The sequence below is a fragment of the Natrinema sp. H-ect1 genome (genome assembly GCF_041821105.1).
GTDB classification, from domain to species: Archaea; Halobacteriota; Halobacteria; order Halobacteriales; family Natrialbaceae; genus Natrinema; species Natrinema thermotolerans.
The window spans coordinates 1-54942 of sequence record NZ_JBGUBA010000014.1; the positions used below are offsets into that span (position 1 = coordinate 1).

Consider the following 54942-nt stretch of genomic DNA (forward strand, 5'->3'; position numbering starts at 1 on the left):
CCCGCGGGGAAAACCACCAATCCTCACTATTGTACCTCCAGCGTGCTTTGAATAGAAAAGACGGTCTTCGGTGGTTAGGCCGAAGTGGCTGATCTGCTGTTCAGTTGTTGATCGCTTAGTCGTCACCCATTAGCTCTTCAACGACTTCTGCAGCAAGTTCCGGATCGTTCTCGATAAGCTCTTTCGCGCTATCGACGCCTTGCTCTACCTCATTGTCACCCTCGCGAGCGGCTTCGGCTTTACCATCGTAGATCGACTGATCCACCTTATCACGAGTCTGTGCCGCGTCAGGAGTGAATGCAGCACCACAATTGAAACAGGCTTTCGAGCCAGGATCAACCTTGGTGCCACAGTTAGTGCATTTCTTTGGAGTAAACGTATCCCGGTCTTCAGGTTCAGCTAATCCGGCCTTTTCGCGTGCTTCTTGCACGTAATCGTCTCCGGAGAGGTGGCTATACGTCGTCTCCATCACACGAGAGTCCTTGGTATGGCCGATCAGATACTTTATCGTATCATTATGCAGGTCGTAGTCACGCTTACAGATCGTGACGAAATTGTGCCGGAGGGCATGAGGGTGTAGTGGTTTATCGACCTCTGCCCGTTCCTTGAGCCTGTTCATGGTGTACCGCAGACAGTTGTGTCCTACCGTATCGTGAGGATGTGCTTTCCCGTAACGGGGCTTCCCAGTAATGAGGTAGGCATCAGGATCGTCGCTCTCAGGATGATAGTCTAACCACTTACGGATTGATCCTTCGGCCAACAGAAGAGGTCGGTCACCGTTCCGATCGTCGGCTCCCTTCAACCCCTCCTCTACATCGGGCAGTTGGTAGGTTCTATTGTCTAGGTCTATGTCCTTGATTTTGAGATTTCGGGCAGCGTTGGACCGTAGCCCGGTGTAGAGCAACAGATGGAATAACATCTGATCCCTCGGGTGATCGCACGCTTGCGTCAACCGATCAATTTCGTCTCGAGTAAGCATATCGTCTGGGTCGATCGCGTCCCCGTCATCCTCATAGACTGCGATATGCTGCGGATCGACGCCTAAATCACTATGATATCTATAGAAGATTCGGACGGCAAATTGGTACGTGCGAACTGTGGACTTTTTCATGCCGTTGCAGCCATCGACATTACCCTCGTGGAATCCGTGTTCCATGAGATCGTTAATGTCGTCGGCTGTCATTTCTGTGAGTTCTTGTTGGCGGGCAACACGGCTAAGACGGTACATCCATCCCCATAGGGTAGATTTCGCCTTATTCTTCTGCTTCGACCGCTCGAAATCCTCTTTCTTTTTCTTGTGCTGGGTGCGCTCGAGTTTGTTGCCGTCGAAAGCGTCACACAACTCCTGTATGAGTTCGGCGTCTCGCTCGGTCATTTCGCCCTTCTCGACCAAGCCGCCTCGTTCAAAGTCATCTGGGTCTCCCCAAATGCTATGCTTCATCGATTCGTACTTCTCTTCGGGTGTGTCGGTCATCGGTTGGCTACCTTACCACGCACCCAATTTTCAGGGTACGCTACAAAACCGACTACCGGGACCCCACATCAACTTTGGGAAAATAATCGTCGAGTCAAGACGTGATACTGGGACGACTTCGCCGACCGCGTCGGGTATCACGCGCCCGGCATTCCCGAGGACTGGCAGGCCCGGGAGTACCACCCGGAACTCGACACCTGGGGGACCGTCTCCTCGATCAACGCCGAACTCACCGAGTTCGGCCAGATCGTCTCGGTCACGCTCAAAGAGGAGTACGTCGACTGGGAGGCCGAGTACGAACCGCCCGAGGACCTGCCGGACTTCGACTGAGTCCGGACGGCGCCGACCGACGCTGCGACCGCGACTCGAGCAGGTCCGGACGGGAGATGACTGCCCGCAACGGCGTTACTCGCGAGCCACGGCGATGTTCCGTGTACGGCCGTTGCACTTCGGACAGCGACCGAGCGAGTCCGCGACCTCGCGGTGGCCGCAGTTCCGGCATTCGTAGTACGATCTGTCGTCCACGTGTGGCGCTGGGTGCATGCTGGCCCGTGATTGACTACCACGGAAGAACGTTACGAGAAGACAGTATGAGTCGATAGGGACAATACTAGTGCGCGGAATGCGGTTTAGGACTGCACATTCGTCCATCTATTGGGCCGTCCGTCGTTACCTCGAGCGCGAATCGTTCGACGCTTGAGTACCCGGAGACACCGTCGTCGTCAGCCGAGCGGTCGACGGTGAGAGTCGCCGATCGTTTCGTGTTGCGCGACCGTTGGTCTGGTCCCTACGGTCGTCGTCGGTGACAGCAGACGGTGGCGAAACGGGTTCCGCGACGCTCAGTCGGGTCGGGAGTCGGTGGATCGGAAAACGCAGTTACTCGCGGCCGTCGACGGGGTCGATACTCGAGTCGGTCGTCGCCGGGTCGCTATCCGGCCCATTCGCCGGCGAGGTCGCCGGCGATGTTCTGTCGCCACTGTTCGAACCCCTCCTCGCAGTCGGTCTTCTCGTCGATATGGTCGACGAAGCCGGCACCGGGCGACGCGAGTTCGTCTCCGCAGAACGGGCACGTGACAGGGTCGGACCAGTCCGTCGTCGTGTTCACAGCCATGTACCGATATCTATCAGGAACTATCATATAAGTCTCGCCCGTTAGGATCTATTACAATTCGTATGCCATATAATGCCATTGGTTGGGAAGTTGGTAGTTCGAAGCGATACCGGTCCCGTACCCCGATTCGTCGTTCAACTGGTTGGTTCCCGACGTGTTTACAACGCCAAGAGTTAACCCGACTCGTGAAGTATGGCAACACATGGCATTCGAGGAGCAACGCGAGTACGAGTGCGTCGACTGCGGGCGGCGGGAAACGGTCGGCGACGCGCTCGTCAGCACCTGTCCGTACTGCGGGGGCGAGATGCGCAACGTCGAGTTGATTCAGTAGGACGCTCGAACGCCCCGTCTCCCGGCAGTTCCGTCAGCCTGTGGAATCGGTAGCGGACGGTAGTCAACGGTCGAGTGCCACTGCGACGCCGACCAGCAGGAGGCCGAGGACGATGGCGCCGGCCCCGACGGCAGTCCCACCGGTGAGGGCGGCGACGCCGCCCGCGACGACGCCCGCGCCGCCACCACCCGCAGCCACCGCGGGCGAAAGGGCCGTACCGTCGGTCGTCTCCTCGCGAACGGCCTCGAGGTCCGTCCGGAGCGCCTCGAGATCGTCGGTGCGGTCCGCCCGCTCGTCGACATCGTCGAGTCGCGCGTCGATGGCTTCGACCCGATCCTCGAGATCCGAGAGCCCCGTCGAAACCGTCTCGAACCGTTCGTTCATCGCGTCGGTCTCGTTTTCGACCGACTGTACGTCGGTTCCGAGCGTCGCCGTCTCGTCTTCGAGCGCCCGAACGTCGCTCTCGAGCGGTTCCAGTTCGCCCTCGAGCGTTCGGACGTCGGTTCCGAGCGTTGCCACCTCGTCCTCGAGCGACGCGACCGTCGACGCCGTCGGCATCGACTCGACTGATTCGGCGAGGTCGTCGTACGCCGCTTGCAGCGACTCGAGACGATCGGCGGTCGCGGAAACGTCGTCCTCGAGAGCCGACAGCTCACGCTCGCTGGCAGCATCGTCGACCCGATCCGAGAGCCCGTCGAGGTCGCCACCGATCGCCTCGAGTTCGGATTCGACCGCCTCGAGTGTCGCCGAAACGTCCGCGAGTCGGTCGTCGTGGTCGGCCAGCCGCTGGTCGGCGTCGTCGGACTCGGCCTCGAGCGCCGCCACCGTCTCGGTCAACGATGCGGTTTCGGACTCGAGGTCGGCACGGAGGGCGGCGACGTCGTCCGCGAGCGAGGTCTCGACATCGTCGACACGGTCGTCGAACGACGCCCGTACGTCGTCGATCTCGTCCGCGAGCGTTGTCCGAACGTCGGCTACGTCCGCCAGTTCGTCCTCGAGGCCGTCTAACCGACCCTCGACGGCTGCGAGATCGGCGTCGATCGACTCCACGTCGTCGGCCACCGTCTCGATCCCATCGGCGGTTTCGGTCACTGACTCCCGTACCGCCGCGAGCGTCTCCGCCGTGACTGCCTCGTCGTCGAGCCGGTCGACCGTTGTCTCGAGTGCCGAGAGATCCGTAGCGATCTCGTCGGTCGTAGTTTCGAGTCGACCCTCGAGGGTCGACTCCACCCGATCGATCCGCCCCTCTAGCTCCGACGCCGCCGCCTCCACCCGCTCCGTGAGGGCATCGTCGAGCGACTCGAGGTCGGCTGTCAGCGCTGCGAGATCCTCGTCGAGGGCCGTGAGATCCGACTCGAAGGCCGACAGATCGTCGGCGATTCCCTCGACCGTCTCGGTGTCAGCGGCCCGGTCCTCGAGATCGGCCAGCGAGTCCGAGACGGCCGATACCGTTCCGTCGATCTCCTCGAACGCCGACTCGAGGGCCGTCAGATCGTACGCGATCTCGGCGACTCGCTCGTCGGTCGCGGCCGCTTCCTCGAGGGTCGCGAGCGTGTCCGAGAGCGCCTCGAGACCGTCGTCGAGCATCTCGGTCCGCTCGTCAAGCCGCTCGCGAACGGTGTCGAGATCGGCCTCGACGGCTGCGATCTCCTCGTCGATCGTGGCCTCGACCTCGTCGACCCGCGCGTCGGTCCGCTCGGACTGTTCCTCGAGCCGTCCCGACACGCCGTCGATCCGGGTACGCAACTCCTCGAGTCGTCCCGCGACCCCCTCGAGTCTGGTTTCGGCGCGGTCGGTCGCCGTTTCGAGGGCGTCGAGATCCGCCGCCAACTCCGAGGTCGTCTCCTCGAGGGTCGCGAGATCCGTCTCGGTCGCCGCGGTTTCCTCGAGGGATTCGAGGTCGTCCCGAAGGTCGTCGAGGCCGTTCTCGGCCGTTTCGGTCCGTTCGGTTACCGCGTCGAGATCGCTTCCGAGGTCGTCCAGCCGCTCCTCGAGGGCAGCCCGCTCGTCGGCCGCGGTCGCGTCCAGTTCCGCCAGTTCGTCGTCGACGCCCTCGATCTCCCCCTCGACGGCCGCGAGCGCGTCCGACAGCGCCGCGAGATCGTCGTCGAGCCGGGAGACGTCGTCCGAGACGGCCGCGACGGTCGACTCGTCGGCGTGGGTCTCGCTCTCGTCCGCGAGGTCGGTCAGTTCGTCGGCGAACGACTCGAGGCGCTCGTCGAGTTCGTCGACCGCCTCGGCCGGCGCAGTCCGTTCCTCGACGTACTCGAGGTCCTCGATCAGCCCCTCGACGTCCGCCCGGACCGACTCGATCTCCGCGTCGCGATCGGCGAGTCGGTCGAACAACTGATCGATGGCGTCGTCGCTGGGATCGGTGTGTGACGGCTCGTCGAACGCGAGTTCGGTCGGATCGCCGGTCGTCGACGCCTCGCCGCCCCCCGATTCGTCGGCAGCGGCGCTCGGGTCGGTGACGGTGTCTCCCTCGTCGCCGCCGGGCGTCGGGGCCTCCCACGTGATCGTCTCGTCGGCGTCGACGTCGTCTTTCGCCGCCGCGAGGGCCCCTCTAGCGGCACTTTCCGCGGGTGCGGGGGCGAGCCGGACGCCGCGAACCGAAAACGGGAGCGCGGCGGCGTCGAACCGCCCGCCGAACAGGTACTCGACGCCCTCGACCGCACCCGCCCCCGCGATGGCGATCGGGACGGACAGCCCCTCCTGGACGTCGCTCTCGTCGGCCTCCTCGCGGATCGCCTCGGTCAATGCGGCGATCAGCCCGTCGAACGCCTCTGCGAGCGCGCTCTCGATCTCGCCGGCCGCCGCGTCCGGATCGAGCGTGAACTCCGCGAGGACGCCGGCGACCTGTACCGGTTCGTGGCCCGTTTCGGCGGCCGCCCGCTCGACGAGCCACTCCCGGCCCTTCGAGAGCGAACAGGTCATCGCCGGGACGCCGTAGTACGCGAGCGTCGCGTTCGTGGTCTGGGTACCGATGTTGATCCCGAGCCCGGTGTAGTTGTCGCCGGCCAGTTGATCGTAGATCACCGCAAACCCCGTGCTGATCGGCGTCACCTCGAGACCACGATCGGCCAGCGCGGTCTCGACCGCCTCGCGATGCGCATCGGCCGAGGCCGTCGCGTCGATCAGCGGCCCGGGTGTCGTATAACAGAGTTGCCCGTCGGACTCCCCCTCGAGGAGGTCGCTGACGACGGTATCCAGCGCGGGTGTCGCGTACGCCGTCGTCTCCGCCGCAAGGACGCCCCTATCGAACACTGACCGGGGTGTGTCGTCGACTTCGTCGGCGACTGCCCGCGCGTCGTCGCCGACCGCGTACGTCGTTCCCTCCGCCTGGATCGTCCGGTCCTCGGAGATCCCTGCCGCCTCGAGGGCGGCGTCGTCGACCGGAACGACGACCGGCGGGACCGCGTCGATCCCCTCCCCTCCGTCCGCGTCTGTAGCGGCCCGTACCGTCCCCGGGCCGATGTCGAGACCGTATGCCATGCCCCCGGCAACTTCGACCGCCCTATTGGAAGTTTGCCCCCCAGTACCAGATGTGAAAATCGGCGCTGCCGGCGCCCGCTGACCGCCACCACTGGGCACTCCCGCTGTCGACGGAATGCGACTCGATTAGAATTATTTCTGACTCGAGTACTCATTAGTTCCTACCAGAAATAGTACTCTTTCGGCCCTAGTAATGAGATCGTTACACACGGCCGTCTCCGGGCTAGGAACCGCCATACGTTACTCGGTCACTGGGTAGGTCCTGACACACGACGACGAAAATCCTTCACGCTTATGCATCAGGAAGATGGTGACTTAGGTGTATGTCTGAAACCGGGACGGAGTCCCGTCCGCTGGTCCGACAGCTTCCGGATCCAACCACAGCGTCGAACGTCCGGTATAACCCGTCGCTCGAGGAACTACGGGAACTCGCCGACCACGAGGAGACGACCACCGAGTTCGGGTCGCCATCCTACGTCAGTGAGTTCCGCTCGCGGAGCGCCGATCGGACGAAAAACGCCGTCGACGACGAGTTCGACGAGCGCGATCACGAACTGATCGACGACGCCGTCGATCGTACCGACGAGACCGAGTTCGTCTGCGTCGACCGACTGATGGGCCGCCATCCCGAGGCGTCGTTTTGCTGTCGGCTCTTCGTCCCCGTCGAACACGCTCGCATCGCCTACGCGTGGGCGAACCTGTTCGAGCCCGCCGACGGCCGGGACCCGGACCTCTATACGGTCCAGCTCCCCGACTACGACGAGACCGCCATCCGCGTGCTTCCCGACACCGGCTTCACCGCGGTGTTGGGCAGCGACTACACCGGCGAAGCCAAGAAGTCGTTCCTCCGGCTGTTCATGTACCGGATCAAACAGCAGGGCGGTCTGGGGCTCCACGCGGGGAGCAAACGGGTCCGCGTCCGCGACGCGGACGGCGACCTCCGGACCGTCGGGCAGGTCTTCATGGGGCTGTCCGCGACCGGTAAGTCGACGCTTACCTCCCACGGCTGTTGGCTCGAGGACCCCGAGGACGCCTCGATGCTGCAGGACGACGTCTGTGGACTGCTCTCGGACGGCTCCGTCGCCGGCAGCGAAGGCCAGGGACTGTTCATCAAGACGATCGGCCTCGGCGAGGACGAACAGCCCGAACTCTACGCGGCCGCGACCGACGAGTCGGCGATCTTGGAGAACGTCGCGGTCGACGACGACGGTACCGTCGACTTCGACGAGGACCGCCATACCTCGAACTCCCGCGCGATCATCCAGCGCGACCAACTCGAGAGCGCCGACGAGGAGATCGACCTCGGGAGCATGGATCAGGCCTTCTTCATCACCCGGAACCCCCTGATGCCGCCGGTCGCCAAACTCGACGAGGAACAGGCCGCGGTCGCGTTCATGCTCGGCGAGTCGATCGAGACCAGCGCGGGCGACCCCTCCCGCGCCGGCGAGTCGATCCGCGTCGTCGGCACCAACCCCTTCATCGTCGGGCCGGCGGGCGAGGAGGGGAACATCTTCCACGAACTGATCGACATCCTCGACGTCGACTGCTACGTCATCAACACGGGGTATCTCGGCGACAAATCCAAGGACATCGGCGTCACCGAGTCAGTGACGATCCTCACCGAGGCCGCTCGCGGCACCATCGAGTGGACGGACGACGAGCGGATGGGCCTGACCGTCCCCGAGTCGATTCCGGAACTCGACATCGAGGACTACTACGTCCCCGACCACGTCGACGATTACGAGGACGCACTCGCCGAGTTGCGCGCCGAGCGCCGCGAGTACCTAGAGCAGTTCGACGAACTCCGCGACGAGATCAAAGACGCCGTCTACTGATCGCCAGTTCCGGTCTCGGACCGGTCACAACCAACTGTCCCCGGACTTCAGACTGATACGGTCTCCCGTCCGTCATTGCCGGCGGGACCGCGACCGTCCTGCGGTTCCACCGGGAAATCGGCACGGAAAACCGTCTGACGCCCGATTTTCGAGCGGCGAGGCAGCACTTGCCGCGCACGGATACCGTTATATGTGTCGAGTTCCCACGGACCAATAATGAGTACACAGGTACGGAAACCGACCGCGAGAGTCTGCGAAGAATGCAGTCGAGTCGAACGATGGGACGAGAACCTCGAGGCCTGGCAACTCGCGCTCGAGGACGACGAGAAGCAAGTCGGTAACCCACACTGCATCCACGAGTGGGACATCAACGGTACGTTCAATCCGGTCAACGACGACGGGTAGCCCGGGCAACGTGTCCCGTGACGGGACGTTTTTGCCCACCTCGAGCGTAGCGTCGGATATGCCGACCGTCTACGTCACAGCGCCGCCCGAGGCGGCTGCGGAAATCACCGAGACGCTCGTCGAGGAACGGCTCGCGGCCTGCATCAATCGCCTCGAGACGACCTCGACGTACCGCTGGAAGGGAGAAATCCACCGCGACGAGGAGGTCGTCCTGCTGGCGAAGACCACCGACGACGCCTACGACGACCTCGTCGACCGCGTCCTGCAACTGCATCCCGACGACGTCCCCTGTATCGAACGCTTCGACGAGAGCGACGTCCTCGAGTCATTTGCGACGTGGCGCGCCGATAGCGTCGAGTAGTGACGGGCGATCGGACCCGCACGTGAGACGGTCACAGACGATGACTGCACGAATTAGCAACCCTTAAAACTCGCGCACGGGTTGTGACGGATATGGCTGGAACCATCGAAGTGCTCGTTCCGGGTGGCCAGGCCAATCCTGGCCCGCCGCTCGGTCCCGAGCTTGGACCGACCCCCGTCGACGTGCAGGCCGTCGTACAGGAGATCAACGACCAGACCGAAGCGTTCGACGGGACCGAAGTCCCCGTCACCGTCGACTACGACGACGACGGCTCCTTCGAGATCGACGTCGGCGTCCCGCCGACGGCCGAACTCGTCAAGGACGAGGCCGGCTTCGAGACCGGCAGCGGCGAGCCCCAGAAGGACTTCGTCGCCGACCTCTCGGTCGATCAGGTCAAACAGATTGCCGAGCAGAAACACCCCGACCTGCTGGCCTACGACCTCCGCAACGCGGCGAAGGAAGTCGTCGGTACCTGTGCCTCGATGGGCGTCACCATCGAGGGCAACGACGCTCGAGAGTTCAAAGAGCGCGTCGACGACGGCGAGTACGACGACGTACTCGTCGACGAAGCGGCAGCGTAATCACGGGCCGACCGAGTTTTGTCGTTTCTCGATGTCGCGTGCGTAGCCGCGCGCGTCGTTGCGAACCCTACAGTGCTATCTTCTGTAGCAGGCGTTCATGCGAGGCTACGAGTCGTCGGAACGGTATAGAGGACGCGAAGCGCCGGCGGGGGTGGCGGGCCGATTCAGATCTTGTTCGCGGGCGGGACGGTCCGGTCGTCGGGGCGGGCCGCGCCGACGCCGCCGACCAGCACGCGGACGCCAGCACCGATGCCGAGCGCGCCGGCGAGGGCGGCGACGGCCACCGTCGCCGGGAATACCAGACCGGCGGCCCCGTGGATGAGCCCGCCGACCAGAATACCGGTCCAGAGACGATCGCGGCCGACGATCGCGGCCGCGTTGCGCCCGAGCGCGGTGAATCCGATCGCGATCGCGGCCGGCAGGACCGTCACCCCGAGGATGACAAGCGGGATGCCAAAGAACGTCCCGACGCTCGTGTCGACGATGAGATACCCCGTCCCCGCGAGCCCGGCGACGACGAGCAGGCTCGGCAGTCCGAGACAGATCGAGATGACCGGACTGCGGCGGGATTTCGCGATCGCTCGCGTCCCGAAGTTCTGGAGCAGCCCCAGCACGACCATCGCGACGAGGACCGTCCCTGCGAACTGAATCCCCGCCCGCAAGAGCGGGTCGAGCGATCGATACGCCTCGAGTTCACCGCCGGCCGCCGGCATGGCGATCGAGCCGAGTACTGCCGGCCCGATACTGGTATATAAGTCTAATGGCCACATAGACGAATGGTATACGACAACGCATAATAGAACTTTCGGTGAAATGGACTGTAATGATTCCTTACGAAACTGATAGCTGCGCTGACGGAACGGACTCGCGGCCCGTTCATCGACTACGATCCGAGTACGCGTCGGAGATCGCCGCGTTCGGCCCTGACGCGAGCGCGCGGGTAGTTCGACGGGTTTAAGTCCAGCATCGCACTTGGTTCAAAAGAGACAGGCATCGCCTGTTTCACTGACCCGTAGGAGCAGTCCTGCGTACTACGGAGGTGAACGATGGCAGATTCGGATATTGAAACAGCAGTAGCCCGCGCACTCGAGGACTCGCCGGACCGGAACTTTACCGAGACGGTAGACCTCGCGATTAATCTGCGCGACTTAGACCTGAACGAACCGTCGAACCGCGTTGACGAGTCGATCGTCCTGCCGGCCGGAACCGGCCAGGAGACCCGCATCGTCGTCATCGCCGAGGGAGAGACCGCAGTCCGCGCCGAGGAGGCGGCGGACGAGGTTCTCTCGGCCGATGACGTCGCGGATCTGGACGACGACGAGGCCAAAGACATGGCCGACGAGACGGACTTCTTCATCGCCGAAGAGGCGATGATGCAAGACATCGCCCGGCACCTGGGTACCATTCTCGGTCCCCGAGGGAAGATGCCGGACCCGCTCTCGCCCGACGACGACGTCGTCGAAACCGTCAACCGGCTCAAAAACACCGTGCAGCTTCGCTCCGGCGACCGACGAACGTTCCACACCCTCGTCGGTGCCGAGGACATGGACGCCGAGGACATCGGCGACAACATCGACGTCATCCTGCGACGCCTGCACGCCGACCTCGAGAAGGGCCCCCAGAACATCGACGCCGTCTACGTGAAGACGACGATGGGGCCGTCCGTGGAGGTGGCCTAAATGAGCGCACAGGCCGAACGCAAGACCGAGAACCTTCCCCAGTGGAAGAAAGAAGAAGTCGCGGAGCTCGAGGAGATCATCGAGCGCTACGACAGCGTCGGCATCGTCGGCATCGCCGGCATCCCCTCGAAACAGCTCCAGGACATGCGCCGGGACCTGTACGGCACGGCCCAGCTGCGGGTCAGCCGCAACACGCTGCAGTCCCGCGCGCTGGAAGACGCCGGCTTCGGTGACCTCGTCGAACACGTCGAGGGCCAGGTCGGTATCGTCGGCACGAACGAGAACCCGTTCTCGCTGTACAAGGAACTCGAGGCGTCGAAGACGCCGGCACCGATCAACGAGGGCGAGGTCGCGCCGAACGACATCGTGATCCCCGAAGGTGATACCGGTGTCGATCCGGGGCCGTTCGTCGGCGAACTTCAGAGCATCGGCGCGAACGCGCGCATCGAGGACGGCTCGATTCAGGTCATGGAGGACTCGACGGTCCTCGAGGCCGGCGAGGAAGTCTCCGCGGATCTGGCGAACGTCCTCAACGAACTCGGGATCGAGCCCAAGGAAGTCGGGCTCGACCTGCGCGCCGTCGTCGCCGACGGCGTTCGCTTCGACCCCGAGGACCTCGACATCGACGTCGAGGCCTACGAGAGCGACGTGTCGACGGCCGCCGCCCGCGCACGGAACCTCGCGATCAACGCGAGCTTCCCGACCGCGAGTACGGCCCCGACGCTCATCGCCAAGGCCACGGGCGAGGCCAAGAGCCTCGGCCTGCAGGCCGCCATCGAGGACGAAGAACTCATGCCCGACCTCGTCAGCAAGGCCGACGCACAGCTGCGTGCGCTCGCGGCCCAGATCGACGACGAGGACGCCCTGCCCGAGGAACTGCAGGACGTCGACGCGGCCGCCCAGCCGGCGGCCGCCGATGAGGGCGACGCTGACGACGAATCGGCAGACGACCAGACAGAGGAGGCCGAGACCGAAGACGCCGACACCGACGACGATGACGACGAAGACGACGGTGACGGCGCGGCCGGTCTCGGCGAGATGTTCGGATAACTAACGGAGGACCCAACAATGGAATACGTATACGCTGCACTCATCCTGAACGAATCGGGCGAAGAGATCAACGAAGACAACCTGACGAACGTACTCGACGCCGCGGGCGTCGACGTCGAGGAGTCCCGCGTCAAGGCCCTCGTCGCCGCGCTCGAGGACGTCGACATCGACGACGCGGTCTCCGAGGCCGCAGCCGTCCCCGCCGGCGGGGCCGCCGCGGGCGGCGCTGCAGGTGCCGAGGAAGCTGCCGACGACGGCGACGACGAGGAAGAGGCCGAGGAGACCAGCGACGTGCCGGACACGACGGACGACGACGACGATGACGACGAGGCCGACGGCGAGGGCCTCGGCGAACTCTTCGGATAACGTCCCGTCGATCCGGTTTCGACGACATCCGATCCCGACTTTTTATTGACGCTCGAGGGCGAGTGGCGACGCCGTCGCGGTGACCGTATCGACGAGACGCTCGAGCGACGCGACCCCCGACCCGAGACCATTTACGGGAAGCCGCGGCCAGAGCCGGGGATGCCCGCGCCAGTCGAGGTGGTGAGCGAGCCGGTGGTGACCCTCCAGTTGCTAGGTTGGGTGCTGGCGGGCTCCCTACTGGGGTGTTGTAGCGGGCTCGTGCCGGGACTGCACGCCAACAACTTCGCGTTCCTGCTGGCCGGCGTCGTGCCGTCGGTGCCAGGCCCACCGCTGTTCGTCGGCTGTGCGATGCTCGCAGCCGGCGTCGTCCACACGTTCCTGAACGCCGTCCCCGCGATGGCGCTGGGCGTCCCCGACGCCGAGATGGCCGTCACCGCCCTCCCCGGCCATCGACTGGTCCTCGCGGGGCGGGGCTACGAGGCGATCCGTCTGTCGGCGCTGGGGAGCCTGCTTGCCGTCCTCGTGGCGGTCCCGCTCGCGCTTCCCGTGACCGCGGTCGTAACGGCCGCGTATCCGACGGTTCGGGCTCACCTCTCGCTCGTCCTCGCGATGGTAGCAGTAGCGCTGATCGCTTCGGAACCCACCCGACGCGGCCGGATCGGCGGTCTCGTTTCCTTCGCGCTGGCGACCGGACTCGGCGCGGTCGCGCTGGATCTCTCGCCGGACGCCCCGCTCGAGGCCGGCGGCACCCTCGCACCGCTTTTCGCCGGGCTGTTCGGCGCGCCGGTGTTGATCGACGCCGTCCGCGGGGGTGGCGTCCCGCGCCAGGAGGGCACGGCGGTCACGACCTCGCGACGGTTCGTCGGGACGACGGCGGTCGCCGGCTCGCTCGCGGGTGCCGTCGTCGGCTACCTCCCGGGAATCTCGGCCGCTATCGCTGCCGTCGCCGTGCTTGCGGTCGTGCCGAACGGGGCCAGCGACCGCGGCTACGTCGTCGCGACCAGTGGCGTCGACACGTCGAACACCATCTTCGCGCTTTTCGCACTGGTCGCCATCGGCCAGCCCCGGACCGGCGTGTTGGTCGCCTTCGAGGGAACTGCTGCGCCCCTCGAGCTGCCGATCCTGCTTGCGGCCGTCGTCGTCGCGGGACTGGTCGGGTTCGTCGCTGTGATCGCGCTGGGCGACGCGTATCTCGACGCCGTCGGGCACGTGTCCTACTGGAAGATTTCGGTGGCCGTCCTCGCCGTGTTGCTCGCGCTCTCGTACCTGTTTACCGGCGTTATCGGGATCGTGATCTTCGCCGTCGCGACGGGGATCGGAATGGTTCCGGTACGCCTGCGGTGTCGCCGCGTTCACCTGATGGGGGTCCTCATCGGGCCGTTGATGCTTGGACTCTGACTACTGACCGTTCACTCGTCGCTCGAGAGCGCCGCTCGAGCGGCTGCCACGAGTCGCTCGACCCGCGCCTCGGCGACCGGATTCGTCGTCTCGCCGCCGCGTTTGAGCGCGGTGCCGACGATGACGCCGTCGGCACCCGACTCGAGACAGTCGCCAACCGTGTCGCTCGTGACGCCGCTGCCGACGAACACCGGGGACTCGCCCGCGGCATCGCCGAGTGCGTCGGCGACGCGCTCGAGGTCAGCGAGCGACGTTTCGGCCCCGGTTCCGGGTCCGGAGACGATCACACCGTCGGCCCGCCCGCGCTCGACGGTCTCGATCGCGGCACGTTCGATGTCCCGGTCGCCGATCGGGCTCGCGTGCTTGACGTGGACGTCCGCGAGGATCGACACGTCGGTCGCGAGCCGGTCGCGCAGCCGGAGCGTCTCGTGGGCCCGGCCCTCGAGGACGCCCTGGTCGGTCGCTGCGCTACCGATATGAACGTTGACGCGAACGAACGCGGCGTCGGCGGCCGCGGCGACCGACAGCGCGGCCGCGGCGTCGTTGCGGAGGACGTTGATCCCGACCGGAACGTCGACGGCGTCGGTGACGGCCGTCGCGATCGCGGTCAGCTCCGCGACGACGTGTTTCGGTACGTCGTCGGGATAGAACGGAGCGTCCCCGAAGTTCTCGACGATGATTCCGTCGACCCCGCCAGCCTCGAGCCGGCGGGCGTCCGCGAGCGCGCGGCGACGGATAGCCTCACGGTCGTTCTCGTCTCCGTCGCCGAACCCCGGCGCGCCGGGCAGCGGCGGGAGATGGACCATGCCGATCACCGGGTGGGACGCGTCGAATCGGTCCATGATGGCGGATACCGTTTCCATATCGGCGTTGGAACCGCGACGACCATACCGGTACCGCGTTCGGCCGGGCCGACGCGAGCCGGCAAGCCCCGCTCCCTCCGCGGCCGTTTTCCTCCTGCCGCGGATACGACCGGTCGATGACTGACTTGCTTGCCGGACTGTCGTTGCGGGACCTCGAGACGCGGAACCGAATCGCCGTCTCGCCGATGTGTCAGTACTCCTGTGACCCGGACGGGCTCGCGACCGAGTGGCATCGCGTCCACCTCGGGAGCCGAGCCGTCGGCGGGGCCGGCATCGTCATGACCGAGGCGACCGCGGTCTCCCCCGAGGGCCGGATCACGCCCCACGATCTGGGCATCTGGAGCGACGACCACGCCGAGGCCCTCGAGCCGATCACGGAGTTCATCCGGGATCAGGGCGGCGTGCCGGCGATCCAGCTCGCCCACGCGGGCCACAAAGCGAGCAAGGAACGTCCGTGGGAGGGCCACGTCCCGATCCAGCCCGACGAAACGGGGCCCTCGGGGGCGGCCGGCTGGGAGGTACTCTCGCCGTCGCCCGACGCCTATCCGCCCTTCGACGGCGATCGGCCGGCGATGCGGAAGGCCGACGCCGAGGACATCGAGGGCGTAATCGACGCCTACCGCGCGGCGGCCGAACGATCGCTCGCGGCCGGCTTCGAGATCGCCGAGGTCCACGCGGCCCACGGCTACCTGCTCCACGAGTTCCTCTCGCCGGTCACGAACCGTCGCGAGGACGACTACGGCGGGAGCTTCGAGAACCGAACCCGACTGGTCCGCGAAGTAGTCGGCGCCGTCCGCGAGGTCTGGCCCGACGACAAGCCGGTTTTCGTCAGGATTTCGGGGACCGACTGGCTCGACGATCGGGAGTCGTGGGACATCGAGCAGTCGGTGCGGCTGGCCGACGACCTCGCCGATCTCGGTGTCGATCTGGTCGACGTGAGTTCCGGCGGGCTCCACCCCGACCAGTCGATTTCGGGCGGTCCGAACTTTCAGGTGCCGCTGGCCGAGCAGGTCCGGGAGGGCGCGGACGTCGCCGTCGGCACCGTCGGCGGCGTCACCGAGCCCGAACAGGCCGACGCCCTGATCCGCAACGAGCGAGCCGACCTCGTCCTCGTCGGCCGGGAGTTCCTGCGGGACCCGTACTTCGGGCTCCGCGCGACCGGCGACCTCGAGCGCGACCCCGACGCGGTCGCCGAGGCGTGGCCGGTCCAGTACCGACGCGCAACCCAGCGATAACGGGTCCGCAAGCAGGTACCCCGACGGTCACTCTCCGTCGTAGCCGTCGAGCCAGCCCGTGACCGCCGACTGCAACGCGCCGGTCGTCGTCCCGACGTTCAGCAGTTGATAGCCGTTCTCCGCCTTTTCGTTGACGTCGTCCATCCCGAAGCCGAGACCACCGACCGGGACGTCCGCCTCGATGGCGGCCGATCGGATCCGTTCGACGGCCTCCTCGACCTCCGGATGGTCGAATTCGCCCGGATGACCCAGCGAGACCGAGAGATCGAGCGGGCCGATGAAGACGAAGCCGAGTTCGGGGACGGCGAGGATGTCGTCGAGTTCGTCGAGCGCGGACTGCGTCTCGATCGTGACCCCGACGACGACCGACTCGTCCTCGCTGGTCACGTAGTCGTCGGTCAGCCCCCAGCGGCTCGCTCGAGGGTTGGCCATGCCCCGGCGACCGGGTTCGCCGTCGTACTCGAACCGACCGGCCCGGACCGCCGCCTCGAGTTCCTCGCTGCTTCCGACTCTGGGGAGGAAGACGTTCCGCACGCCGGCGTCGAGGGCCTTCCGCACGAGCGCGGGATCGGTATCGGGGAGCCGAACGAGTAGTTCGGTATCCGTGACGTCGGCCGCCCGGAGCAGTTCCTCCAGCCGGCCGCCGTCGACGGGACTGGGGCCCCCGTGTTCGAGGTCGATCCAGACGAAGTCGACGCCGAGGGCGGCGTAGAGTTCGACGACCGTCGGGCTGTACGTGTTCTCGAGGACGCCCAGCGCCACGTCGTCGGACTCGAGCGTCTCCCGAAGCGCGTTGGTTCGCGGATGCTGACTCACACGTCCGACTACACCGGCCACGGACTAAAGACCGGGGACGAACGGGCGGCGGCGGGCGGCGTTCGGGGGTCGAACCGACTCAGTCCTCTTTCCACTTGATCGAACAGCCCCGGGAGGGCTGCCACTCGAGGTCGACGTCCGCGCCGGCCAGCACGGCGTCGATTGCCTCGCGGATCTGATACCGGCTCGGTTCGTCGTCGGGGTTGGGCGCGTCGTCGAGTCGGCCATGGTAGACCAGTTCGAACTCGTCGCCGTCACGCGCAAAGAGGAACGGATCCGGCGTACAGACCGCACCGTACGCACGGGCGACGTCCTGACTCTCGTCGCGGAGATAGGCATCGTAGTCGATCCGTCCCTCCTCGACGAACGCTTGCATCGTCTCGAACGAATCGTCGGGATACTCCGCGGCGTCGTTGGGGTTGATCCCGACGACCGAGACGTCGTCGTACTCGGCGGCCAGTTCGTTCAGCAGGTCGAACTTCGCTTGCGCGTACGGGCAGTGGTTGCACGTGAACACGACCAGCAGCGCCTCGTCGTCGGCGAAGGAGTCGAGCGAATACGTCTCGCCGTCGACGCCCTCGAGGTCGAACTCAGGGGCGGGGTCGCCGGCCTCGAGTTCCGACTCGGACTCTGTGAGAACCATGGTCGTCGATTCGGCTCGTTCGGCCTTAGGTCTCACGTTCGGGGCGGTCGGTTCGCGTCCCGTCGACTCGCGACTGCCACAGCGGCCTAGCCGAACAGCTCCGCGAACTCGAGGAGCAAGCCGGGGACGACCAGCAGGGCGATTCCGCCGGCGATCAGGGCGAGCGGAACGATCAGGCCGATGTCGGTCAGCAGCCAGAGCCCGAGCCCGCCCAGGATCGCCAGCAGGCCGACCAGTCGGAGCAGCCAGACGACAGCACCCTCGAGTTCCGAATCGGCGACGACGTCGGCGAGTTCGAGTACCTCGTCCATAGCCGTTCGGGGCTGGCTCCCGGAGCCACTTAATTCCGGCGCCGTTCCGGCCGATCCGATCCCTCGAGTTCCACGCAACGACTTACATATTTGTACCCCGGGCCGCATCGACTGGGTATGAAGACGCTCGAGGTCACCGACGAACAGTACGCGTTCATCCAGCACCTCCGGGAGGAGATCTCCGAATCGGTCGTCGGCAAGTACGGCTTCGTCCGCGAGCAGGACGCGGTGCAGTTCCTGATCGACAACTTGGACGAGGAGATCGAACTCGAGGCCGACGGCGAGTTCGACTCCTCGGCGACTGACGACGTCGCGGCCTCGGTCGGGGCCGCCATCGACGGCGAGGCCGATCCCCACGACCTCGAGGAAGTCTCTTATATCGAGGGCGAGGCGCCGGGAACCGACGGGGTCGTGGACGACGCGGACGGGGACGAGGACCTCGAGTCCGAGTCGGACGATCCCGCGGAACCGGTCGACGACGATGCGAGCGACGCGGACGAAGGAGCCGATGACGACGGCGAGGACGGGGGAGGTGACGAGAGCGACGCGGACGACGAGAGCGACACCGACGGCGACGACGGATCCGACGATGACGGCTCCGCTGACGACGACGACATGTTAGACGAGATGATGAGCCTGCTCGAGACCCACGACGACAAGTGGGAGGAGGCGGCTTCGGCGGACTACCGGTATAGCGTCGATCTGCCGGACGGCTCGACCGAGCAGGTCCAGACGAAAGACGACGTGCGGGCGCTGTTGTTCAAGAACTACCGGTAGTCGGATCCCGAACGATCGTTCACGAACGAACAACGTTAGACCTTTACTCGCGCTCGCGCTTGCAGGCAGTATGAGTGAACGCGAGGTGCTCGAGTTGCTTCGTGAGAACGCGCGATACTCCGCGGCCGATATCGCGCGAATGACCGACCTCGACGAGAACGAGGTCGCAGCCACCATCGAGGAACTCGAGGCAGCAGGCGTCGTCCGCGGGTACCAAGCGGTCGTCGACTGGGACAAGCTCGCCGACGAGCGCGTCCGAGCCGAGGTCGAGTTGAACGTCACGCTCGACCGCGAGACCGGCTACGACGACATCGCCCAGCGCCTCGCACAGTTCCCGGAGGTCAAAGCCCTCCGACTGATCAGCGGCGACTACGACTTCGATATGGAGGTCGAAGGCGATTCCATCCGCGAGGTCTCGCAGTTCATCAGCGAGAAGGTCGCGCCCGTCCCCGAGATCACCCAGACGGTCACCCACTACGTGATGACCTCCTACAAGGAGAACGGGATCGAACTCGGCGACGGCGAGGACGACGACCGGCTTTCCTTCTCGCCCTGACCATGAGCTTCGAACTGTCAGACCGGGTGCAGACGGTGCCGCCGTCGGGCATCCGCCGGTTCTTCGAGATCGCCGACGAGCGCGACGATGTCATCTCGCTGGGCGTGGGCGAACCCGACTTCGCGACGCCGTGGGCGGCCCGCGACGCCGCCATCGCCTCGCTCGAGCAGGGCAAGACCTCCTACACCGCCAACCGCGGCAAGAGCGACCTCCGCGAGGCGATCGCCGACTACGTCGCCGATCGGTTCGATCTGGGCTACGACCCCGACGAGGAGATCATCGTCACCGCCGGGGCCAGTGAGGCCGTCGATCTCGCCTTCCGGGCGTTCGTCGATCCCGGCGACACGGTCGCGATCGCCCAGCCCTCCTACATCTCCTACGAGCCCGGCGTGATCTTCGCCGGCGGCGAAGTGCTGCCGGTCCCCACGAAAGAGGAAGACGACTTCCGGCTCACCGTCGAGGGCCTCGAGAAAGCGGGTGCCGACGAGGCCGACGTCCTCGTCCTCTGTTATCCGAACAACCCGACCGGCGCGATCATGCCCGCCGAGGACCTCGAGCCGATCGCCGAGTTCGCCCGCGAACACGACCTGATGGTCCTCTCGGACGAGATCTACGCAGAGCTGACCTACGACGGGGATCACACCTCGATCGCGAGCTTCGAGGGGATGCGCGAGCGGACGATCGTGTTCAACGGCTTCTCGAAGGCCCACGCGATGACCGGCCTCCGACTGGGCTATGCGCTTGGCCCGGCCGACGCCATCGGTGCGATGAACAAGATCCACCAGTACACGATGCTGTCGGCCCCGACGACCGCCCAGTACGCCGCCCTCGAGGCGCTCGATTCCTGCGAGGACGACGTCCGGGAGATGGTCGATCAGTACGACCGCCGCCGACAGTTCGTCCTCTCGCGATTCAGAGAGATCGGGATGGACGTCTTCGAGGCCAAGGGGGCGTTCTACTGCTTCCCCGAGGTCCCAGAGGGCTTTACCGCCGAGGAGTTCGCCGAGGAAGTGCTGCGCGAACAGGGCGTGGCCGTCGTTCCCGGCGACGTCTTCGGCACCGGCGGCGAGGGCCACCTGCGGATCTCCTACGCGACCGGCCTCGAGGACCTTCGGGAGGCGCTGAACCGGATCGAGGCGTTCGTCGCCGACAACGCCTGAGCCGGCATCGCCGACCCGTATCGTTTTGTCGGCCGAGTCGCCGAGACGAGCGGTCCCGCCGCGAGACCCCGGCTCGAGGGTCCTCAGGGGTCGTCGACATCGCCATTCGACGCGTCCCAGACCGCGAGCGTGGCGGCGGAGACGAGCAGACCGAGGCTCGGCAGCAGGCCGGATCGCAGCCGGCGGTCCAGCCCGAGTTCGAGGAGGCCGCTCGCGAGCAGGACGAGACAGACCGCGAGGACGGTCGCGCTGCCGAGGAGGATCGAGAGTCGTTCGAAGAAGTCGACCATGGCGTCGTTCCTATCCGATCGATCGGGATAACTCGCCTGCCTGGACCGGACGACCCGACTCCGCTCGGCGCCGACCCATGTCACTCAGACACACACCGGCGCTCGGCCACGACACTGAAATAGGGGGTTTACTAACTATCCAGTAACTATCCGTCGATGATTCCAACGGTTGCGAGCGGTTATCTATTCGGGTGTGGGGGCGGGACTACGCCGCCGAGACGGGTGTGGGGTGGCGAGTCGTGACGATGCGTTCCGTACCGATCGTCGATCGCGTCACCGACGCCTTCTTCGCTCTCGATACGAGCTTTCGGTTCACCTATCTCAACGAGCGGGCGGAGACGTTGCTGAAACGCTCCCGAGAGGAGCTGATCGGGCGGGTCATGTGGGACGAGTTCCCCCAGACCGTCGAGACGCAGTTCCCCGAGGGCTTTCACCGCGCGATGGACGAACAGGTGCCGGTTTCCTTCGAAATCTATCACGCCCCCCTCGAGACGTGGTTCGAGGCACGGGCCTACCCCTCCGAAACGGGCCTCTCCGTGTTCATGCGCGACGTCAGCGAGCGGAAGGCTCAGGAGACGACGCTCGCCCAACACGCCGCGGTCGTCGAGGCGATCCGCGACGCCGTCGTCACGCTCGATCGCAACCGCGAGATCATCACCGTCAACGGCGCGACCGAGTCGGTGCTGGGCGCGGGCCGTTCGACGCTCGTCGGCGAACACGTCGAGACCCTGACCGAAGTTGCGGGGATCGACGACGATGACGCCGTCGAGATCGGACGGGCGATCACCGACGTCGACGTCGGCAACGCCGCCCATCGCCAGCTCGAGTTGCCCTACGTCGGCCCCGACGGCGACGACCGGATGGGCGAGTTCCGGTTCGTCCCCGTCGAGGACAACGCCGCGACGGTCGCCGCGATCGTCCGGGACATCACCGATCAACACGAGTACGACCGCGTCGTCACGTCGCTGCACGAGGTTACCCGCTGGCTGCTCGAGTCCGACGATCCCGAGGAGATCTGTGCGATCGCCGTCCACGCCGGCAGCGACCTGCTCGATCTCCCCATCAGCGGCGTCTGGCTGCTCGAGGAGGAACAGGGCTACCTCGAACCGGTCGCCGGCACCGCGGGGGCCCACGACGAGTTCGGCGGCCTCCCGCGGTTCAACCCCGGCGAGGGGTTGGTCTGGGAGGTCTTCGAGGGCGGCGAGGTCCAACTGTTCGACGATCTCGGCGATACCGACGGGCTCTACAACCCCGAGACGCCGCTTCGATCGGAGATCATCGCCCCGATCGGGACCCACGGGGTCCTCATGACGGGCTCGTACGACCCCCACTGGTTCGACGAAACCGACGTCGACCTCATCTCGACGCTCGTCGAGAACACTCGCGCCGCCCTCGATCGGGCGGACCGGGAACGAGTCCTGCGGGATCGGACGGCCGAACTCGAGCGCCAGACCGAACGCCTCGAGGCCGTCGCCGAGATCCTCTCGAGCGACCTCCAGAACCAGCTCGAGGCCGTCGCCGACGCCCTCGCGGACGACGGAGCCGACGAGTGGGAGTTCCCGCTGGCGGAAGACACCGTCGAGACGACGCTCGACCGGGCCGAACGGCTCGTCGACGACGTCCGGGAGTTCGCCCGCAACGCCTCCGCGGTCGGCCCGCGCAGCCGGCTCCGGCTCGAGTCGGCGATCGACGACGCGCTCGCCGATTCCCGGCTGGACCCCGATAACGTCGTCGTGGACGCGCCGGCCGCGCTCCGGGCTGATCCCGACCGATTCGTCCACCTCCTCCAGACAGCGTTCGACAGCGCGGTCGCTCGGGCGAGCGACGACGTAACGATCCAGATCGGACTGGTCGGGTTCGAAGACGACGGCAGCCGCGGGTTCTTCCTCCTCGATGATGCCGCGGAAATCCCGCCGAACGCACACGATCGCGTCCTCGATCCGACTGCCGACGACGACACCGCGATCGACGGCCTCGGGCTCGCGCTCGTCCGGGCGATCGCCGAGGCCCACGACTGGACGTGTACGGTCACCAACGGCGACAACGGCGGCACCCGGATCGAAATCAGGGAGATAACGACCCTCGAGCGGGACCCCGCGTAAACGTTATTCCGTTTCGAACGACTCACCCGCGATGTCCCGCCAGAGCTGTCGGTAGCCATCCTGCGCTAAGAGTTCCTGCATCGTGTCGTCGACCCGGACCCGGAGGACGGCCAGTCGGTCCTCGAGTTCGGCGTACTCCTGACTCGACTGGCGTTCGGCCGCGGTCTTCTGGTCGTCCAACAGCGCCTTCTTCGCGGCGAGCGCGAAGAACTCACGGAGCTGGTCGTCGTAGGTCGAACGAAGCAGTAACTGGTCGATCACGTCGACGAGTTCGTCGCCCGAAACCGGCTTGACCAGGTAATCGTCGAACCCCATCTCGACGATGTCGAAGTCGGGTTCAACCGCTGTCACCATCGCGACCCGGCAATCGAGGCTCCGTTCCCGCATGGTGTCGAGGACGGTATCGCCCGAGAGCCCCGGCATCCGCCGATCGAGCAATACGATGTCGATCGTCTCATCGATCGCATCGAGCGCCTCGGCGCCGTCGTAAGCCGTGCGGACGCGACACTCCTCCTCGAGCCAGGCGGCATAGAGATCCGCGAGGTCGGGCTCGTCTTCGACGATCAGGACGGATGGGGTATCGGACATCGATGTTCCTCCGGCTGTGCCGTTCGCGGAGAATCCGTGCCGAACGAATATCAATATACCGGAGAGTAGCGGTAGTAAGGTGGACGTCGATCGCGGTCCCCGCCGATCATCACGCCGCGACCGTCACTCGAGGCCGCGTTCGATCGTTGCGCGCCGTTCCCGAATCTCGGCGGCGTCGGTTTCGATCGTCCGGTCGCCGACGGCGACGGACAGCGACCCGTCGTCGGTCGCCGTGCCGAGTTCGACGACGGGGGCGACGCCGTCGAACGCCTCGCGGACTGCCTCGACGGATTCGGTCTGGATCAGCGCGCGACCCGGCTGCTCGTGGAACAGTTCGCCGGCGGGGTCGTCGCCCGGCAGCGACACCTCAAGCCCGGCCTCGTCGGTGACCATCTCTGCGAGGGATACGGCGAGCCCACCGTGGCTGACGTCGTGAACCGCGAGCGTCGCGTCGTCGTCGGCCACCGCGGCGAGGGTCTCGATCAGGGCCGCGGGGTCGCCGGGCAGTGCGGGGAACCGGTCGCTGCCGCCGAACTGTGCGAGGTACTCGGAGCCGCCCAGCCGGGCGTCGCCGGTCTCGAGGCCCAGATCGCCGACCAGCACCAGGTCGCCCTCCGGTGCGGCCGACAGCGGTGGGGCGTCGTAGCCTTCTTTCGCTCCGACTAGCGCCAGCGTCGGCGTCGGGGGGATCGGCCCGGCGACGGAGTCGTTGTACAGCGAGACGTTGCCTCCGACGACCGGCGTCGACAGCGTTTCGCACATCTCGGCGAGGCCGTCGACGATGCCCTCGAAGCCGCCGTAGACGTCGGGCTTCTCTGGGTTGCCGCCGTTGAGACAGTCGACCGCGGCCAGCGGCGTCGCACCCTTGGCCGCGACGTTGGTCGCGTTCTCGAGCGCGATCGCGCGAGCGCCCTCGTAGGGCGCGGCTGCGGTCCAGTTCGGCGCGGCACCGGACGAGAGCGCGAGTCCCTGCTCGGCCTCTCTGACCGCAACGATGGCCGCGTCGTCGCCGGGGCCGACGCTCGTTCGAACGCCGACCTCGTGGTCGTACTGTCGGTAGACCCACCGCTTCGAGGCGGTGTTCGGGCTCTCGACGACGGCGTCGAAGGCGTCCTTAAGATCCGCGGCGGGCAGGTCAGTCTCGGGTTCGGCGGGGTCCTCACTCGCGAGGTCGTTCATCGGCGCGCCCTCGCCGAGGAAGTAGGCGTCGACGTCGACGACGGTCTCGCCCTCGAAGGTGCAGGTGTAGTTGCCGTCGGTGACCTCGCCGATGACCGAGCAACCGAGGTCGAACCGCTCGGCGATCTCGCGCACCCGCTCGACGTTGTCGGGTTCGACCTCGTAACACATCCGCTCCTGCGATTCGGCGAGCAGGATCTCGAGCGCGTTCATGTTCGGTTCGCGCTGGTGAACTCGCTCGAGTTCGATTCGCGCGCCGAGGTCGGCCTTGGCGACCATCTCGCTCGAGGCCCCGCCGAGGCCGGCGGCACCGAGGTCGCGGGCGGATTCGATCAGGTTCTCGTCGACGAGGGCCTCGTTGGCCTCGATGAGGAGTTTCTCCGCGTAGGGGTCACCGACCTGGACCGCGGGCCGGTCTTCGGTTTCGGCGTCCTCCGCTAGGTCCTCGCTGGCGAAGCTCGCGCCGCCGAGGCCGTCGCGGCCGGTGGCGTTGCCGACGAGGACGAGCTTGTTGCACGGTTCCTGTGCTTCGGCAGTGACCAGCCGGTCCTCGTTCGTCAGGCCGACGCAGGCGACGTTGACCAGCGGGTTGCCCTCGTAATCGGGATGGAAGTCGACGCTGCCGGCGACGGTGGGGACGCCGATACAGTTCCCGTAGTGGCTGATCCCCTCGACGACGCCCTCGAAGAGGTACTTCGAGTGGTCGTCGCCGAACTCGCCGAAGTACAGCGAGTCGGCCAGTGCGATGGGGTAGGCCCCCATCGAGAGCGTATCCCGGACGATGCCACCGACGCCGGTCGCCGCGCCGTCGAACGGGTCGACATAGGAGGGGTGGTTGTGGCTCTCGATCCCCATCGTGATGTACGTCGCGTCCTCGCCCTCCTCGCCGGGGAGCGCGACGACCGCCGCGTCGTCGCCCGGCCCGACGACGACCTGCGCCCCCTCGCTCTCGAAGGCCGACAGCAGCGGTCGCGAGGAGCGGTACGCACAGTGTTCGCTCCAGAGGTTCTCGAACAGCGCCGCCTCCGCTCGAGTCGGTTCCCGCCCCAGCTCGGAAACGACGAGTTCGCGGTCCGAATCGGCAAGACTCATTCACCTAGGTGGTGAAAGTCGGCCGGTAAATGGGTTTCTATATGCACGTTTATGCATATTGTCGGTCGGGTTCGACGATCGCAACCGACGGACCGAGTCGTTTTTGATCAGGCCGCCTAAACGTACGCTCGTGCTGTCGGTCGAACTCCACACGCACTCGTCGCTGTCCTACGACGGTCGCGACCCGGTCGAACTCATCTTGGAGCAGGCCGAGGCCGTCGGGCTGGACGCGATCGCCGTGACGGACCACGACGAGATCGACGCGAGCCTCGAGGCCGCCGAACTGGCCCCCGAGTACGGACTGGTCGGGGTTCCGGGCATGGAAATCTCGAGCAAGGCCGGCCACGTACTGGGGCTGGGACTCGAGGAAGCGGTCCCGCCGGGACTCTCCTTCGAGTCGACGCTCGAGGCGATCCACGACCAGGGTGGGCTCGCGGTGATCCCGCATCCGTTTCAGGAGGCCCGCCACGGCGTTATGGCCCGTATTTCCCGGGACCAGCTCGCGCTGGGCGACGCGATCGAGGTCTACAACTCGCGGCTGTTTACCGGCCGCGCGAACCGACAGGCCGAGCGCTACGCCCGGTCGCGGGAGCTACCGATGACCGCCGGCAGCGACGCCCACATCAGCGAGATGGTCGGGCAGGCGGTCACCCGAGTCGACGCCGACGAGCGCTCGGCCGATGCGATCCTCGCGGCCATCGCCGACGGCCGGACGACCGTCGAGGGGAAGCGAACGCCGTGGCGGATCAGCGTCCAGCAGTTCGCCGGCGGGGTCACGCGACGACTGAGCCGCGTTCTGAGTATCCTCCGATGACCGACGAATTGCGCGGCGACCCGGCGACCGTCCGCGACGCCATCGAGCGGGCCGATCCGCTGCCCGGTGGCACCGGCTTCGCCGGGCGTGTCGACGGCCGCCTCGTCCGCGATATCCTCGGCCGGGAGCCGCTGTTCGTCGACGCCGACGACTCCGCGGACGAGGGGCGGGCGTGGGCGTTCGAGCCGGCCCCGCTCGAGGACCCCGTCCTCTTCCCGGCCGGCGCGGCCGCAGCCGCTGACGAGCCGCTTCCTCAGCCGGAATCGCACTGGTCCCTTCCCGATCCCGAGCCACGCGCCCCCGAGCGCGCGCTCGCATCCCTCGAGCGGGCGATCGAGACGGCGGCCGACGCCGCGCTGGGGGCCGACCGCGATATCGCGGTCGCCTTCTCCGGCGGGGTCGACTCGGCGCTGGTCGCCGAACTGCTCGACGCACCGCTGTACGTCGTCGGCTTCCCCGACAGCCACGACGTCGAAGCCGCGCGGACGGCCGCCGACGCGATGGACCGCGAGCTGACGGTCGTCGACCTCGAGCCCGCGGACCTCGAGCGGGCGGTGCCGGAGGTCGTGCGAGCGACCGGCCGGACGAACGCGATGGACGTCCAGATCGCCCTGCCGCTGTACCTGGTCGGCGAACGCGTCGCCGCCGACGGGTTCGACGCGCTCGCGGTCGGACAGGGCGCGGACGAACTGTTCGGCGGCTACGAGAAGGTCGTCCGACTCGACCACCGGGTTGCGGCCGAGACGGTTCGGGGGGCCGTCCGGGAGGGGATCCGGAGCCTCCCCGAGCAGCTGCCGCGGGACGTGTTGACGATCGAAGCGACGGGGCTCGAGCCCGTCGCGCCGCTTCTCCACGACGCCGTGATCGAGGCCGCGCTTCGGCTCCCCGACGAGCTACTGGCCGACGCCGAGGAACGGAAACGCGGCTTCCGCCGCGTCGCGGCCGACTATCTCCCAGCCGAAGTCGCCCAGCGGGACAAGAAAGCGGTCCAGTACGGCAGCCTCGTCGCCCGCGAACTCGACCGGCTCGCTCGACAGGCCGGCTACAAGCGCCGGATCGACGACCACGTCGACAAGTACGTCGCCGCGCTGTGTTCGGACGGGCCGACCGAACGCGACTGAGATTTAAGACGGCAGCGGACAGAGGCTCGCGGTGAAGATCACCGTCTCGTCGGTCTCGTTGCTCGCCCCGTGGACGACGCCGCGCTCGTGGTGGACGACGCCGGGCGCCTCGATCGCCTCGCGTTCGTCGTCCTGCACGACGGTCACCGTCCCCTCGAGGACGTGAAAGACGTTCGTGCTGTCGGGGTGGTCGTGGGCCTCGAGTTCCGCCCCCGGACCGAGGGCAAAGGCTTTCACGAGGACGTCGTCGCTGACGGCCAGTTCCGCGGTCTCGACCTCGCCGTCGGCCGGCTCGAGGTCGGCGATCGATTCGGCGTAGCTATCGAGCATGTGGGACGGTTCGCTCGAGTCCACTATAACGCTCGGGGAAGACTACGATAGAACAGGAAGGCGCCACACTCTGGCGGCGGCCATCGAGGGTTCAGTCTTCCGTCTCGGTCGGCAGCTTGTTCGTCGGTTCGTGGGAGACGTTCTCCGAGACTTTGCGGCGGTTCTGCTCGCCGATCCGGTCGGCGATCTCGCCGACGACGTCCTCGAGGGAGTCCTGGACCTCGCTGTCGTCGTCCTTGACGAGGGCCCCTTCGCTGCCGTCGGCCCCGAAGTCGGGGTGGATCGGGATCCGACCCAGCAACGGCACGTCGTACTTGTCGACGATGGTGTCGGCCCCGCCGGTCCCGAACAGCCCGTGCTGGTCGCCACAGGACGGACAGACGAACGAACTCATGTTCTCGACGACGCCCAGTACCGGCGTGTCGTGTTTGTTGAACATCTGGATCCCCTTGCGGGTGTCGTCCAGGGCCATCTCCTGGGGCGTCGTGACGACGACCGACCCGGTCACTGGCATCGACTGCAGGAGGTTCAGCGTCGCGTCGCCGGTCCCCGGTGGCAGGTCGACGATGAGGTAGTCGAGTCGGCCCCACTCGACGCCCTCGAGGAACTTCATCATGAACTTGTTGACCATCGGGCCGCGCAAGATTGCGGGGTCGTCCTCGTCTTCCATCATCATCCCCATGCTGATGACGCGGACGCCGTCGGACCGCGGCGGCACGATCTCCTCGTTGGGCGTGACGCCGGGGTCGCTCTCGACCGGCAGGATCTGGGGGACGTTCGGGCCGTGGATGTCGGCGTCGAGTAGCCCGACCATCGCGCCGCGTTTCTGGAGGCCGGCAGCGAGGTTGGCCGCGACCGTCGTCTTGCCAACGCCGCCTTTCCCCGAGGAAACGGCGATGACGTTGCGAACCCGCGGGAGGACCTCCTGATCGAAGCCGTGTTCCTCGTCGACGTGTGCCCGCAGGTCGGGCTCGAGGCCGGCGTCTTCGATGACGTCACGGACTCGGTTGCCAAGTTCCAGTTCCGAGGGCGCATACGGCGCGTTGAGGGCCAGCGAGATCCGGGCGGTCTCGTCGTCGATCCGGACGTCGTTGACCAGCCCCAGCGAGACGATGTCCTCGCCGATGTCGGGGTCCTCGACCCCCTCGAGTTTGATTTCGAGTTCGTGTTCGGTGATGCTCATAGTGGCTGTGTGATACGAATGAAGGGGATCGAACGGGATACGTGTGATGGTTCGGCCATCGAAGCCGTTGCTATCGGGATGCGGACACGAGAAAAATGCGAAAAGCGGAACGGACGTTCGAACGCGATACGACTCGGTTACGGCGGGCCGACGCTGCTGATCGGCTCCGGCGGGCCACCGTAGAACACGACGCCGATCAGCACGGTCAGGATGAACATCCCGACCCACATCGACGTCGTCAGACCGACGAGATAGCCAACGCCCATCAGCCCGGACTTCGTGTCGCGGGGTTCACCGAGGAACCACGCCGCGAGCATGATGTAGACCGGAACCAGGATGATCGCGAAGATCACCCACGTCCCTTCGTTGGCGAAGCCGGTGAAGCCGCTGGTCCCGTCGTAGCCGTGGTACAGCAGCGTCGACGAGAGTGCCAGTGCTGAACTCATGCTTCCACCTCCGGTTCGGTCGCGTCGTCACCGTGTTCGTGGTCGCCGCGCATGTGTTCGACCGCGTGGAGTTCGACCACGGGAACGAGCTTCGAGAGGTTGAGGAATAAAAGTGCAACCAATCCGGCCGTCCCGACGAGCGAGAGCCATTCGATCGCGCTCGGGAAGTAGGTCCCGGGCGTGTTGGCGTAGATGTCGAACGTGGGGTGCAGGAACCCCTCGACGACGAACAGGATCTTTTCGGTCAGCGTCGCAGTGAGGATCGCACAGCTGGCGACCAGCGCCCGTTTCTTACTGAACAGCGACGGGCGAATCGCCTGCAGGAAGATATAGACCAGCGTGAGGAAGGCCATCGCCATCGCCATCTGATACAGCGGGTGGGCCATCTTCGCTTCGGCCGCGACCGCGCTGTTGGTCGGCCCGAGGAAGACGCCGTTGATGTTGGCCTGCAGCTGGAACCAGAGGAACAGCAGGGTGAAGAAGCCGAGCCACAGGAGCAGCCCGCGGAAGATGTCGTCGGTGATGATGTGGTCCCAGTCGTAGGCACGACGGAACGCATAGGAGATGATCATCACGCCGCTGATCGCCGACATCAGTGCGATGGCGAGGAACATCGGCCCCTGAATCCCACCGCTCCAGGCGGGCATCGCCGGGAGCAGTGCGAACAGCCACGGGATGACGCCGCCGTGGAGCAGGAGCGGGGCCATGATGATGACCGCCGCCGCGAGCCACCAGACCATCCGGTCGATGACTTCGTCTTCCTTCTCGGAGTAGCCGATCGTCATGATCTTGTAGACCGGCTCGAACATGTCCGGCAGATCATCGCGCAGTCGGCTGATGTCGTAGCGAAGCGTCAGTCCGAGGTAGGTCGCCGACAGCACGAAGTAGGCCGTAATGACCGTCACGTCCCACACTAGCGGCGAGTTGTTGACCGTGATGTGGTAGTGACCGATGACGCTCGTAACCATCCGGTCCGGACGGCCCATGTGGACCAGAATGTAGAAGCCGGCGGCCGAGAGGCCACCGATCGTCGTCATCTCCGCGAGTCGGGCAATCGGCATATAGCGGTCCATACCGAGCAGTCGGACGGCAGCTGAGAGGATAATGCCGCCGTGTGCGACACCGACCCACCAGATGAACGCGCCGATGTACAGGCCCCACGTCGAGCCACCGCCGCTCCCCCAGTCGCCGAGGCCGGTAACGATCAGCCCCTTCTGGAGCTGGTAGGCCCACGCGATCAGGAAGGCGACGAGGCCCAGTGCAGCGGCCCCGTACAGGATGATGTACTTCTTCGTGAACGTGTTGATCGGGCGGAGAATGTCCGCTTCGGTCGGCTCCTTCGTACTCATAGGGACACCCCGTCGACGTGTCCGACCGTTTCCTTGTCAAGGTACTCCTGGCGCTTGTCGAGCAGGTCGACGTCCTCGTACTTGGTCGGCCCCTCGACCTGGTGGGCCTCCGGCCCGGGCTGGGTCCCGAGGTAGGTGACGTTCGGGTTCGTCCCGACGTCCTCGAGCAGCTGGAACGAACTCGGGTCGCCGGCGTACTGCTCGAGCCGGATCTGAGCGGAGTCTTCGAGGGAGTCGGTCATGTCCAGATCCAGCGTCGCGAGGCTCTCCTCGCTCTCGAGGTCGACGTACTCCTCGAGCGCGGTGACGAACTCGAGGACCGTCTGTTGCTTCTCGAGGATGCTGTTGTTCTCCCCGTCACCGGGCTCGGTCTCGCTCTCCCGGCTGCGGATTTCGATCGCCTTCGCGATCGCGACCATGTCCGCGTCGAGGTCCGCGTCTTCGGTGCTGTCGATCGCCTCGATGGCGGCCTCGAGGCTGTCGCCGTCGCTGACGTTGCTGTCGACCACGTCGGCCGACGGGATGTCGGTGTTGAGGTTGATCACCGCGCGGCTCTTGGTCGGGTACTCGCGGTGCTGGGAGGGATCGCTGGCCTCGTCCTTGACGTTCCCGAACTGGATCGCGTTCGGCGGACAGGCCGTTTCGCAGGCGGTCGTTCCGACCTTCTCCTCTCCCTGTTTGCCGTCCTGCATGGACGGACACATCGTACACTTGCTCATCACACCACGGGGCGCTCGGCTGTCGACCCAGCGCTCGCCGTGTTCGTACTTGGCGTGGGTGATCTCGTCGGGATCCTCGGGGTCCTCGAACCCGTCAATGTCCTCGTAGGCGACGTCGGGGTCGTCCCACTGGAAGTAGTTGACGCCGTAGGGACAGGCGACCTGACAGTAGCGGCAGCCGATACAGACGTCGTAGTCGGTCAGGACGAGGCCGTCCTTGTCGCGGGTGTGACGGGCCGTGGTCGGACAGACCTTTTCACAGGGAGCGTCCGTACAGTGCTGGCACGGCCGCACGAGCATGTTGAAGTCGCTGAGTCGGTTGAAGTCGCTATTGACGTCGGTATTGCCGCTCTCGCTGGCACCGTGATGGTTCTCGTCCTCCCAGGCCATCACGTACATCCAGTTGACCCCCTGGTCGAGGTCGTTCTCCTGGGAACAGGCGGTCATACAGGAGAGACAGCCGTCACAACGCTCGAGGTCGATCGTCATCCCCCACTGGGTGTCGCTCTCCTCGGTGGTCTCCTGTCGGGGCCCCTTCTCCGCCGCGAGGCTCTGTTCGGGGCCGTCCGCGACGGTACCGAACGCGCCCATCCCGACGGCCGCAGCGCCGACCCCCATCTTCTTCATGGTTTCACGACGGGTCTCGTCGCCGTCGCCGTCGAACTTGTCGAGCATTCTGGAGGCGGTTCCTTTCGCCTCCTCCTGGGCCGCCTCGTAGGCTTCCTTGGTCGGGCGCTCGTCCTCGCCGAACTCCTCCATGACCTCCTCGTGGTAGCGGTCGTGGAATTCGGCCTCGGAGAGTTCGCCCTCGGTGACCCGCATCGCGTCCTGGGCCATCTTCATACCGAGTTCGCTGTCGTACTCGGTATCGTCGAGCATCGACTCGAGTTCGTCTTCCCACTCCTCACCGAGTGGGTGGAATGATTCGTCGTCCGTACTCATTAGATCAGAACACCTCTGTATATGACACTGGTGTCATGCCGGGGCTACTCGACGGCATGCACTTCAAATCGTTCATTTGTGGATCCTCACTCCGGGACTCACAACCCTACTCGGATGAAGCATCGAGCCGATTTCCAACGGCTGAGAATCAATGCGACTATGTTCGTGAGTATAAGTGGAGGGTGCTATACTAACGGCTGGCCCGAGCATCGGAGACCCGGATCGAGCGCACGGACATATAACGAACAGACGATCCGACTTAGCTGGTCGCGAGTTGCTCTTCGAGTTCCTCCTCGTCGTCGAGTCCCGGGAGGTCCTCGACGAACCGCTTGACGATCGCCTCCTCGGCCCGGTGGAGCGTCTCGCTGCAGGTCGACTTGGCGATGTCCAAGTGATCCGCCAGATCGGTCAGCGAGCAGCGCCGCGGGGTGTCGTAGTAGCCCTCGTCGACCGCAGCGACGACGACCTCGAGTTGGCGCTCGGAGAGCAGTTGGCTCTCGTGGAGCCGTTCGCGGACGTGTTCGATCCGGTACTGGAGCCCGAAGTGTTCGAGCTGTTCGGCGAGTTCGGCGAGTCGCTCCCGGGAACCGGTCACCTCGATCTTCGCCTCGCCGTCCTGAATCTCGACCGGCAACTCGATGGGCATCCCCGACTCTCGAGAGGAAAACAGCAGCAACGGGGCCGTCGTCTCGAAGTGGACCGTCGCCTCGTTGTCGCTCCACTGGGCCAGCGTGAGTTCGGTGAGCTGGGGGTGATCGTTCATGTCCTCGATCACCTCCGGCACCGACGAGCCGGCGATCCGGACGAGAGCGAACCCGGACTCGGAGCCGGGGACGGCGGCCAGCACCCGGAAGGTCGATTCGGGGTAATCCGTCGATATCTGTTGGATCCAGACCTCCTCGGGCATCGTGAGACTGAGTGTTGCTTGGGCCATACGAACGTGTTCCGTTCGAATCTATATCCCGGTAGTTACGAATATGTTCGCCCATTTCCTACCGACTGGGAAGTTCGTCCTGCTCGAACACGTTCGGACGAACGACCATCGGTCCGCGGCCGGAACGTGTAACTGATGGCGACCGAATCCACCGAACGAACGCTCGACGTCCGCGAGATCGATGGACCACCGTTCGACGACATCATGGCCGCCCTCGAGGAACTGGAGACCGACCAACGGCTCCGGCTGATCGCCCCGTTCGAGCCGAAGCCGCTCTACGAGGTACTCGACGATCGCGGGTTCACCCACGAGAGTCGGGAACGGGAGGGCGGTGTCTGGCACGTCCTCATCGAGCATGCGTAGGCCCTACGGGTCCGCCCCCGAGCTGGTACCGAACATATTCGTGCAAACGCCGATGCGGGACTCGATCCGAGTACGGGTTGCATGACGCGACTCGACGTCAGGGACATCCCGCCGGTGAACCGCCATCCGACCATCCACGACGAGTTCGAGGCCCTCGAGCCGGGCGAGGCGCTGACGATCGTCAACGATCACGAGCCCAAGCCGTTGTTCTACGAGTTCGAGGCCGAGGTCGAGAGCTTCGACGCCGACGGCTACGAGGTCGAACAGGTCGCACCCGACGAGTTCGTCGCGACGTTCCCGAAAGTAGAGGCCTGATCGAGCCGGCCGGTGACCGAACACGTACGGGAGCAGAGATAGCCGATACCGGCTCGAACCGACACCTATGCAATCGCCAGCCTCGATCGTCGACCGAACCGACGCACCGGACGACCGACAAACGGAGACGATCGACGTCCGATCGGCCGGGCCGCCGGAGCCGCTCCAGCGGACGCTCGAGACGCTCGTCGAACTGCCCGACGAGACGGTTCTCGTCCAGCGAAACGACCGCGTTCCCCAGTTCCTCTTCCCGAAACTGGACGACCGCGGCTACAGCTACGAGACGGTCGAACGCGACGACGACGTCGTGACGGTCATCTGGCGTGTCTAAGGCCGCCGGGCGACCGACGGATCGGGCGACTGACCGGTCGCGGGATCGCGGAAACGGGGACGGTAACGGCTGGGAGTGTACCCACGGATGACAACGGAACACAGTCAACGACGGTTCGCGGACCTACTGACAGCGACGGTGATCGCGGCGTACGTCCTCGTGGCGCTCGGGACCGCCGTCTCGACGACCGATAGTGCGGCCGCCTGCAGCGCGTGGCCGACCTGTTCGACCGATCCGATCATCGGCTCGGCCACCGGCGACACCCTCCTCTACTGGGGCCATCGCGTGGCGGCGCTCGTGGCCGGCTGCCTCGTCCTCGCGTCCGGGCTCGCCGCCCGCCGGGTCGAGGTCAACCGCCGTGTGGCCGCCCTCATCGGTTGTGCGCTCGTTCTCTTTCCCGTTCAGGTCCTCCTCGGTGCGACCATCGCCGTCGGTGGGCCGTCGGTCGCCGGCCCCGTCCACCTCGCGCTCGCGATGGCTATCTTCGCCTGTCTCCTCGTTGCGCTCGTGTTCACCCTCGATGACGGCACGCTCGAGGAGGAGACGGACCGGTTGACGCCGACGCCCGAGTCGCCGACCAGCGGCGATGACGCGGGCGGAGACCCGGCGACGGCCCCGCAGCCGACCGGCCGGGGCGCCCGGCTCAAACGGACGATCGGCGCGTATCTGACCCTGACCAAACCGCGACTGATGTGGCTGCTCTGTCTGGTCGCGCTGGCGGGGATGGGACTGGCGACGCTTTCCGGGGCAACGCTCGAGCCGTCGACGGCGCTTGCGACGCTTGCCGGCGGCGTCCTCGCGATCGGAGCGAGCGGAACCTTCAATCACGTCTACGAGCGCGACCGAGATCGGCGGATGAATCGAACGTCGGATCGGCCGCTCGTCCACGACCTCGTGCCGGCGCGCAACGCCGTGGCGTTCGGGGTCGGGCTCACGGCCGTGTCGATGGCCGTTCTCCTGACGTGGGTCAACGCGCTCGCAGCGGTGTTTACCCTCGCTGCGATCGGGTACTACGCCGTCCTCTATACCGTCGTACTGAAGCCGAACACGGCCTGGAACACGGTGTTGGGCGGCGGTGCAGGGGCGTTGCCCGCAGTCATCGGCTGGGTCGCCGTCACCGGGCGCGTCGGGCTCCCCGCCGTCGCCCTCGCGGCGGTGATCTTCCTGTGGACGCCCGCCCACTTCTACAGTCTCGCCATCGCGTACCGCGACGACTACGCGCGTGGGGGCTTTCCCATGTACCCGGTCGCGGAGGGCGTCGCCGCGGCGCGTCGCCACATCGCGTTCTACCTCGGCGCAACGTTGCTGGCCGCCAGCGGCCTGGGCTGGGTGGCCGGCTTAGGCTGGGTCTACGGCATCACGTCGGTCGCCCTCGGTGCCGTCTTCCTGCGGTCAGTGGTCCGCCAGTTCCGGCAGCCGACCGACGAGGTCGCGCTGCGGTCGTTTTACGTCTCGAACTACTACCTCGGGGCGATCCTGCTGGCGATCGTCCTCGAGACGCTCGTCGTCGCGGGCTGACCGGCGTCGCCCTCGACGGGGCGTCGCCGACGGTCGAACGAACGCCCGATGCCGAGTCCCGCCGCGACGAACGGCTTCTTTTTATTGATCGTCTGAACATGTACGCCCCTCCTCTTACCGCCCGAGAACTGTCGTACCGGTTGAACCGGCTAGCCCAGCTAGACGAGCGTGAGGGCAACGACTCGAGACCAGTTCGATCGATCGCCACACCGCATCATAGACCCATGACACACCTCTCACGCCGTACCGTCCTTCGATCGACCGCCTGTACAGTCGGCCTCGCGTTGGCGGGCTGTCTCGCCGAAGGCGACGAGCAGTCCGATGACGAGCAGCCGCCCGAAAACGCCGGGGAACTCGGCACTCCTGCCGAGGCGGTCACGATCACGGCGAACTCCCGGCCGTATCCCGAGTTCGACCCGCAGATCATCCACGTCGTTCCCGGCGGGACCGTCGAGTGGCTCGTCGAGACCGGTCGCCACGACGTCACCGGCTACCACGAGGATAGCCATGGGCCTCACCGAACTCCCGGCAGCGTCGAACCGTGGGGGAGCGACCGACTGACCGGGGTCGGCTCCGAGTACGAACACACCTTCGATACCGAGGGCGTCTACGATTACGTCGACACGCAGCAGGTCTGTACCTCACACGAAGTCGCCGGGAACGTGGGCCGCATCGTCGTCGGCTGGCCCGACCCCGCCGACGAGCCTGCGATGGCCGACCCCCAGCCGGAACTCCCGTTACAGGTCGTCAACGCGATCGAACTGTTCAACGAGAAAACCCGTCCCGTACTCGAGGAGGCATGAACGACGGTGTCTCGGGTCGGCCGGCACGCCTCGAGCCGTCCGTCGGACGCGCCGCTCGGTGGGCCCCTGGCGAACGTGTTCGCGCATTTCTATCGGGTCGGGAATCCGAGCAGCGCTTTACCACCGACAGCCGCAAGGAGCAACTATCATGAACCGCCCAGATCCGACTCTCGATCGACGAACGGTACTGCAGACAGTGGGCGCGACGGCCCTCGGCGCGTCCGTCGCGGGGTGTTTGTCCCGGAACGGCGCCGACAGCGACGGCGACAGGCCCGTCCTGTCAGCGCCCGAAAACCACGAGCGGATCAAGAAAGCGGGGCTTCCGCACCCGATTTACGGGGAGGAGATTCCCGAAGCCACGGTCCCGGCACCGCTCCACGAGCGCTCGATCACGACCACGGCGTTCACCGGCGACCGTCACCTGATGCTGACGTTCATATACACCAGCTGTACGACTGTCTGTACGGGACTGACCGCCGCCCTGCGGCGAGTGCAGGCCGATGCGACCGATCGCGACTACGCGGACGAGATCGCGTTCCTCCCGACGACGTTCGATCCGGAATACGACACGGCGGACGTCCTTGAGGCCTACGGCAAGGACTACGGCGTCGACTTCGACGCTGGGAACTGGTATTTCCTCCGGCCGGACACGCCCGACGACGCGAAGGCCGTCGTTCAGGACACGTTCGGCGTCGCGTTCGAGCAGGGCGACGAGTCGTCCGACGGCGGGGACGACGAGACGGATCACGATGACATGAATCACGACCGACAGTTCGTCCATACGTCCCTGATCCTGCTCGTGAACAAGGACGGCGTCGTCGAGCGGGCCTACACGGGCGGCTCGCCCGACGGCAACGATATCGTCGAGGACGCACGGACCGTCGTGGAGGGGTGGTGACCGATGCGCCGTCGCGAGGTCCTCGTGGGAGTCACCGGACTCGCCGCCCTCGGCGGCGGCGCGCTCGCGGTCGGCGGATGGAACCCCCTCGAGAGCGGCGACGCCATCGAGCCGATCGAACTCGAGACGATCGACGCGCCCGGAAGTACCGCGGGCACCGCCAGCGTTCCCGAACGCGGCCGCGTGACGTTCGTCGAACTGTTCGCCACCTGGTGTGGCGTCTGTGAGAGCCAGATGGAGCCGCTCGCGGCGGTCCACGGGACGGTCGACGACGAGGCCCAGTTCGTCTCCGCGACGAGCGAACCCGTCGGGAACACCGTCACTCGAGACGACATCGCGACCTGGTGGCGCGATCACGACGGCGATTGGCCCGTCGCACTCGATACCGATCTCGAACTGACGGAGGCCCTCGACGCCTCGGGCGTTCCGTACGCGTTCGTGCTGGACGAATCGAACACGGTCACGTGGTCCGGTCGTGGGCGCAAATCGGCCGACGAGATCCGATCGGCGATCGACGCTGCCGGGGGTGGGTGACATGGCGAGTGGCGAACTCCTCGGCACCGTGGTGTTCGCCCTCGGTGCCGGCATGGCCACGTTCTTTTCACCGTGTGCGTACGCGCTCTTGCCCGGGTATGTCGGCTACTACGTCGCCGCGACCGGTGACGAGACCGCGCCGCCGCTGTCGGGGACGCTCGCCCGCGGGCTCGCTGCCGCCGCCGGCGCGGTGGGGGTCCTTGGCGCGCTCTCGGTCGCCGCGGTCGTCGCGGGCGAGACGGTCGGCCAGACGTTACCGCTACTCGAGTACGGCGTCGGCGTCGGATTGATCGTACTCGGGATCTGGGTGGCGTACGGCGGCAGTGGTGCCGTCCACGTCCTCCTGCCCGAGCGCCGGTCGACCGTTCTCGGGTTCGGCCTCTTCGGCGCGATGTACGCGCTGGCGGCGGTCGCCTGTGTCCTCCCGCTGTTCCTCGGGCTCGCGTTTCGGTCGCTGACGATGCCGCCGCTCGAGACGGCACTGGTACTCGGGACGTACGCTGTCGGGTTCGGATCACTGACGGTCGCGATCACGGTCGCGACGGCCTTCGGCTACGCACTGGGTGCCGGCCGCATCGCCGGCTACGTCGACCGCGTGGTCCGACTGGCAGGGGTCGTGCTGGTCGTGGCCGGCCTCGGCCAGCTGTACGTCGCCGCAGTCTGACGCCACCTCGGCCGCGATCCTTTCTCCGACCTGTCACCATTAGCACCTGCCATCAGTTTATTCGGCTCTTCAGCGGCTCTGATGGGAATATGTGCGGGGGAATCGATATGCAAGTTCCACAAGGAGATCGGGTCGAACGGAGCTATGGCACCATCACAACGAACCGAATCAGAACCGACGATGCAACGATTGTACGACCGCATCTGGCTACTCGCAGCGGCAGCGCTCCTGTTTTTCGTGCTGTCGTACGTTGCGTGGGGCTGGATAGACGTCTTCTCGGTTCCCATGGGGTGATTCGATGACGTCACCGATCAAACCCCCGGACGGAAACTGGTGGGACCAACCCGTCAACAGGCGCGAATCGATCTGGCTCGGGCTCGGCGTCGGCTGGTCGCTGATCCTCTTCGGCTGGATGAGCGCCTGGACCCGGGTCGGCGACCAGAACCCCATCGGCGAGACGTTCCGCGTCGAGGACGAGGAGTTCCGCGAGAAGCTGACTGACTACAAAGAGCGCGCCGAGGAGACCGACGACGGCCTCGTTCCGCCGGAACAGGACGTCTATATCCAGGCGATGCGGTTCCAGTGGGACGGCGCACCGGTCGTCCTCGAGACGGGAACGGAGTACGACTTCCACCTCAACTCGATGGACGTCCAACACGGCTTCTCGCTTCGTCCCGAGGACGCACTGAGCAAACAGATCAACCTGCAGGTGCTGCCCGGCTACGAGTGGGTCGTGCCGATGACCTTCGACGAACCCGGTACCTACCACATCATCTGTAACGAGTTCTGCGGGCAGGGCCACCGGAGCATGCACGGCACCATCGTCGTGGAGGAGGGATAACGATGGCACACAAACTAGACGTTCTCGGGCTGTTCGACAACGAGTACCGTGAGGACGGCTACCGGACCTGCTCCGTGACGGGCCTCGAGGTCCACCGCTCCGCCGAGAACCATATCAAACTGTTCGGGCTCACGGCGGTCGTCGCCCTGTTGTACGGTGGGATCTTCGCCTTCACCGTCGCGATGACCCGCTGGGAAGTGATCGGGCTGCTCGAGCCCGGGGCCTTCTATACCCACCTGAGCCTGCACGCCTGGAACCTGCTGATCTTCTGGATGGTGTTCATGGAAATCGCCATCCTCTATGTCGGCGGGCCGATGGTGCTTGGCAGACGGCTGCCGTTCACGAAGATCGCGAAGGCCGGCTGGCTCGTCATGGCCGCCGGGGCGGTCCTGGTCAACTACGCCATCTGGACCACGGAAGCACCCAACGAGGCACCGCTGTTGACGGCTTACGTGCCGATGCCGATCTCGCCGCTGTTCTACGCGGGTGCGATCGTCTTCATTTTGGGCACGGTCGTCGCAGCGCTGCCGTTCTTCGCAACGATGTGGTTCGAGAAACGCGAAAACCCCGGCAAGACGCTGCCGCTGGTCAGTTTCGCCGCCTTCGTCACGTCGATCATCGCCGTCGAGGCGCTGGTCGGCGGCCTGCTCGCGTTCGGTCCCGCCCTGCTGTGGCGTCTCGAGATCATCGAGTGGTGGGACGCGGCCTGGTACCGCCAGATGTACTGGATCATCGGCCACGGCACCCAGCAGATCAACCTCGTGGCGATGATCGCGGTCTGGTACTTCGTAACACACGTCGTCGCGGGCGCGGAGGTCGCCAGCGAGAAGATCTCGCGGACGGCCTTCATCCTGTACCTGTTCTTCATCAACCTCGGGGCGGCACACCACCTGCTGTCCGACCCCGCCGTCTCGACCGGCTGGCGGATCTGGAACACGTCCTACGCGTTCTACGGGGCGACGTTCGCGAGCCTGATCCACGCGTTCACCATCCCTGCCGGGCTCGAGGCAGGCCGGCGTAAACGCGGGAAAGGCGGCGGCCTGTTCGGCTGGCTGACGTCCGCGCCGTGGTCGAATCCCGTGTTCTCCTCGACGATCTTCTCGATCATCCTCTTTGGCTTCCTCGGGGGGATTACGGGTGTCATGATGGGCCAACTCCAACTCAACATGACCTGGCACAACACGTTCGCGACGGTCGGGCACTTCCACGGCACCGTCGTCCTCGGGACCACGGTCGCGTTCATGGGCCTGGTCTTCTTCGTGATCCGGACGATGTTCATGCGCCAGTATATCTCCGAGCGGCTGGCCTCGATCCAGCCGTATTTCTACTCGGCCGCGATGGGCGTGGCCGTCCTGATGATGATGTACGTGGGTATCCTCTACGGGATCCCGCGCCGAACCGCCGAGGTCGTCGAGAACATCCCCGGCACCGAGTTCAGCCTCTCGGCCGCCGCACCGCTGTTTGCGGTCTTCGGGATCTTCGCCCTGCTCGCGATCGCCGGCGGCGTGTTGTTCGTCCTCGTGGCGGTCGGCTCGCTGGTCTTTGGCGACCGCGTCGAGAACGGCGACAACGCCGACCTCGTCGCCGACGGCGGCCTCGGGATGGCACAGGATCCCGATGACCCCGTCCACGCCTACGAGATGCGCGGCACGTTCGTCCTCTGTCTGGTCTTTCTCGCGGCGTTCGTGATCACCTACCTGCTGAACTGGTATCTGCTCACGCAACTCTGGTCGATCGGGGCCTAACCGATCGGCCCCGACCCCTGACGAACCGACCGCCCCTCGCGGGCGAACCGACGCTCGACCCACCGATCACCGACGAACGAATGACAGCATCCGACACCGACGCGACCGCATCGCCGCTCGAGTACGTCAGGCACGTCGTCCAACAGGCCTGGCGTGACATCTTGAGCGTGTACTACGCGAACACGCCGATCTGGCGGCTGTTCAAGAGCGTCGGCCTGCTCTTTTTCGGCTTCTTCTGCTGGACGGCGTCGAACCTCCTGTTTTCCTACGGGGTCGAGTGGACGATCCTCGAGTACGTGCGAGCCTACGGCTTCGCCCTCATCGTATGGGGGCCATTGACACACGCCGTAGTCGTCCCGCTGGTGATCCGGCTCCGGCGGACCGCAAACAGGCCCATCGTCCGGACGATCGCCCGTAACGGGTCCAAGATCAACCTCTCGATCTTCCTCGCGATCGTCCTGATTCTGGGGACGGCCCCGATCTCGCCGATGATACTCGACTTCCAGCCAGCCTCCGACGCCGGCTCGAGCGCGGACGTAAACCCCGATCTCACCTGTACGCAGGCGGACGGGGAGATCACCTGCGAACTCTCCGACTCCGAGGGGATCGACAGCGTCGTGGTGACCAGCGGTGGAAGCGAGGTGACACGGACCGAGCAACCGCCGTACAACGTCACGTTCCGGGAGGCCGACCTCGAGGAGACGGTCGGTCAGAAGGAGTTCATCGTCGAACTCCGCGACGAGGACGGTGAGACGCTGCGGCGGTACCGGCGGTCCATGGCGTCGGTGTCCGAAGCCTAACTCGTCACCGATCGCCGGAACGGCTCAATCGAAGGCCGTGACGAGATCACCCGCCGCGAGCGGGTCCGGGGCGTTGGCTTCCCGCTCGTTCGGCTCCACCGTCGTCGCGTCGTCGTATTCGACCCTGGCTGCGCCGGTTTCGTCGACTGCGTAGACGACGCCGCTGGGCGCAGCGTCGGCGACCGAAACTGCACCGTCCTCGTGGAGTACTGACCCGACGGCACCGACTCGATAGAGGAATACGATGTGCGGGTTCTTGGCCCACAGTTCGCTGTCTTGGACGCCGTAGTAGACGTTGAGGACGCGGCCGGACCCCGAGCGGTCACAGAGTTCCTCGTGGGTCACGTACGCGTTCTCGAACTCGCGGACGAAGTCGACGACCGCGTCCGTCCCGAACTCGGTCGGTGGCTCCGGATACGGAAGCGTCGCCGCCGTCTCGTACTCGCGAGTATCGCCGCCTTCGTCGACCGTGATCCGTTCCGACTCCCGCTTGCACTCGGGACGAACTAGCCCGTCTTCGAATTGACTCCGGACGGTCGCCTTCTCACCCCCTCTTTCGGATCGATCCGAACCGTCGTCAACGGGCCGGTCCGCATCATCGTCGTCCGATCGATCCGTTTCGCTCCCGGTTCGACCCTCGTCGGCACCGTCGTCGAGACAGCCGGCGACCGCTCCCGTTACCGCGCCGGCCGTCGACAGCATCGCTCGTCGGTTCATATACGAACGTGTTGGAGATCCGACTGCATAAACCCGGCTCGAGCTAAAACGGCCGTTTCAGTTATCCGGAACGGGTATCGAGGCGGTGAGACCCCGGCGTTGGCCCTCGAGGCGTCGCGGGCCCCGGGTTACCGATCGTCCGACAGCACCGGCCGCGAGGAGTTGACGACGACGATTGCGCTGCTGGTCGCCATCGCGACGGCGGCGAACAACGGGTTGAGCAACCCCGCTGCTGCCAGTGGGATCGCGACCGCGTTGTACAGCAGTGCCCAGCAGACGTTCTCGCGGATGCGCCGTCGCGTGCCCGCTGCGAGATCGAACACGGCGGGGACGGCGCGGAGATCGCTCCCGGTCACGACGGCGTCGGCGGCGTCGGTCGCGCGAGCGGTCCCGCTGTCGAGGGCGATCCCGACGTCCGCGGCCGCCAGTGCGGGCGCGTCGTTGGTTCCGTCGCCGACCATCGCGGTGGTCCCCTCGTCGGCGAGCCGCCGGACGGTCTCGACTTTGCCGTCCGGCGGGACGCCCGCGAAGACCCGATCGACCGCCGGATGGTCACGGAACGTCGCCGTCGCGGCTTCGTCGTCGCCCGTCAGGACGATCACCTCGCGGTCGGCGACCGACTCGAGGACCTCGCGCCACTCCGCCCGTCGGCGGTCCCCAACGACCGCGACGGCCCGCGCCCGCCCGTCGTAGCCGACGACCGTGGGAAGGTCGCCGTCGGCTCGCGCCTCGTCGATCGCCGTCTCGAGTGGCGCCGGGATCGGACCGACCAGCCGTTCGACGAGGTCGGGCGTCCCCACCACGACTCGGCGAGGGGACGTGCCCGACGGCTCGGGCGCCCGCTCCTCGGGCGCGGGCCGATCGGACGCCTCGAGACCGACCGTCGCACTCACGCCCTCGCCGGGGTGTCGTTCGAAGTCGGTCACCGCGAGGTCGTGATCGCGAGATGGCAAGTCGCCGGCCGCCGCGGCGTCGACGGTGCCGCCGTCGGACGCGACCGGGCCGGCGGTTTCCGCGCCCCCGTTTTCGGCCCTCTTGGCCGCAGCGTGGGCGACGATAGCGTCCGCCACCGGATGTTCGGAGCGGCGTTCGACGGCCGCGGCGAACGCGATCGACGAGTCATCGCCGTGGACCTCACGGACCGACATCTCGCCAGCGGTCAGCGTGCCGGTCTTGTCGAAGACGACCGTCTCGGCGGCCGACGCCGACTCGAACAGGGCCGCGTTCGCGACCACGATCCCGCGCTCTAAGGCGTCGCGCAGTCCGGACGCGACCGCCAGCGGCGTCGCCAGCCCCATGGCACAGGGACAGGAGACGACGAGTACCGTCAGCCCCGTCAACACGGCGTCGCCGACGGGCGTCCCCGTCGCGAGCCGCCAGGCCGTGACGAGGACTGCGACGGTCACGACGAGGGGGACGAAGACCGTCGCGAGCCGGTCGGCCAGCCGCTGGACGCCCGGGGTCGCACTCTGGATCTCCCACATGAGCGTCGCGATCCGGTCGAGCGTACTCTCGGCGTCCTCGCCGACCTTGAGGACGAGCGCGCTGTCGGTCACGATCGCGCCGCCGACGACCCGGTCGCCCGGCTCCTTGGTGACCGGCAGGGACTCCCCCGTGAGGACCGACTCGTCGACCGCCGCCGTCCCCTCACGGACGATCCCGTCGACCGGAATCCGCTCGCCCGGTTTGACGAGCAGTTCGTCGCCGGCCGCGAGCCGATCGACGGGGACCGTTTCGGTCCCCTCCGGTATGCGGCGGGTCGCTTCCCGGACCTGCGCGGCAGTCACGTCCGCAAGCAGATCGGTGGCCCGGCGCTTGATCCGGCGTTCGTAGTAGGTGCCAAGCGAGACGATCATGATCACGGCGACGGTCACGTCGTAGTAGAGGTGGGTACTGCCCGTCGCCAGCGCGACCGTACTGTAGGCGTAGGCCGAGACGGCGGCGACGGCGATCAGCAGGTCCATGTTCGGCTGGCCGACCCGCAGGCTGACGTACGCGCCCCGCAGGACGGGATAGCCGGTATAGCACAGGACGCCGGTCGTCAACAGCCCGATTATCGCCATCGGCAGGTAGATTCCGACCGGTGAGGTCGCGTCGACCGAGAGGATCCCCGTCTCGATGCCGACGTAGCTCGGATAGAGATAGAACAGGTACCACGGCATGATCAACATCGCGAGAAAGCCGCCGACCAGCAGCCGCTGGACCAGTTCCGTCTCGTCTCGCCGGCCGCCGTCGCCGTCGCGGAACCGCGCCTCGTAGCCGTAGCCCGAGAGCCGCTCGGGGAGATCGGCCCGCTCGAGCCGCTCGGGATCGTAGACGACCCGGGCGGTGTCGGTCGCGTAGCTCGCCTCGACGGTCAGGATACCCGGCTCGTCCTCGCCCAGCAGCGAGACGAACCCCTCGCAGGTCGAGCAGTGCATCCCGTCGACCGCCAGAAACGTCTCCTCGGCCCCCGCCGGGACCTCGCGGTCGGTCGACTCCCGCGCGCGATCGACTACTGCCTCGCGCTCGAGTCCGTCAACGTCGTCGAGGGTCGCACTCACCTCGAGACAGCCGCGACAGCAGAACGTCCCCTCGAGGTCGGCCGCGGTCACCGGTTCGTCGGGGATCGGCAGCCCGCAGAGCGAGCAGGAACTCATCTCACGGTCGAACGTCGTCGACGAGTCGGGGAAGCCGTAGTCCCGAACGAGTTCGGGTTAGCGGCCGATGATCGAAGCGGGATCACTCGCGGCCCGCCCGCCAGCGGTGGCCGGCCGTCACCGCCAGCCGCCACGGAAGAATAAAACCGAGCCCGAGGACGGCGTTGACCAGCAGGAACTCGGGCGGTGCGCCGCCGAGGAACAGCGACGACGAGCGAATGAGACCGCCGATCAGGGTCGCGACGATCCACGCGACGGCGACGACTGCGAGGGTGCGCCGAACCGACTCGAGGACTCGTCCCCGATAGGCCCCGAGAAGCGGCGCAGCGATCGCCCAGCCGATCACGAACGGGGTCGCCGTTCGAAGGGTGTAGGCCGGGAACGTCCATGGTTCCATCGCGTGCATGAACAGGCCGACGCCGATGAACGCCACGACGACGAGCGCGTCGACGACGGCTACCGACAGGACGAACGGTTCGGTGACGATTCGACCGACCGACTGTGGCTGTATGCGGGATTCGATCATACTAGTCCTCGAGCGCCGCACGGACCGACGAGACGGGCCGTGATCGCCGGTGGCCTGGTACGGAGCGACTCGTTTGGGCCGACGCTCCCGTCGGATGCGGTTCCTCTCCCGAACGTGTTCTGCCGATCCGATCGGTCCCCGGTATCACCGGAGCCGGTCAAGCAGCCAGATGTGCGAGGATTTCGTCGGTGAGCCGCGCCGGCGCTTCGTGTGGCACCCAGTGGCTCGTCTCCGGGAGCAACTCGAGCCGCCCGTCGGCACACAGCATCGCGCTGTCGACCGCCAGCGAGGGGACGAGCGCGACGTCGTCCTCGCCCCAGACGACGAGCGTCGGCGGCTCGATCGGCTCGGTCGGGGACCGAGGCGGATACCGGGCGGCCGCTCGATACCAGTTCAACATCGCCGTCAGCGCCCCCGTTCGGTCCCAGGCCCGGCGGTAGCGGGCCAGCTCGTCGTCGCGAACCGTTCTCGGGGCGGCCGTCCCACGAAGGGCCCGCTCGAGAACGCGGTAGTCGTCGTAGCGGGCGACGCGTTCGGGAAGCCACGGCACCTGGAACCAGAGGGCGTACCAGCTCCGGCGCAGTTGCGCCGGGTTCGATACGAGCTGGCGTTGGTAGGCGGTCGGATGCGGGGCGTTCACGATCGTCAGGCGGTCGACGACCTCGGGGTGGTGAGCGGCAACCGACCAGGCGACCATGCCGCCCCAGTCGTGGCCGACGATTGCCGCGCGTTCGCGATCCTCGGTCCCGATCAGTTCGACCACGTCCCGCGTCAGTTCGGTGAGACGGTACGAACCGACGCCGTCGGGTTTCTCGCTTCGGTTGTAACCGCGCTGATCGGGCACGACGACCCGATAGCCGGCATCGACGAGCGGCCCGATGACCCGCCGCCACCCGTACCAGAACTCGGGGAACCCGTGGAGCAAGACCACCAGCGGCGCCGACTCGTCACCGGCGGCGACGACGTGCAGGTCGACCCCGTTGACCGTTCGGCGACTCGAGTCCAGTTCGACCGACGAAACGGTCGCCTCGAGTACCGCGTCCGAAGCGCGTCCGTGTGGCTCCATGCCACCGACTTGACCGAGATCCAACATATCCGTTTGGGTCGGCCACGCTCGAGAGTCGCTTCCCGCTGGGAGTGGGACCGATGAAGGGGCTGAATTCGTGCCGGTCGACGAAATCAAACGGAAGAGGGTATTTAATGGACCCTCATATCCGGGGAACCGACGATCGGATTACTATCCGACGGGAAGCATCGTGATGGTTGATCATACGTCCACCACTATGTGTAGATAGGACAATGACCCAATCCAATCTCACCCGACGACGGGCGATGCAGGCGATCGGAGCGACCGGCGCGTTGGCAGTCGCCGGCTGCCTCGGTGGCGACACGCAGACCGACAGCGGGAACGGCGACCAGTCGGCGGCTGAGGACGAGGGGCTGCCAGCGGCCAAAGCCGTCGACGTCGACCGCATCGCGCGGGACCCGACCGACATTCCGGACCCGGTCGACTGGAACGAGCCCCGCGAACACGACGTCACGATCCGGACCGAGCGGGTCACGGCCGAGATCGAGCCCGGGGTCACCTTCGACTACATGACCTTCGAGGGGCAGGTTCCCGGGCCGATGCTCCGAGTGCGCCGCGGCGACCGGGTGAACCTCACCTTCGACGTCCCCGACGACCTGAACGTGGCCGCTCACAACATGGACTTCCACGCGGTCTACGGCCCCGGCGGCGGTGCCGACGCGACCACGATCGCGCCCGGCGACGACCCCACCCAGATCAGCTTCACCGCCGATTACGCCGGCGTGTTCATCTACCACTGCGCGATCCCGAACATGGACCAGCACATCAGCGCGGGCATGTTCGGTTCGATCCTCGTCGAGCCCGAGGACGGCCTCCCCGAGGTCGACAACGAGTTCTACCTCGGCCAGCACGAGATCTACACGGACGGCGACCTCGGCGAGGAAGGCCACCACGGCTTCGACTTCGATGCGATGCTCAAGGAAGAGCCCACCTACGTCGTGTTCAACGGCCAGGCCTACGGCTTCACCCCCGACGGCGGTGTCCCCATGGAGGCCAACACCGGCGAAACTGCGCGGGTGTACTTCGCCAACGGTGGCCCGAACCTGCTGAGTTCGTGGCACGCGATCGGCAACGTCTGGAGTCGCTTCTACCGCGACGGTGACCTCCTGACCGACCCCGATCTGAACGTCGAGACCGCTCCCGTCGCACCCGGCACCACCGCTGCGGCCGAAATGGAGTTCCCCGTCCCCGGCCCCGTCAAGATCGTCGACCACGCCCTGACTCGTGCCGCCCGCCGCGGCGCACTCGGCGTCGTCGACGTCACCGGCGACCCCACCCGCGACATCTACGACGAGGACCCGTGAGCGGGATCGGATCCGGACGACTTTTTTGCGCGTGACGCCACCCGTCGCCGAGCCGAGACCTCGAAACCGACGCGTCGCGTCCACGGGAGCGTCGTCAGGTCCAGACGTGGAGACAATCGGTCGAACAGAAGTGGAGGTCGACCGACTCCCGTCCGTCCGGTTCGACGTAGGTCGTCAACGTGTACGCGACCGCGTCGGAATCGCAGTTGTCACAGTGCATACGGCCACGGTCACGACGACCACCCTTGAGTATCGACCTGTTAAAATATCGTTCTCGTGATTGTTCGGCGAGTAAGACAGTATTGGAACGCGACAATCACGGGTTGATCGTCGGTCGCGACGCAACTCATGCCGGTGCGCCGCCGTCGGCCTCGAGCAGTTCCTTGTAGCGGTTGCGGATGGTGACCTCGGAGATGCTGGCGACGTCGCTGACGTCGTTTTGGGTGACCTTCTCGTTGGTCAGGAGGGCGGCGGCGTAGACGGCGGCCGCGGCGAGGCCGACCGGGGACTTGCCGCTGTGGACGCCGCGTTCCTTGGCCGTCGACAGGAGGTCGCGAGCGCGGCGTTCGGTCTCATCGGCGAGATCGAGATCGCTGGCGAACCGGGGGACGTAGCTCTCGGGATCGGCCGGCTGGACCTCGAGGCCGAGTTCCCGGACGACGTACCGGTAGGTACGGGCGATCTCGGCTTTCTCGACGCGGCTGACCGCCGAAATCTCGTCGAGACTGCGGGGGGTGCCGGCCTGTCGGGCGGCGGCGTACAGCGACGCCGTGGCGACGCCTTCGATCGAGCGGCCCGGCAGCAGGTCCTCCTCGAGGGCACGCCGATAGATCACGCTCGACGTTTCGCGGACGTTCTCGGGGAGACCGAGGGCAGAGGCCATCCGGTCGATCTCGCCCAGCGCCTGCTTGAGGTTGCGCTCCTTGGAGTTACGGGTGCGAAAGCGCTCGTTCCAGGTACGCAGGCGCTGCATCTTCTCGCGTTGGCGACTCGAGAGCGAGCGGCCGTAGGCGTCCTTGTCCTGCCAGCCGATGTTGGTCGAGAGCCCCTGGTCGTGCATCATGTTGGTCGTCGGCGCGCCGACGCGGGACTTCTCGTCTTTCTCGGCGGCGTCGAACGCGCGCCATTCGGGGCCGCGGTCGATCTCGTCTTCCTCGACGACGAGGCCACAGTCCGTACAGACCGTCTCGGCACGTCCGTCGTCGGAAACCAGTCGGCCACCACACTCGGGACACTCGGTTCGCTCGTCGGCGGTCTCGGTCGATGTCTCGGACTCGGTTTGGCGGGGCTCGTCGCTTCGCGTTCGGATGGGTGAGTCTGTCATTGTCAGCGAGACGGGTACCAGTGGCTGGAAAACGTTCTCGTGACCCATATAACGGAATCATGTCAGTTAAACGCTGGGATCGAGACAGTCCGCGGCGGGCAGCGGTCGGCGGACGGTTCGACGGCCCCGCGGTATCGAAACCCTTACTCTCCGGAGGCCGGTCTGACCACGTATGAGCGACGACGCCGTCAGTCCCGAGGAGGTCCGCCACGTCGCGGAGCTGGCCCGCGTCGACCTCGACGACGAAGAGGTCGACCGGTTCACCGGGCAGTTCGCGGACATCCTCGAGTACTTCGAGACCCTAGACGAGGTGCCGGCAGTCGATCGGGACGCCGATCTCGCGAACGTGATGCGGCCCGACGAGGAACGCGAATCGCTCTCGAGCGAGGACGCGCTCCGGAACGCGTCGGAAACCGAGGACGGCTACTTCAAGGGGCCCAACGTCTCGTAACCATGTCCGAGGACATTTTCATCACCGAAGAGCGAATCGAGGGAGCCGACGACGGCCCGCTCGCCGGTCGGACGGTCGCGGTCAAGGACAACATCTCGACCGAGGGGGTCCGGACGACCTGCGGCTCGCGGATGCTCGAGGACTACGTCCCGCCCTACGACGCAACGGTCGTCTCGCGGCTGAAGGAGGCCGGCGCGACCATCGTCGGCAAGGCCAACATGGACGAGTTCGGCATGGGGACGACCACCGAGACCTCCTACTTCGGCGCGACGGACAACCCCGCCGCGCCGGGCCACGTTCCCGGGGGCTCCTCGGGGGGTTCCGCGGCCGCCGTCGCCGCCGGCGAGGCCGACCTCGCGCTGGGGTCGGACACCGGCGGCTCGGTCCGCTGTCCCGCCGCCTTCTGCGGCGTCGTCGGCATCAAGCCCACCTACGGCCTCGTCTCGCGGTACGGCCTCGTCGCCTACGGCAACAGCTTAGAGCAGATCGGCCCCTTCGGCGAGACCGTCGAGGAGGCCGCCGAACTGCTGGACGTGATCGCCGGCAGCGACGAGCGCGATGCGACGACACGCGAGGCGCCACGCGCCTCGGATGGTCGAACGAGCGACGCCCGTGAGACACGCGAGGCGCCCCTCGAGGCCGACGAAACCTACGCCGACGCCGCGACCGGTGACGTCGACGGGCTCTCGATCGGCGTTCCGACGGAGCTGCTCGAGGGAGCCGACGAGGGGGTCGTCGAGACGTTCTGGGACGCCATCGCCGACCTGGAGGATCGGGGCGCGGAGTACCACGAGGTCTCGCTTCCCTCGGTCGAACACGCCGTCGAGGCTTACTACGTGATCGCGATGTCGGAGGCTTCGTCGAACCTCGCGCGGTTCGACGGCGTCCGCTACGGGCAGTCGGGCGGCTACGACGGCAACTGGAACGAGACCTTCGCGAAAGCGCGCGAGGAGGGGTTCGGCGACGAGGTCAAACGGCGGATTCTGCTGGGGACCTACGCACTCTCCGCCGGCTACCACGACAAGTACTACGAGAAGGCCCAGGACGCCCGCGCGTGGGTCAAACAGGACTTCGACGATGCCCTCGCGGAGGCGGACGTCCTCGCCAGCCCGACGATGCCGGTGCCGCCGTTCGAACTCGGCGAGAGCCTCGAGGATCCGCTGCAGCTGTATCTCGCCGACGCGAACACCGTGCCGGTGAACCTCGCGGACCTGCCCGCGATTTCGGTGCCGGCCGGCGAAACGGACGGGCTCCCCGTCGGTCTCCAACTGATCGGCCCCGCATTCGGCGAACGGCGGCTGATCCGAGCGGCGAGCGCGCTCGCCTGAGACGGGTTGCTGTCCCGATTTCCCGGCGCAACCGCTGCCCGGGTCGCGATTGCGCCGGCAATGACTGACAGGAAACCGTCTGAACGACGGATAGATTTTTGTGTACGTCTGTCAATCCTCTGCGTACCGAACGGTTCACTCGAGGGGACTTATGAAAATCGCACAGGATCAGGAGGTCGAATTCGACGAATTCTCGCGGGCGTGTGATCTCGTCGAGAGCTATTTCGGGGAGACGATCGATGACGTCGCGTTGCACGCGCCGGTTTCCCGCCGGCAGCTCACCGCGGTCCTCGCGCGCGCACAGTTGTCGGGCCGACAGCTCGCCATCGACGGCCTGACCGAGGAGGGCGAGGTCGTCTATCAGTCCGACGACGAAACGCTGCTGTGGCTCGACGGCGGATTCTGGACGGATATGCGCGGCCAGCACCACCTAGAGCCCGACGAGGGCCGGGCCGCACGAGAGGTCCACCGGCGACTCATCGAAGCGTTAGACGGCGACGTTTCCTACTACAACCGCGAACGCGACCCCTTCGTTCTCATCGAACGGCTTGATCCCTACGAGTGATCGATTCCGCCGGGCCGCCGGGGTCGGCTCCCGACCCGACGCACAGTGTCTCGACGTCCGGCGTATTCATGTCCCGCTCTTATTCATCAACGAACCGTAACTAGCCCGTGTCCGTCGCGCCGGATCCCGCCGAGATATTCGATCGGGCCGTCGACGAGGGCCAGCGACGACTCGAGCAGTCGCTGCTCGAACTCGCGGCGACCAGCTTCATCGCGGGGTTTACGATCGTCTTCGGCATCGTCGCACTCGGCGTCGTCGACGGACTCGTCGAACCGCAGTTCGGCGAGGCCGCACACGTGGCTGGCGCGCTCACCTTCGGCGTCGGCATGGTGTTTCTGGTCATCGGCCGCACGGAACTGTTCAACGAGAACTTCTTCGACCCGGTCGCGGCGGCGGCCGCTCGGGACGGCACGTGGCTGCTGGTCCCGATCGGTCGCCTGTGGGCGGTCACGCTCGTCTTCAACCTCGTCGGCGGGTTCCTCTTCGCGGTCGTCTTCGCCGTCGACGGGGTGCTGCCGCCGGAGTCGGCACACGCGCTGTCCGGCACCGCCGAGGGGATCGTCAACCGACCGGCGAGGGGGATTTTCGCGAGCGCGATCGTCGGCGGGGCGCTCGTGAGCCTCCTGTCGTTCCTCCTGGCGGCGGCCGACAGCGTCGGAAGCCGGCTCGCGCTGGCCTATCTCGTCGGCTTCCTGTTGGCGCTTGGCCCCTTCGACCACGTGGTCGTCACCGCGATCCACGTCTTCTTCGGGTACCTCTTCGACGCGGCGATCGGTTCCGGCGCGCTCGGGGAGACGATCGCCGTCTCGGCCGCCGGTAACGTCGTCGGCGGTATTGGGCTGGTCACGTTCGCTCACGTCGCGCAGGTGCGGGGCGCGGACGGACGCGACGACTGACCGGGGCGAGACCCAGCGCTCGAGCGACTGTCGACTGGAAACCGGCGACCGATGAAAGAGAGGGGAGCCGCGAGTGCGGGCGACGAGTCACTCCTCGTAGGCGAGGTTCATGATCCACTGGGAGAAGGCGTCGCTGTTGGGGTCGACCTCCTCCTCGCCGATAAACGGCGAGAGCATGTCGCCGGCCATCAGCAGGGTGAAATCGAGGTCACGGGCGGTCGGCGAGATGTAGTAGGTGTTGTGTCCCTCGTAGACGGTCTCCTCCCGGTCGACCAGTTCCTTCTCGACGAGCGACTCGACGATTCGACTGCCCTTCCGCGAGGAGACGTCCAGTTCCTTCCAGAAGTCGCTCTGGTGGATACCGCCGGACTCGCGGACGAGTTCGAGGCCCGCGCGCTCGGCCTCGGTGAGTTCGGCTTCGGCCGCGGACACGCTCACGGCCACCACCTCGCCGTGTGCGTCGCTACAGGCAGGAGTGCGTCCATACCCATACCAGATAGTGCGAGCCGCTTAAATGTGCCCTTCGCCGTCGATCGCCGGGTCCGCTCCGTCGGCGTCGACGGCCCCCGACACGCGTTCGGGGAGAGAGACCGACTCGTAGCTCGTCCGACAGGGCGGCCCCGGTGCGAACTCGTATCGTGTCGTCTCGGGACCGAGCGCGAGCAGCGACGACGAACGGGTCCCGAACCCGTCCTCATGAATGCAGACGCCGTAATCATGGTCCGAAAGCACCGCGGCCCCGCGCTCGAGCCAGTCGCCGACGGTCTCGCCCGATGCCGGCGCGAGCGCATCCCGGACCGCTCGAGCGTTGTCCGCCTGCGCTCGGCCGACCGCCGCTCGATCTGCCGGGACGTCGACATCGTCGTCGACCGCGACGTTGACGACGACGTGGACGCCGGGCTCGAACTCGGTCAGCGTGAGGTCGCCGTCCCACTGGTAGCAAAACGCCTCGTCGGCGTCGGCGGCAACCAGATAGAACCCGCTGTACTCGTCGGCAGCGGTCGCGTCCGCCACGATCGAGCGGGCTTCGGCGGCCGAACGCGCCTCGAGGACGTCGGCGACGAGCAGCCCCCGGGATCGTTCGCCGGCGAGATCGGCAGTGGCCCACTTGTTCGTGAGGCCGACGAAGACACCGTGTTCGTTGTAGCCGATCCAGGTGCCGCCGGCTTCGGCGTCACGCGGCGCGACGATCAGCGGGTCCTCGCGGTAGACGCCCGGCGGGTCCGACGCCCGGCCGATGGCTTCGTCACGGTTCGCGGCGACGGCGACCGGTGCCTCCTCGAAGACCTGCCAAGCGAGCGTGAGCGTACACACGGCTCCGGGTAGGGCGGCAAGCGGCTTAACTCCGGGTCCGGCGGCAATCCCGTGGGTTCCGCCCAGCTATCCTGTAGTGTGGTACCGATCCTGTAGCGGCGTTCGATACAAAGGGTTCTTCAACGATTAGGAGTGGGATCCGAGACACATCTGATGCTGGCTCACACAATCGTGAGTAGCGACGATACGCAGACGACCGCCGAACGGAACGGCGACGAGCGCAGTGGGGTCGAACGATGAACGTCGGTCGACTCCTCGGCCTCGAGGACGCCTCGCGGGGAGAGATGGCCCTGTTTTTCGTGACGATGGGCGTGATGCTCTCGCTTGGGATCGTTGGATTCCTGCGGCCGTCGGCATTGAGTAGTGCGCTCATTGGGGCGAAAAGCTGGGTCCTCGTCTACTTCGGCTGGTGGTTCATCCTGCTTGGGTTCGTCCTGCTGGTCGCC

Annotated in this window: 60 protein-coding genes and 1 pseudogene (1 of these 61 only partly in view); 35 read left to right on the plus strand and 26 right to left on the minus strand. The window is 66.3% G+C overall.

The features are described 5' to 3' along the window. Positions 1–115: 115 nt before the first annotated feature. The gene (locus tag ACERIM_RS17675; RefSeq protein WP_373633642.1) at positions 116–1474 is read right to left on the minus strand and encodes a tyrosine-type recombinase/integrase; all 1359 of its coding nucleotides are present in this window, start codon (positions 1472–1474) and stop codon (positions 116–118) included. A 105-nt stretch (positions 1475–1579) separates the two neighbouring features. On the opposite strand from ACERIM_RS17675, the pseudogene ACERIM_RS17680 reads away from it, so the two are divergent. Beyond that, positions 1580–1804 (plus strand): annotated as a pseudogene (locus ACERIM_RS17680) (hypothetical protein); the annotation flags it as partial. A 75-nt stretch (positions 1805–1879) separates the two neighbouring features. Here ACERIM_RS17680 and ACERIM_RS17685 read toward each other — a convergent pair. Both ACERIM_RS17685 and ACERIM_RS17690 read right to left on the minus strand, forming a co-directional pair. Next, positions 1880–2017 (minus strand): rubrerythrin-like domain-containing protein, encoded by a 138-nt coding sequence (locus ACERIM_RS17685; protein WP_373633643.1) that lies wholly within the window; start codon positions 2015–2017, stop codon positions 1880–1882. A gap of 385 nt (positions 2018–2402) precedes the next feature. Next, complete coding sequence (locus tag ACERIM_RS17690; RefSeq protein ID WP_006181606.1) at positions 2403–2585, minus strand: hypothetical protein; 183 nt, start codon at positions 2583–2585, stop codon at positions 2403–2405. Positions 2586–2787: 202 nt separating this feature from the next. Between ACERIM_RS17690 and ACERIM_RS17695 the strand changes: the two genes are divergently transcribed. Beyond that, positions 2788–2916, plus strand: a complete 129-nt coding sequence (locus ACERIM_RS17695; protein ID WP_006181605.1) for a rubrerythrin-like domain-containing protein — start codon at positions 2788–2790, stop codon at positions 2914–2916. Between the two features lie 63 nt (positions 2917–2979). Here the strand turns inward: ACERIM_RS17695 and ACERIM_RS17700 are convergent, their stop codons facing one another. Further along, entirely contained in the window at positions 2980–6408 is a 3429-nt protein-coding gene (locus ACERIM_RS17700) for a chromosome segregation ATPase (protein WP_373633644.1), read from the minus strand. 323 nt (positions 6409–6731) lie between these two features. Here ACERIM_RS17700 and ACERIM_RS17705 point away from each other — a divergent pair, with 323 nt between their 5' ends. The 4 genes from ACERIM_RS17705 to ACERIM_RS17720 all read left to right on the plus strand — a co-directional run bounded on the left by ACERIM_RS17705 (position 6732) and on the right by ACERIM_RS17720 (position 9590). Beyond that, a complete protein-coding gene (locus tag ACERIM_RS17705) occupies positions 6732–8243 on the plus strand; it encodes a phosphoenolpyruvate carboxykinase (ATP) (RefSeq protein WP_006648789.1) in 1512 nt (503 codons plus the stop codon). A gap of 216 nt (positions 8244–8459) precedes the next feature. Continuing rightward, the gene (locus ACERIM_RS17710) at positions 8460–8648 is read left to right on the plus strand and encodes an HEWD family protein (RefSeq protein ID WP_049964300.1); all 189 of its coding nucleotides are present in this window, start codon (positions 8460–8462) and stop codon (positions 8646–8648) included. Between the two features lie 58 nt (positions 8649–8706). Further along, entirely contained in the window at positions 8707–9009 is a 303-nt protein-coding gene (gene cutA, locus ACERIM_RS17715) for a divalent-cation tolerance protein CutA (protein WP_373633645.1), read from the plus strand. 92 nt (positions 9010–9101) lie between these two features. Continuing rightward, positions 9102–9590, plus strand: coding sequence for a 50S ribosomal protein L11 (locus ACERIM_RS17720; RefSeq protein ID WP_006181600.1), 489 nt, complete (start codon positions 9102–9104; stop codon positions 9588–9590). A 164-nt stretch (positions 9591–9754) separates the two neighbouring features. Here ACERIM_RS17720 and ACERIM_RS17725 read toward each other — a convergent pair whose 3' ends face one another. After that, positions 9755–10360, minus strand: a complete 606-nt coding sequence (locus tag ACERIM_RS17725; RefSeq protein WP_371827945.1) for a hypothetical protein — start codon at positions 10358–10360, stop codon at positions 9755–9757. Positions 10361–10636: 276 nt separating this feature from the next. Here ACERIM_RS17725 and ACERIM_RS17730 point away from each other — a divergent pair, with 276 nt between their 5' ends. The 4 genes from ACERIM_RS17730 (at position 10637) to ACERIM_RS17745 (ending at position 14083) form a co-directional block, all read left to right on the plus strand. Beyond that, entirely contained in the window at positions 10637–11269 is a 633-nt protein-coding gene (locus ACERIM_RS17730; protein WP_006181598.1) for a 50S ribosomal protein L1, read from the plus strand. Continuing rightward, complete coding sequence (locus tag ACERIM_RS17735; RefSeq protein ID WP_006648785.1) at positions 11270–12319, plus strand: 50S ribosomal protein L10; 1050 nt, start codon at positions 11270–11272, stop codon at positions 12317–12319. A gap of 18 nt (positions 12320–12337) precedes the next feature. Beyond that, on the plus strand, positions 12338–12685 hold the full coding sequence (gene rpl12p / locus ACERIM_RS17740) for a 50S ribosomal protein P1 (RefSeq protein ID WP_006648784.1): 348 nt from the start codon (positions 12338–12340) through the stop codon (positions 12683–12685). Positions 12686–12844: 159 nt separating this feature from the next. Further along, positions 12845–14083, plus strand: a complete 1239-nt coding sequence (locus tag ACERIM_RS17745) for a tripartite tricarboxylate transporter permease (RefSeq protein ID WP_373633646.1) — start codon at positions 12845–12847, stop codon at positions 14081–14083. Positions 14084–14094: 11 nt separating this feature from the next. On the opposite strand, the gene ACERIM_RS17750 is transcribed toward ACERIM_RS17745, so the two are convergent. Next, on the minus strand, positions 14095–14946 hold the full coding sequence (locus ACERIM_RS17750) for a BtpA/SgcQ family protein (protein WP_373633647.1): 852 nt from the start codon (positions 14944–14946) through the stop codon (positions 14095–14097). Positions 14947–15062: 116 nt separating this feature from the next. Between ACERIM_RS17750 and ACERIM_RS17755 the strand changes: the two genes are divergently transcribed. Then, positions 15063–16181, plus strand: a complete 1119-nt coding sequence (locus ACERIM_RS17755; RefSeq protein WP_373633648.1) for an NADH:flavin oxidoreductase/NADH oxidase — start codon at positions 15063–15065, stop codon at positions 16179–16181. A 27-nt stretch (positions 16182–16208) separates the two neighbouring features. On the opposite strand, the gene ACERIM_RS17760 is transcribed toward ACERIM_RS17755, so the two are convergent. From ACERIM_RS17760 to ACERIM_RS17770, 3 genes are all read right to left on the minus strand, one after another. Next, the gene (locus tag ACERIM_RS17760) at positions 16209–16997 is read right to left on the minus strand and encodes an HpcH/HpaI aldolase/citrate lyase family protein (protein ID WP_373633649.1); all 789 of its coding nucleotides are present in this window, start codon (positions 16995–16997) and stop codon (positions 16209–16211) included. Between the two features lie 79 nt (positions 16998–17076). Continuing rightward, positions 17077–17640, minus strand: coding sequence for a thioredoxin family protein (locus ACERIM_RS17765; RefSeq protein WP_006648779.1), 564 nt, complete (start codon positions 17638–17640; stop codon positions 17077–17079). 86 nt (positions 17641–17726) lie between these two features. Beyond that, positions 17727–17951, minus strand: a complete 225-nt coding sequence (locus ACERIM_RS17770) for a hypothetical protein (protein WP_006648778.1) — start codon at positions 17949–17951, stop codon at positions 17727–17729. 117 nt (positions 17952–18068) lie between these two features. Between ACERIM_RS17770 and ACERIM_RS17775 the strand changes: the two genes are divergently transcribed. The 3 genes from ACERIM_RS17775 to ACERIM_RS17785 all read left to right on the plus strand — a co-directional run bounded on the left by ACERIM_RS17775 (position 18069) and on the right by ACERIM_RS17785 (position 20444). Continuing rightward, entirely contained in the window at positions 18069–18728 is a 660-nt protein-coding gene (locus ACERIM_RS17775; RefSeq protein WP_049964292.1) for a hypothetical protein, read from the plus strand. 70 nt (positions 18729–18798) lie between these two features. Next, on the plus strand, positions 18799–19284 hold the full coding sequence (locus tag ACERIM_RS17780) for an Lrp/AsnC family transcriptional regulator (protein WP_049964291.1): 486 nt from the start codon (positions 18799–18801) through the stop codon (positions 19282–19284). 2 nt (positions 19285–19286) lie between these two features. After that, positions 19287–20444: a pyridoxal phosphate-dependent aminotransferase gene (locus ACERIM_RS17785; RefSeq protein ID WP_006648775.1), complete on the plus strand. Its 1158-nt coding sequence runs from the start codon at positions 19287–19289 to the stop codon at positions 20442–20444. A gap of 83 nt (positions 20445–20527) precedes the next feature. On the opposite strand, the gene ACERIM_RS17790 is transcribed toward ACERIM_RS17785, so the two are convergent. Next, on the minus strand, positions 20528–20734 hold the full coding sequence (locus ACERIM_RS17790; protein ID WP_006181586.1) for a hypothetical protein: 207 nt from the start codon (positions 20732–20734) through the stop codon (positions 20528–20530). Positions 20735–20979: 245 nt separating this feature from the next. On the opposite strand from ACERIM_RS17790, the gene ACERIM_RS17795 reads away from it, so the two are divergent. Then, on the plus strand, positions 20980–22836 hold the full coding sequence (locus ACERIM_RS17795) for a PAS domain-containing protein (RefSeq protein WP_373633650.1): 1857 nt from the start codon (positions 20980–20982) through the stop codon (positions 22834–22836). A gap of 3 nt (positions 22837–22839) precedes the next feature. On the opposite strand, the gene ACERIM_RS17800 is transcribed toward ACERIM_RS17795, so the two are convergent. Both ACERIM_RS17800 and purL read right to left on the minus strand, forming a co-directional pair. Next, on the minus strand, positions 22840–23424 hold the full coding sequence (locus ACERIM_RS17800) for a response regulator (RefSeq protein ID WP_373633651.1): 585 nt from the start codon (positions 23422–23424) through the stop codon (positions 22840–22842). A gap of 123 nt (positions 23425–23547) precedes the next feature. Then, complete coding sequence (purL, locus tag ACERIM_RS17805; protein WP_373633652.1) at positions 23548–25695, minus strand: phosphoribosylformylglycinamidine synthase subunit PurL; 2148 nt, start codon at positions 25693–25695, stop codon at positions 23548–23550. Positions 25696–25825: 130 nt separating this feature from the next. Here purL and ACERIM_RS17810 point away from each other — a divergent pair, with 130 nt between their 5' ends. Next, positions 25826–26509, plus strand: coding sequence for a PHP domain-containing protein (locus tag ACERIM_RS17810; RefSeq protein ID WP_006648771.1), 684 nt, complete (start codon positions 25826–25828; stop codon positions 26507–26509). Continuing rightward, the gene (locus tag ACERIM_RS17815; RefSeq protein ID WP_373633653.1) at positions 26506–27630 is read left to right on the plus strand and encodes an asparagine synthase C-terminal domain-containing protein; all 1125 of its coding nucleotides are present in this window, start codon (positions 26506–26508) and stop codon (positions 27628–27630) included. The genes ACERIM_RS17810 and ACERIM_RS17815 overlap by 4 nt, the downstream gene beginning before the upstream one ends. Positions 27631–27633: 3 nt before the next feature. Here ACERIM_RS17815 and ACERIM_RS17820 read toward each other — a convergent pair whose 3' ends face one another. The 6 genes from ACERIM_RS17820 to ACERIM_RS17845 form a co-directional block, all read right to left on the minus strand. Continuing rightward, positions 27634–27960 (minus strand): cupin domain-containing protein, encoded by a 327-nt coding sequence (locus ACERIM_RS17820; protein ID WP_006648769.1) that lies wholly within the window; start codon positions 27958–27960, stop codon positions 27634–27636. A 91-nt stretch (positions 27961–28051) separates the two neighbouring features. Continuing rightward, positions 28052–29143 carry a P-loop NTPase gene (locus tag ACERIM_RS17825; RefSeq protein ID WP_006648768.1) on the minus strand — a complete coding sequence of 364 codons (1092 nt, stop codon included), beginning with the start codon at positions 29141–29143 and terminating at the stop codon, positions 28052–28054. A 137-nt stretch (positions 29144–29280) separates the two neighbouring features. Further along, on the minus strand, positions 29281–29589 hold the full coding sequence (locus tag ACERIM_RS17830; protein ID WP_006648767.1) for a hypothetical protein: 309 nt from the start codon (positions 29587–29589) through the stop codon (positions 29281–29283). Further along, on the minus strand, positions 29586–30938 hold the full coding sequence (gene nrfD, locus ACERIM_RS17835) for an NrfD/PsrC family molybdoenzyme membrane anchor subunit (RefSeq protein WP_373633654.1): 1353 nt from the start codon (positions 30936–30938) through the stop codon (positions 29586–29588). Before nrfD ends, ACERIM_RS17830 begins: the two co-directional genes overlap by 4 nt. Continuing rightward, positions 30935–32599: a 4Fe-4S ferredoxin N-terminal domain-containing protein gene (locus tag ACERIM_RS17840; protein ID WP_373633655.1), complete on the minus strand. Its 1665-nt coding sequence runs from the start codon at positions 32597–32599 to the stop codon at positions 30935–30937. Before ACERIM_RS17840 ends, nrfD begins: the two co-directional genes overlap by 4 nt. Positions 32600–32858: 259 nt before the next feature. After that, positions 32859–33533, minus strand: a complete 675-nt coding sequence (locus ACERIM_RS17845; protein WP_006181575.1) for a helix-turn-helix domain-containing protein — start codon at positions 33531–33533, stop codon at positions 32859–32861. A 135-nt stretch (positions 33534–33668) separates the two neighbouring features. Between ACERIM_RS17845 and ACERIM_RS17850 the strand changes: the two genes are divergently transcribed. From ACERIM_RS17850 to ACERIM_RS17905, 12 genes are all read left to right on the plus strand, one after another. Further along, positions 33669–33896, plus strand: coding sequence for a DUF2249 domain-containing protein (locus tag ACERIM_RS17850; protein ID WP_006648764.1), 228 nt, complete (start codon positions 33669–33671; stop codon positions 33894–33896). Between the two features lie 81 nt (positions 33897–33977). Then, positions 33978–34211 carry a DUF2249 domain-containing protein gene (locus ACERIM_RS17855; RefSeq protein ID WP_006181573.1) on the plus strand — a complete coding sequence of 78 codons (234 nt, stop codon included), beginning with the start codon at positions 33978–33980 and terminating at the stop codon, positions 34209–34211. A gap of 67 nt (positions 34212–34278) precedes the next feature. Continuing rightward, complete coding sequence (locus ACERIM_RS17860; protein WP_006648763.1) at positions 34279–34542, plus strand: DUF2249 domain-containing protein; 264 nt, start codon at positions 34279–34281, stop codon at positions 34540–34542. Between the two features lie 87 nt (positions 34543–34629). Further along, positions 34630–36060 carry a heme o synthase gene (cyoE, locus tag ACERIM_RS17865; RefSeq protein WP_373633656.1) on the plus strand — a complete coding sequence of 477 codons (1431 nt, stop codon included), beginning with the start codon at positions 34630–34632 and terminating at the stop codon, positions 36058–36060. Between the two features lie 224 nt (positions 36061–36284). Further along, the gene (locus tag ACERIM_RS17870; RefSeq protein WP_049964282.1) at positions 36285–36863 is read left to right on the plus strand and encodes a plastocyanin/azurin family copper-binding protein; all 579 of its coding nucleotides are present in this window, start codon (positions 36285–36287) and stop codon (positions 36861–36863) included. Positions 36864–37011: 148 nt separating this feature from the next. Continuing rightward, positions 37012–37761 carry an SCO family protein gene (locus ACERIM_RS17875; RefSeq protein WP_373633657.1) on the plus strand — a complete coding sequence of 250 codons (750 nt, stop codon included), beginning with the start codon at positions 37012–37014 and terminating at the stop codon, positions 37759–37761. A 3-nt stretch (positions 37762–37764) separates the two neighbouring features. Then, positions 37765–38295, plus strand: coding sequence for a TlpA family protein disulfide reductase (locus ACERIM_RS17880; RefSeq protein WP_373633658.1), 531 nt, complete (start codon positions 37765–37767; stop codon positions 38293–38295). Position 38296: 1 nt separating this feature from the next. Further along, positions 38297–38959, plus strand: a complete 663-nt coding sequence (locus ACERIM_RS17885; protein ID WP_006648758.1) for a cytochrome c biogenesis protein CcdA — start codon at positions 38297–38299, stop codon at positions 38957–38959. 144 nt (positions 38960–39103) lie between these two features. Beyond that, positions 39104–39253 carry a hypothetical protein gene (locus ACERIM_RS17890; RefSeq protein ID WP_373633659.1) on the plus strand — a complete coding sequence of 50 codons (150 nt, stop codon included), beginning with the start codon at positions 39104–39106 and terminating at the stop codon, positions 39251–39253. A 4-nt stretch (positions 39254–39257) separates the two neighbouring features. Continuing rightward, a complete protein-coding gene (locus tag ACERIM_RS17895; RefSeq protein WP_373633660.1) occupies positions 39258–39800 on the plus strand; it encodes a cytochrome C oxidase subunit II in 543 nt (180 codons plus the stop codon). Between the two features lie 2 nt (positions 39801–39802). Beyond that, positions 39803–41545, plus strand: a complete 1743-nt coding sequence (locus ACERIM_RS17900) for a cbb3-type cytochrome c oxidase subunit I (RefSeq protein WP_373633661.1) — start codon at positions 39803–39805, stop codon at positions 41543–41545. Between the two features lie 80 nt (positions 41546–41625). Next, on the plus strand, positions 41626–42345 hold the full coding sequence (locus tag ACERIM_RS17905; protein WP_373633662.1) for a hypothetical protein: 720 nt from the start codon (positions 41626–41628) through the stop codon (positions 42343–42345). Between the two features lie 24 nt (positions 42346–42369). Here the strand turns inward: ACERIM_RS17905 and ACERIM_RS17910 are convergent, their stop codons facing one another. From ACERIM_RS17910 to ACERIM_RS17925, 4 genes are all read right to left on the minus strand, one after another. Beyond that, positions 42370–43062: a hypothetical protein gene (locus ACERIM_RS17910; RefSeq protein ID WP_373633663.1), complete on the minus strand. Its 693-nt coding sequence runs from the start codon at positions 43060–43062 to the stop codon at positions 42370–42372. A gap of 128 nt (positions 43063–43190) precedes the next feature. Further along, a complete protein-coding gene (locus ACERIM_RS17915) occupies positions 43191–45701 on the minus strand; it encodes a heavy metal translocating P-type ATPase (protein ID WP_373633664.1) in 2511 nt (836 codons plus the stop codon). An 82-nt stretch (positions 45702–45783) separates the two neighbouring features. Further along, on the minus strand, positions 45784–46227 hold the full coding sequence (locus ACERIM_RS17920) for a DUF3054 domain-containing protein (RefSeq protein WP_373633665.1): 444 nt from the start codon (positions 46225–46227) through the stop codon (positions 45784–45786). 157 nt (positions 46228–46384) lie between these two features. Beyond that, positions 46385–47293, minus strand: coding sequence for an alpha/beta fold hydrolase (locus ACERIM_RS17925; protein ID WP_373633666.1), 909 nt, complete (start codon positions 47291–47293; stop codon positions 46385–46387). 266 nt (positions 47294–47559) lie between these two features. Here ACERIM_RS17925 and nirK point away from each other — a divergent pair, with 266 nt between their 5' ends. After that, positions 47560–48618, plus strand: coding sequence for a copper-containing nitrite reductase (gene nirK / locus ACERIM_RS17930; RefSeq protein WP_373633678.1), 1059 nt, complete (start codon positions 47560–47562; stop codon positions 48616–48618). Positions 48619–48712: 94 nt separating this feature from the next. Here nirK and ACERIM_RS17935 read toward each other — a convergent pair whose 3' ends face one another. Beyond that, positions 48713–48838 (minus strand): hypothetical protein, encoded by a 126-nt coding sequence (locus ACERIM_RS17935; RefSeq protein WP_006180829.1) that lies wholly within the window; start codon positions 48836–48838, stop codon positions 48713–48715. A gap of 126 nt (positions 48839–48964) precedes the next feature. Next, a complete protein-coding gene (locus ACERIM_RS17940; protein WP_373633667.1) occupies positions 48965–49942 on the minus strand; it encodes a transcription initiation factor IIB family protein in 978 nt (325 codons plus the stop codon). 172 nt (positions 49943–50114) lie between these two features. On the opposite strand from ACERIM_RS17940, the gene gatC reads away from it, so the two are divergent. The 4 genes from gatC (at position 50115) to ACERIM_RS17960 (ending at position 53182) form a co-directional block, all read left to right on the plus strand. Beyond that, a complete protein-coding gene (gene gatC, locus ACERIM_RS17945) occupies positions 50115–50393 on the plus strand; it encodes an Asp-tRNA(Asn)/Glu-tRNA(Gln) amidotransferase subunit GatC (protein WP_006180831.1) in 279 nt (92 codons plus the stop codon). 2 nt (positions 50394–50395) lie between these two features. Further along, the gene (gatA, locus tag ACERIM_RS17950; RefSeq protein ID WP_373633668.1) at positions 50396–51721 is read left to right on the plus strand and encodes an Asp-tRNA(Asn)/Glu-tRNA(Gln) amidotransferase subunit GatA; all 1326 of its coding nucleotides are present in this window, start codon (positions 50396–50398) and stop codon (positions 51719–51721) included. Positions 51722–51872: 151 nt separating this feature from the next. Continuing rightward, positions 51873–52286: a hypothetical protein gene (locus tag ACERIM_RS17955; RefSeq protein ID WP_373633669.1), complete on the plus strand. Its 414-nt coding sequence runs from the start codon at positions 51873–51875 to the stop codon at positions 52284–52286. A gap of 107 nt (positions 52287–52393) precedes the next feature. Further along, a complete protein-coding gene (locus ACERIM_RS17960) occupies positions 52394–53182 on the plus strand; it encodes a formate/nitrite transporter family protein (protein ID WP_006648747.1) in 789 nt (262 codons plus the stop codon). A gap of 87 nt (positions 53183–53269) precedes the next feature. Here the strand turns inward: ACERIM_RS17960 and ACERIM_RS17965 are convergent, their stop codons facing one another. Continuing rightward, the gene (locus ACERIM_RS17965) at positions 53270–53620 is read right to left on the minus strand and encodes a hypothetical protein (protein WP_006180834.1); all 351 of its coding nucleotides are present in this window, start codon (positions 53618–53620) and stop codon (positions 53270–53272) included. Positions 53621–53692: 72 nt separating this feature from the next. Beyond that, positions 53693–54496: an NRDE family protein gene (locus ACERIM_RS17970; RefSeq protein WP_373633670.1), complete on the minus strand. Its 804-nt coding sequence runs from the start codon at positions 54494–54496 to the stop codon at positions 53693–53695. A 236-nt stretch (positions 54497–54732) separates the two neighbouring features. On the opposite strand from ACERIM_RS17970, the gene ACERIM_RS17975 reads away from it, so the two are divergent. Continuing rightward, on the plus strand, positions 54733–54942 hold the 5' portion of the coding sequence (locus tag ACERIM_RS17975) for a BCCT family transporter (RefSeq protein ID WP_006648745.1). The gene runs 1380 nt beyond the window's last position; the window shows 210 of its 1590 coding nt (coding positions 1–210); its start codon is at positions 54733–54735; its stop codon lies beyond the right edge, outside the window.

Coding starts and splice junctions, on each gene's coding strand:
- cutA (WP_373633645.1), top strand. CDS start 8,707: ATGCCGACCGTCTACGTCACAGCGCCGCCCGAGGCGGCTGCGGAAATC.
- ACERIM_RS17770 (WP_006648778.1), bottom strand. CDS start 17,951: ATGGACGAGGTACTCGAACTCGCCGACGTCGTCGCCGATTCGGAACTC.
- ACERIM_RS17700 (WP_373633644.1), bottom strand. CDS start 6,408: ATGGCATACGGTCTCGACATCGGCCCGGGGACGGTACGGGCCGCTACA.
- ACERIM_RS17795 (WP_373633650.1), top strand. CDS start 20,980: ATGCGTTCCGTACCGATCGTCGATCGCGTCACCGACGCCTTCTTCGCT.
- ACERIM_RS17800 (WP_373633651.1), bottom strand. CDS start 23,424: ATGTCCGATACCCCATCCGTCCTGATCGTCGAAGACGAGCCCGACCTC.
- ACERIM_RS17825 (WP_006648768.1), bottom strand. CDS start 29,143: ATGAGCATCACCGAACACGAACTCGAAATCAAACTCGAGGGGGTCGAG.
- ACERIM_RS17920 (WP_373633665.1), bottom strand. CDS start 46,227: ATGATCGAATCCCGCATACAGCCACAGTCGGTCGGTCGAATCGTCACC.
- ACERIM_RS17675 (WP_373633642.1), bottom strand. CDS start 1,474: ATGACCGACACACCCGAAGAGAAGTACGAATCGATGAAGCATAGCATT.
- ACERIM_RS17855 (WP_006181573.1), top strand. CDS start 33,978: ATGACGCGACTCGACGTCAGGGACATCCCGCCGGTGAACCGCCATCCG.
- ACERIM_RS17775 (WP_049964292.1), top strand. CDS start 18,069: ATGAAGACGCTCGAGGTCACCGACGAACAGTACGCGTTCATCCAGCAC.
- ACERIM_RS17845 (WP_006181575.1), bottom strand. CDS start 33,533: ATGGCCCAAGCAACACTCAGTCTCACGATGCCCGAGGAGGTCTGGATC.
- ACERIM_RS17730 (WP_006181598.1), top strand. CDS start 10,637: ATGGCAGATTCGGATATTGAAACAGCAGTAGCCCGCGCACTCGAGGAC.
- ACERIM_RS17785 (WP_006648775.1), top strand. CDS start 19,287: ATGAGCTTCGAACTGTCAGACCGGGTGCAGACGGTGCCGCCGTCGGGC.
- ACERIM_RS17840 (WP_373633655.1), bottom strand. CDS start 32,599: ATGAGTACGGACGACGAATCATTCCACCCACTCGGTGAGGAGTGGGAA.
- ACERIM_RS17925 (WP_373633666.1), bottom strand. CDS start 47,293: ATGGAGCCACACGGACGCGCTTCGGACGCGGTACTCGAGGCGACCGTT.
- ACERIM_RS17735 (WP_006648785.1), top strand. CDS start 11,270: ATGAGCGCACAGGCCGAACGCAAGACCGAGAACCTTCCCCAGTGGAAG.
- ACERIM_RS17885 (WP_006648758.1), top strand. CDS start 38,297: ATGGCGAGTGGCGAACTCCTCGGCACCGTGGTGTTCGCCCTCGGTGCC.
- gatC (WP_006180831.1), top strand. CDS start 50,115: ATGAGCGACGACGCCGTCAGTCCCGAGGAGGTCCGCCACGTCGCGGAG.
- cyoE (WP_373633656.1), top strand. CDS start 34,630: ATGACAACGGAACACAGTCAACGACGGTTCGCGGACCTACTGACAGCG.
- ACERIM_RS17915 (WP_373633664.1), bottom strand. CDS start 45,701: ATGAGTTCCTGCTCGCTCTGCGGGCTGCCGATCCCCGACGAACCGGTG.
- nrfD (WP_373633654.1), bottom strand. CDS start 30,938: ATGAGTACGAAGGAGCCGACCGAAGCGGACATTCTCCGCCCGATCAAC.
- ACERIM_RS17880 (WP_373633658.1), top strand. CDS start 37,765: ATGCGCCGTCGCGAGGTCCTCGTGGGAGTCACCGGACTCGCCGCCCTC.
- ACERIM_RS17695 (WP_006181605.1), top strand. CDS start 2,788: ATGGCATTCGAGGAGCAACGCGAGTACGAGTGCGTCGACTGCGGGCGG.
- purL (WP_373633652.1), bottom strand. CDS start 25,695: ATGAGTCTTGCCGATTCGGACCGCGAACTCGTCGTTTCCGAGCTGGGG.
- nirK (WP_373633678.1), top strand. CDS start 47,560: ATGCAGGCGATCGGAGCGACCGGCGCGTTGGCAGTCGCCGGCTGCCTC.
- ACERIM_RS17745 (WP_373633646.1), top strand. CDS start 12,845: ATGCCCGCGCCAGTCGAGGTGGTGAGCGAGCCGGTGGTGACCCTCCAG.
- ACERIM_RS17895 (WP_373633660.1), top strand. CDS start 39,258: ATGACGTCACCGATCAAACCCCCGGACGGAAACTGGTGGGACCAACCC.
- ACERIM_RS17720 (WP_006181600.1), top strand. CDS start 9,102: ATGGCTGGAACCATCGAAGTGCTCGTTCCGGGTGGCCAGGCCAATCCT.
- ACERIM_RS17765 (WP_006648779.1), bottom strand. CDS start 17,640: ATGGTTCTCACAGAGTCCGAGTCGGAACTCGAGGCCGGCGACCCCGCC.
- ACERIM_RS17905 (WP_373633662.1), top strand. CDS start 41,626: ATGACAGCATCCGACACCGACGCGACCGCATCGCCGCTCGAGTACGTC.
- ACERIM_RS17710 (WP_049964300.1), top strand. CDS start 8,460: ATGAGTACACAGGTACGGAAACCGACCGCGAGAGTCTGCGAAGAATGC.
- ACERIM_RS17875 (WP_373633657.1), top strand. CDS start 37,012: ATGAACCGCCCAGATCCGACTCTCGATCGACGAACGGTACTGCAGACA.
- ACERIM_RS17755 (WP_373633648.1), top strand. CDS start 15,063: ATGACTGACTTGCTTGCCGGACTGTCGTTGCGGGACCTCGAGACGCGG.
- ACERIM_RS17850 (WP_006648764.1), top strand. CDS start 33,669: ATGGCGACCGAATCCACCGAACGAACGCTCGACGTCCGCGAGATCGAT.
- ACERIM_RS17705 (WP_006648789.1), top strand. CDS start 6,732: ATGTCTGAAACCGGGACGGAGTCCCGTCCGCTGGTCCGACAGCTTCCG.
- ACERIM_RS17685 (WP_373633643.1), bottom strand. CDS start 2,017: ATGCACCCAGCGCCACACGTGGACGACAGATCGTACTACGAATGCCGG.
- ACERIM_RS17830 (WP_006648767.1), bottom strand. CDS start 29,589: ATGAGTTCAGCACTGGCACTCTCGTCGACGCTGCTGTACCACGGCTAC.
- ACERIM_RS17900 (WP_373633661.1), top strand. CDS start 39,803: ATGGCACACAAACTAGACGTTCTCGGGCTGTTCGACAACGAGTACCGT.
- ACERIM_RS17955 (WP_373633669.1), top strand. CDS start 51,873: ATGAAAATCGCACAGGATCAGGAGGTCGAATTCGACGAATTCTCGCGG.
- ACERIM_RS17790 (WP_006181586.1), bottom strand. CDS start 20,734: ATGGTCGACTTCTTCGAACGACTCTCGATCCTCCTCGGCAGCGCGACC.
- ACERIM_RS17910 (WP_373633663.1), bottom strand. CDS start 43,062: ATGAACCGACGAGCGATGCTGTCGACGGCCGGCGCGGTAACGGGAGCG.
- ACERIM_RS17815 (WP_373633653.1), top strand. CDS start 26,506: ATGACCGACGAATTGCGCGGCGACCCGGCGACCGTCCGCGACGCCATC.
- ACERIM_RS17690 (WP_006181606.1), bottom strand. CDS start 2,585: ATGGCTGTGAACACGACGACGGACTGGTCCGACCCTGTCACGTGCCCG.
- ACERIM_RS17940 (WP_373633667.1), bottom strand. CDS start 49,942: ATGACAGACTCACCCATCCGAACGCGAAGCGACGAGCCCCGCCAAACC.
- ACERIM_RS17725 (WP_371827945.1), bottom strand. CDS start 10,360: ATGTGGCCATTAGACTTATATACCAGTATCGGGCCGGCAGTACTCGGC.
- ACERIM_RS17780 (WP_049964291.1), top strand. CDS start 18,799: ATGAGTGAACGCGAGGTGCTCGAGTTGCTTCGTGAGAACGCGCGATAC.
- ACERIM_RS17935 (WP_006180829.1), bottom strand. CDS start 48,838: ATGCACTGTGACAACTGCGATTCCGACGCGGTCGCGTACACGTTGACG.
- ACERIM_RS17870 (WP_049964282.1), top strand. CDS start 36,285: ATGACACACCTCTCACGCCGTACCGTCCTTCGATCGACCGCCTGTACA.
- ACERIM_RS17820 (WP_006648769.1), bottom strand. CDS start 27,960: ATGCTCGATAGCTACGCCGAATCGATCGCCGACCTCGAGCCGGCCGAC.
- rpl12p (WP_006648784.1), top strand. CDS start 12,338: ATGGAATACGTATACGCTGCACTCATCCTGAACGAATCGGGCGAAGAG.
- ACERIM_RS17750 (WP_373633647.1), bottom strand. CDS start 14,946: ATGGAAACGGTATCCGCCATCATGGACCGATTCGACGCGTCCCACCCG.
- gatA (WP_373633668.1), top strand. CDS start 50,396: ATGTCCGAGGACATTTTCATCACCGAAGAGCGAATCGAGGGAGCCGAC.
- ACERIM_RS17890 (WP_373633659.1), top strand. CDS start 39,104: ATGGCACCATCACAACGAACCGAATCAGAACCGACGATGCAACGATTG.
- ACERIM_RS17860 (WP_006648763.1), top strand. CDS start 34,279: ATGCAATCGCCAGCCTCGATCGTCGACCGAACCGACGCACCGGACGAC.